The organism is Amnibacterium sp. (assembly GCF_036559085.1).
Classification (GTDB): domain Bacteria; phylum Actinomycetota; class Actinomycetes; order Actinomycetales; family Microbacteriaceae; genus Amnibacterium.
Genome location: NZ_DATBTU010000070.1, coordinates 1 through 56,618, shown reverse-complemented (window position 1 = coordinate 56,618; position 56,618 = coordinate 1). Strand labels below are relative to the sequence as shown.

Below are 56,618 nucleotides of genomic sequence, written 5' to 3'. Positions count from 1 at the left end.
CCTCGTGTCCTTCAACCAGCTCGCCGTGACCTCCGGCATCCTTCTCTCCTACCTCGTCGACTTCGCGTTCCAGAACGTGCCCGGCACCTGGCGGTGGATGCTCGGCCTCGCCGCGATCCCCGGCCTCGCGCTGGCGATCGGCATGCTGACCGTCCCGCACACGCCCCGCTGGCTGGTTCAGCGCGGCCGGAACGACGAGGCCAGGGGCGTGCTCGAGCGCCTGCGCAGCAACGACGACGACGCGGACGTCGACGGCGAGCTGCAGGAGATCGAGGACGTCAGCAAGCAGGAGAAGAACACGCGGCTGCGCGACCTGCTGTCGCGCACGGTCCGGCCGCTGCTGCTGATCGGCGTGGCGCTCGCCGCCTTCCAGCAGCTCGTCGGCGTGAACACCGTCATCTACTACGCGCCGACCATCCTGAAGAGCACCGGGCTGACGAACAACGGCTCGGTGGCGCAGACGGTGTTCGTCGGCGTCACGAACGTGGTCTTCACGGTGCTCGCCGTGCTGCTGGTCGACCGCGTCGGCCGGCGCCCGCTCCTGCTCACCGGCACCGCGGGCCTGACGGTCGCGCTCGCCCTGCTCGGGCTCTACTTCCTGGTCCCCGCCGTCCAGCACGGCGCGCCCTGGCTGGCGCTGGTCGCCCTGCTGCTGTTCATGGCGAGCTTCGCGATCGGGCTCGGGCCGGTGTTCTGGCTGATGATCTCGGAGATCTTCCCGATCGGGATCAAGAGCAAGGCCATGTCCGTCTCGACGGTCGTGAACTGGCTCGCGAACTTCGTCGTCGCGGGCACGTTCCTGACCGTCACGCACGCGATCACCCAGCAGGGGACGTTCTTCCTCTACACCGGGATCGGGGTCGTCGCCTTCCTGTTCTTCGCCCGGAAGGTGCCGGAGACGGCGAACCGCAGCCTCGAGGACATCCAGGAGGAGCTCACCGGCGACCGCGGCGAGCGGCAGGAGGCCCGCCAGTCCGCCTGACTCAGGCGGGCGACCGCTCCGGCTCCCGCTCCGGCGCCTGCGCGCGCCCGGCGCCGCGCATCGACACGCTCTTCGGCAGGGTGAAGACGAGCAGGAACGCGACGACGGCGAACACCGCGCTCATCCCGAGCGCCGACGCGGCCGCGGTGCCGAAGGCGTTCGCCAGCTCGTCCGGCGTGGGCCTGTGCCCGGTCGGGATGTGCAGGGTGCCGAAGAAGATCGAGCCGATCACGGCGATGCCGATCGCCGAGCCGATCCGCTGCATCGTCGAGATGACGCCGCTCGCCGCGCCCGCCTCCGACGGGTCGACGGTGGCGACGATGAACTGCGCGTTCGGGGCGATGAAGAGCCCGCTGCCGAGGCCGGCGACGAGCAGGGGCCCGAGCAGCTCCCAGTTCGTGAGGTCGGGCGTCGGCACGAGGAGCAGCACGAGCCAGACCGCGATCAGGCCGAGGGCGACGAGGCCCGCGCCGATCACGAGCACCCGGCGACCGATCGAGGCGGCCAGCCGGCCGCTCTGGGAGGCGCCGATGATGCTGCCGATCGCGAACGGGATGGAGACGAGCCCGGACTCGAGCGCGGTGTGCCCGAGGCCCGCCTGCCAGAGCAGCGAGATCGAGAAGAAGATGCTGACGAACGCGGCGAAGTAGACGAGCGCGAGCACCGTGCCGGCGGTGAACGCGAGGTGGCTGTAGAGGTGCGGCGGCACGAGCACGGACCTGCCGCGCTTCGCGGTGCGGATCTCCCAGAGCCCGAACAGCACGATGAGCACGACGCCGGCGGCGAGCGAGACGAACGTCCAGGCCGGCCAGCCCTGGTCCTGGCCCTCGATCAGCGGCACGAGGATCGCGGTGAGGCCCGCGGCGACGAGCAGGAGCCCGACGAGGTCGACGCCGCCGCGGGTGTCCCGCTCCCCCACGTTGTTCGGCACGAGGAACACCGTCGCGATCAGCGCCACGATGCCGATCGGCAGGTTCACCGCGAACACCAGGCGCCAGCCGTTCTCCTCGCCGAAGGCCTGGATGAGGAGCCCGCCGACGAGCGGGCCGAGGGCTGAGGCGACGCCGATCACGGCGCCGAGGATGGCGAACGCCCTGCCGCGCACCCGGCCGGTGAAGAGGATCTGGATGTAGGCGGTCACCGCGGGCAGGTAGATGCCGCCGGCGAGCCCCTGCACGACGCGGGCGACGATCAGCTGCATGTCGTTCTGCGCGAGGCCGCAGGCGACGCTCGCGGCGGTGAAGAGCGCGAGCCCGCTGAAGAACACCCACTTGTGGCCCAACCGGTCGCCGATGCGGCCGGCCGGGATGAGGGCGAGCCCGAAGGCGAGCGAGTAGCCCGAGATCACCCACGAGAGCGTCGACTCCGACGCGTTCAGGCTCGTCCGGATGGTGGGCAGCGCGACGTTGACGATCGTCGCGTCGAGCAGCGACATCGAGATGCCCACGAGCAGCACCGCGAGGGCGCGCCAGGCGCGGGCGGGTTCGATCGTGATCGCACCGGTGGGGACATCGCTCACGGCAGGGCCTTTCGGGACGGTGGCTCCGGGCCGGCCCGGTGGCAGGTCCCAGCGACGGCGAACCCGTGCCGTCCGGCGCGGTATTCCCACCCTCCCCGGTTCTCGGCGGGCGTTCAGCGTCCGGGGACGTCGCCGGTGCTCCGGCAGACTGGTCCCGTCCCATCCGCCCGCTGCCTCAGGAGCTCCCATGGCCGAACCGGCCGCCGCACGCGTCGCCGTCTACATCGACTTCGACAACATCGTCATCGGGCGCTACGACCAGGTGCACGGACGCAACAGCTATCACCGGGACCGGGCGAGGGCCGCGGACACCGGGGGCGCCGCCGAGGCCGAGTTCGACCAGCGGCTCCAGCAGGCCACCGTCGACCTCGGCGCGATCATCGACTTCGCCTCGTCGTTCGGCACGCTCGTGCTCACCCGCGCCTACGCGGACTGGTCCGCGGCCGTCAACGCGGCGTACAGGGACCAGCTCGTGGGTCGCGCCGTCGACCTCGTGCAGCTGTTCCCGGCGGCCGCCTACGCGAAGAACGGCGCGGACATCCGCCTCGCGGTCGACGCGGTGGAGGACATGTTCCGGCTGCCCGACCTCACCCACGTCGTGATCGTCGCCGGTGACTCCGACTACATCGCACTCGCGCAGCGCTGCAAGCGGCTCGGCCGCTACGTGGTGGGCATCGGGGTCGCCGGCTCCACGAGCCGCTCGCTCGGCGCCGCGTGCGACGAGCTCGTCACCTACGACGCCCTGCCGGGCGTCCCCGTGCCCGCGCCGTCGGAGGAGGGCGGGGGCGACCAGCGCCGCGGGCGCCGCTCCGGCCGCCGCTCGAGCAAGCGCACGCCCTCGGCCGACGAGACGCTGCCGGAGTCCCCCGAGTCGGCCGAGCAGAACGACGACGACGACATCGACGAGGACCCGCAGGGTGCCGCGACCGACCTGCTGCAGCGGGCCCTGCGGCTCGGCCAGGAGAAGGACGACGCCGACTGGCTGCACAACTCGGCGGTGAAGACGCAGATGAAGCGGATGGATCCGTCCTTCTCCGAGCGCGCGCTCGGGTTCCGCTCGTTCTCCGACTTCCTGCGCTCCCGCGGCGACCTCGTCGAGCTCGACGAGAGCAGCACCGCCCGCCTCGTGCGCCTGGCGGACCCCGAGCGCCGCGGCTGACCCCGCGGATCCGTCCAGCGCCTCCTCACCCGCCGCTCCTAGCGTCGGATCGCTCCAGCGGGCCGGACGGGAGGCGCGGATGGCGAGACGGGACCTGGCTCCGCGCCTGCTCGACGCGACGGTGCACCGGTTCGAGCCGCTCGCGCCCGACTGGCTGGTGCGCGTGGTCGCGCCCAAGCAGGCGCCGGTGCCCTGGCCCGACATGGTGCGCGTGGCGGTGTCGGTCACGGTGCCGCTGGCCGCCGGGATGCTCGCCGGCCAGGGCGGGATCGGGTCCTTCGCGGCGATGGGCGCCCTGCTCGGCGCGTTCGGCGACGCGGGCGGGCCGTTCGGCCGGCGCTTCCGGCGCGCCCTGATCGGGCTCGGCTGCGCCCTCGTCGGCCTGCTCGCTGGGCGACTGCTGCTCACCGACAGCCTCACCGCCGTGCCGGTCGCCGCCGCGTTCGGCGTGCTCTCGGCGCTGCTGTCGGGGATCAGCGCGGAGTTCTCCTTCGGTGGGCTGCAGTTGCTCGTCTACCTCGCCATCGCCGCGGGGCCCGCCCACGCCGCGCCGCTGGCGGTCCTCGTCGCCGGGATCGTCGCCGGTGCCGCCTGGTCGATGCTGCTGTCGTTCGTGCAGACGCTCGTCGTGCCCGTCGAGGACCGGCCGCCGCTCGCCGTGGCTGCGGTGCTCTCCGAGCTCATCGCGCTGCTGACCATGCTCAGCGCGGAGGGATCGCGCGACGCGGACGAGGTGCGGACGGCTCGGCGGCGCATCTCGATCGCGGTGGGCAACGCCTACGACGTCATCGCGTCGGCGCGCGCGAGAGCGCCGGGTCGCCGGCGGGACCTGAGACGGCTCACCGGTGTGCTCGCCGCCGTGACGCAGCTCGCCGCCGTCGCGGCGGATGCGGCGCGGGGCGACGCCGGGGAGGTCGCTGCGGCGATCCCCGAGATCCGGGCTCTGCGGGACCGCGTGGCACGTCGGCGTCGGCGCCGTCGCCTGCACGCCGCCCCGCCCGCCCGGACGGGGCGCACCGGCAGCGCCCTCGCCAAAGCGATGGAGCAGCTGGAGAAGGCCGGCGGCGAGGGCGACGCCCGCATCCCGGGCTCCGCCCGCAAGCGCCTCCGCGACGACCTGGCCGAGGCCCTCACCGGTCGCCGGACCTGGCTCTTCGCGGCACGCCTCGGCCTCACGCTCGCGGCGGCCGAGCTCGTGACGCTGCTGCTGCCGCTCGACCGCCCCTACTGGCTGCTGCTCACCACTGCGGTCGTGCTGAAGCCCGACTTCGGCTCCGTGTTCGCGCGCGGCCTGCAGCGCACCCTCGGCACCCTGCTGGGCGTGCTGATCGGCGCCGGCGTGCTGCTCGTCGTGCCGCGCGGACCGCTCCTGCTGATCCCGGTGGCGCTCTTCGCGCTGCTGTTCCCGTTCGGCGCGAGCCGTAACTTCGGGATGCTGTCGACCTTCCTCACGCCGCTGGTGCTGCTGCTCGTCGAGTTCGGCGGCGCGCCCACCGCGGGTGCCGCGCTCGGGCGCCTGCTCGACACGGTGCTCGGCGCCGTCGTCGTGCTGCTCGTCGGGTACCTGCCCTGGCCGGAGACCTGGCGGCTCGACATCGAGGGCAAGGCGGCCGCGGCGCTCGACGGGCTCGCCGACTACGCGGCCGTCGCGCTCACCGATCCCCCGCCCGTCGTCGCGCCGGCCCGGCGCCACGCCTACAGCGCCCTCGCCGACGTCCGGTCGGAGCTGCAGAGCGCGCTCGCCGAACCCACCCCGCGGGCCCGGGCCGCATCCGCGTGGTACCCGATGGTCACGCAGCTGGAGCGGATCGCCGACGACGTCCGGGACGCGTCGATCCTCGATCGGCGGGTCAGCGACGAGCAGCTGGACGGGGTCGCCGAGCCCGTCGTCACCGGCCTCCGTGACCTCGCCGCCGCGGTCCGCGAGCATCGTGCGCCCGGCGAGTCGCCGCTGCCCGAGACGGGGATCCTGGGCCCGGCGGAGTCGGCCGTCGCCGGCGTCCGCCGCCTCATCACCGGCCTCGCGCCCTGACAGCCCGCCTGCTCGGGGCGGTTTCGGGCGGATGCGGGCGTCATCGGACGCCCGTTCTGCCCGAAGTGACCCGTCGCCCGGCTGGCCCGGATCGGGTGAGCCGCACGCCCGCATTCCCGACCGATCATCAGGTGGCGTCCAGTCCACGTGCGGCGGCACCCCGATTGAATCGGGGCGTCCCTTGCGCGCCCGGTGCACCCGCCGGCGCGGCGCCTGGGACGGAAGGTGGTCCGCATGCCCGCGGCTCGGTTCCCGGCGGGGACGACGTTCGACGACCGATACCGCATCGGCGACCTCCTCGGCCGTGGCGGCATGGCGGACGTCTGGCGCGCCACCGACCTCGACACCGGCTCGGAGGTGGCGGTCAAGCTCTTCCGTGACGGGATCGCCGCGGGCCTCGACCCCGAGCGCGCCGCCCGCGAGACGGCCGCCTGCCAGGGGCTCACGCATCCCGCGATCGTCGAAGTGCTGGGCAGCGGCGGCGCGGAGGGCGATCAGCCCTACCTCGTGCTCGAGCTGGTCGAGGGCGGCGACCTCGGTGCGCTGCTCGCCGACGGCCCCCTGCCCGCCGATGCGGTGCGCGAGATCGCGGCGGACGTCGCCGACGCGCTCGCGGCGCTGCACGGCCGGCGCCTCGTGCACCGCGACGTGAAGCCCGGGAACATCCTCGTGGTCGACCGCCCCGGACCCGTCGCGGCGAAGCTCACCGACTTCGGGATCGTGGCCGCGCTCGACGGCACCCGCCTCACCGCGACCGACGCGATCCTCGGCACCGCCGCGTACCTCAGCCCCGAGCAGGTGCGCGGCGACGGCGTCGGTACCGCGAGCGACGTCTACTCGCTCGGCCTCGTGCTGCTCGAGGCGCTCACCGGCACCCGCGCGTTCCCCGGCGGCCTCGCCGAGTCCGCCGTCGCCCGGCTGAACCGGCCCCCTCGCCTCCCCGCGGACGCCTCCCCCGCGCTCGCCTCGCTGCTCGCCGCGATGACCGCGCTCGACCCGGCCCAGCGCCCCGCCGCCGCCGAGGTCGCCACGCGCCTCCGATCCCTCGCCGGCGCCATGACCGGAGAGGCGGATGCGACCGGCCGGATGGCCGTGATCGCGTCGGCGCCGCCCGCCCGGCCACCCGCTCCGGCGCGCCTCGCCGCCGCTGCGGCCGCCGTGGCGCTCGTGCTCGGCACCGGCGTGGCCCTGCTCGCCGACGGCGGAGCGCTCACCTCCGCGCCGGTCGCCGCAGACGTGAAGGCGCCGTCGGGAGTGCGGGCCGTTCCGCTCCCGCATCCGACGATCACGCCCTCCACGACGCCCGGTCCCGCGCCTTCGGCGCTGCGCGCGGTGGCGGCCGTCAGCATCAGCACGCATGCGCCGAGCGCGCCGGCCCCCGCGCCGCACACCTCGCGCGTCACCCACCCGACGTCCGCGCCGCACCATGCCGCCCCGGCCCCCAGGGCCGCGCCGAAGCACCACGGCCCGCACCACGCGAAGCCGCACCACGCGGCGAAGGCGGAGCATGGGGCCGGTGCGCAGCACCCGCACGGCAAGGGCGGGCACGGCAAGGGCGGCGGGCACGGCGGAGGCCACGGTAAGGGCGGCGGACACGGTGGCGGCGGCGGACACGGCAAGAACTAGGCCCGGCTCCTCCCGCACGCCCACCTGGCACTGATCCCGCGGTCAGGGCCGTCGGGTAGACCGGGTGCCCGTGACGGACGCACTCGGATCGACGGCCGGAGACGTCGTCGGGGGCCGGTACCGCCTCGACGCCGTGCTCGGACGGGGCGGCATGGCCGTCGTCTGGCGTGCCACCGACCTGAAGCTCGACCGCGCCGTCGCTGTCAAGGTGTTCCGCTCGGAGCTCGCCGAGGCCATCGATCCCCAGCGCACCGCACGCGAGACGCACCTGCTCGCCGGCGTCGACCATCCGGCCGTCGTCGGGGCGCTCGACGCGTCCACCGGCGACGCCCCCGTCACCTACCTCGTGATGGAGCTGGTCGAGGGGTCCGACCTGAAGACGCTGCTGACGAGCGGCGCCCTCGACGTCGACCGCACCCGCCGCATCCTCGCGGACGTCGCCGGCGCCCTCGCCGTGCTGCACAGCCGCGGCGTCGTGCACCGCGACGTCAAGCCGGCGAACATCCTCGTCGTCGACGAGCGCGAGCGGCACCGCACCGGCATCACCGCGAAGCTGACCGACTTCGGCATCGCCCAGGCGGTGGACGGCACCCGCATCACCTCCTCGGACCTCATCCTCGGCACGGCCGCCTACCTCAGCCCGGAGCAGGTGCGTGGCGAGGCGATCGGGCCCGCCAGCGACGTCTACAGCGCCGGACTCGTGCTGGCGGAGTGCCTGAGCGGCTGCCGGGCGTTCCCCGGGGCGCCGGCGGAGGCGGCGGTCGCGCGCCTGCACGCCGCGCCGCCGGTGCCGCCCGAGGCCTCCCCCGAGCTCGCCGCGCTGCTCACCGCGATGACCGCGCTCGACCCCGCCGATCGGCCGTCCGCCTCGGCGGTCGCGGCGACGCTCCGCGACCTCGCCGGCGCCATGACCGCACCCGACGCCGAGGAGACGGCCCGCGTGCCCCGGCCCGCCCCGTCGATGCTCGCCGCCGCCGCGGCCGTCCCCGCGGTCGCCGAGGTCCCCGCCGCCCCGTTCGAGGACGCCGTCGCGATCGACGACGGAGGGCTCTCCGGCGGCATCCCGTTCGGTGACGACCCGGACGACGACGACCTGGACGACGATCCGGCCCGCGCGCGCCGCCCGCTGCTCGTCCCCGCGATCGCTGCGCTGACCATCGGGCTGCTCGGCGGCGTGGGCGCGCTGCTCTCCGCGCCCCTCCTGTTCGGCGGCAGCCCGACCGCCCACCACGCCGCAGCCCCGGCGGGATCCGGCGCGGCCGTGCCGCCGGGCGACGCGGTGTCCGCCGACAGCCCGGCCCCCGGGCCGCCCTCGGCCGGGTCGGCGCCGTCGCGGCTGCTGAAGGCGACCCACGTCGCTGTGCCCGGCTCCGCCCCCGTTGCCGGAACTTCCGGCGGCAGCGCCTCGGGAACGACCCGCTCGACCAGCGGGAGCGGTGCCTCCTCGGGCTCGAGCGCTGCATCGGGCTCCGGTTCCGGCGCGTCCGCGTCGGCGTCCAGCAGGCCGTCGGCGTCGGCGTCGGCCTCCGCCTCGTCGTCGGCGACCCCGTCCCCGACGGACCCGCCCACCTCGAGCGCGCCGCCGAGCCCGGCGCCGTCACCGAGCGCGACGGACACCGCTGCGCCGACGCCGTCGGACACCCCGACCGCCACGCCGTCCGGCACCCCGGCGCCCACCGCATCCGCGCCGAGCACCGCGGCACCGACGGCGACGCCGAACGCGACCGGCTCGCCGGCCGCCTGACCGATCAGGCGCGGCCCACCGGCGGCGCCGGGTCCCCCTCGATCGCCTCGGCGCCCTCGAGCAGCGCCGGCGCGGCGGCGAGCACCGCGGGCCGGGTGACGGCGAGCACGATCGTGTAGGCGACCCCGACCAGGATCAGCAGCACCGACAGCTCCGGCATGATCGCGAACGCGCCCGCCTGCCCGAGCCGCAGGTTGCCCCACACCGGGATGAGCAGCACGAGGACGCCGAGGATCGGCACCGCGACCCAGAGCACCGGGTTCTTCCGCACGCCCCGCCGCCGCAGGCGGAAGAACTGCACGACGAGGGCGACGTTCGTCACGAGGTACATGATGACGACGCCGAAGATCCCGAGCGTCGGCAGCACGCTGCCCGCATCCGCCGGGTCGGCGAACTGCATGATGCAGCCGAGCACGATGCTGGGCGCGACGAACCAGATCGCCGCGACCCACGGCGTCCCGAAGCGCGGATGCGTGTGATCCAGCGCGCGCGGCCAGAGCCGCCCGCGGGCGCCGGCGAACAGCACCCTGGCGGTCTGCGTGTTCGCGGAGATGTACGACGAGGTGAGGCTGATCAGGAAGATCGCGACGAGGAACGGCACCGCGAACGCGCTCGACACGTGCAGGAACCGGACGGTCGCGGTCGCGAACGGGTTCGGGTCCTTCGCGAAGTCGGCGACGCGGCTGACGCCGAACGCGGAGACGACCGCGTAGGAGCCGATCACGTACAGGAAGCCGGAGATGAGCACGGCACCGACGAGCCCGATCGGGACGTTGCGCCGCGGGTTCGCGGTCTCCTCAGCGAGCGGGGCGGACGCCTCGAAGCCGCCGAAGGCGACGACCGCGAGCCCGAAGGTGATGAAGATGTTCGACGCCTCCGTGCCGGTCGGCCAGGAGAACGGGGCCGTGGACAGCCCCTCCGCCCCGCCCTGCGCGAGGACGGCGAAGCTGATGGTCAGCAGCACCACGACCTCGATCACGTAGAGCACGACGGTGACGCGCACGCCGAACTGCAGTCCGATGATCACCGGCACCGTGACGATCGCCCCGTAGACGATCGTGACCACGACGGTGAGGAGGTTCACGCCGGGGCCGCTCGAGGTCACGCCGAACACGTTCGCGACGATGTACTGGCCCGCGAAGATGTAGATCCCCGCGAAGGTGATCATGTAGCCGAGGATCGTGATCACGCCGACGGCGGTGGCGACGCGGACCCCGAGCGAGCGGCTGATGTAGGTGACGAACGACCCGGCGCTCGGGTAGACGCTCGAGAACTGGGCGAGGCTCAGGGCGGTGGCGAGCATCCCGACCATCGAGATCAGGAACACGAGCGGCACGGACGGGCCCGCGAGGGACGCCATGACCGCGGTGGTGAAGAACAGGTTGAAGGCGGGCGCGATCTGCGCCACGCCCGGCATCAGCACCCCGAGGGCGCCGAGCTTCTTGGTGGGGACGAGCGTCTCGCCGTCGTCGGCGAGCGCGGGTGCGGTCATGGTGCGGTTCCTTGTCGTGGGTGTGGTGGTCAGTGGCGCCGGAGGAAGTCGAGGAAGGCGGCGTTGAAGTCGTCCGGGTGCTCCCAGACGCAGCCGTGGCCGCCCGCGACCGTGCGCCACTCGGCGTCCGGCACCAGGCCGGCGAGCTCGTGCGAGAGCGCGGTGGGGATGAGGATGTCCTGCTCGCCGGCGAGCACGAGGGTCGGCACGGTGATCGCCCCGAGCCGGTCGGTCGTGTCGTGCGCCTGGATGACGGCGAGCTGCGCGAGGTAGGCCGGGACCGGCATGGTCATGTACCGCATCCCGGTCTCGAACTCGGCGAGCTCGTCCTCGCGGGTGCGGAAGAAGTCGAGGGTGAACGCCCAGAGCGTCACGTCGCGCATCACGAACGGCACGCCGAGCACCGGTGCGGTGTCGGCCCACATCGCGAACATCCGCGAGCAGAAGGGGCCGGGTGCCGCATAGGTGCAGGCGAAGGTGACGGATGCGAGGTCGGACGGGTGCTTGAGGGCGTACTCCTGCGCGATCATGCCGCCCATCGAGACGCCCATGAGGTGGAACCGCTCGATGCCGAGCGCGTCGACGAGGGCCTTCGCGTCGTCGGCGAGCAGCTCCGACGTGTACGGGCCGGCGGGCTTGTCGGTGGCGCCGACGCCCCGGTTGTCGAAGGTGAGCACGCGGTAGCCCGCCTCGAGCAAGGCGGGCGTCTGGTAGGCCCAGGTCTCCTTCTCGTCGGCGAGCCCGTTGATCAGGACGACCGTCTCCGCGCCCTCCCCCTCGAGCGTGTAGGCGATGTCGATGCCGTTCGCGGCGATGGTGGGCATGGGGGCTCCGGGTTCTCGGTGGGGTCGGGCTGGTCGGTCGTCGGCAGGGTGCGGTCGTGGAGGGAGCGCAGCAGTCCCTCGGTGAGGCCGAAGTGCGCGCGGGCGAGCCGGGCGGCGTCCTCCGGTCGGCGCTGCAGCACCGCGTCGGCGAGCGCGCGGTGCTGCTCGACGGCCGCGGCGCGGATCTCCTCGGAGTACGGCTCGCCGGAGAAGCCGAGGGTCACGTGCTGCCGCAGCCGGAGCGACAGCTCCGCGAGCTGCGCGTTGTGGGCGGCCGCCGCGATCGCCTGGTGCAGCTCCGTGTCGGCGATGCGCGAGGCGTCGCGGTCCGCGGCCTGCTCGTAGGCGGCGACGGCGCGGCGGATGCGGGCCTCGTCGCCCGCGTCGGCCCGCTCGGCGGCGGCGTGGGCGATCGCCTGCTCGATGATGGCCCGGCAGTCGATGGTCTCCTGCAGCGTGCCCCAGCTGTCGCCGAGCGCGCGGCGCACCATCGAGTCGGACGAGGCAGCCCACTGCTGCACCACGAAGGTGCCGCCGGTGCGGCCGCGGCGCACCTCCACGTAGCCGAGCGCGACGAGGCGGGCGATGGCCTGCCGCACCGTGTTCTGGCTCACCTCGAGGCTGTCGGCGAGCTCCGCGAGGCTCGGCAGGCGCTGCCCGACGACGAACTGGCCGAGCGCGAACGCGGTCACGAACCGGTCCGCGATGCGGACCGCGGCGGTCTCCGCGATCAGCGGGCGGAGCGCCGAGGCCGCGGGAACGGGGACCGCGACGGGAGCCGCGGGGACGGACGTCGTGCTCACGTGGCGTCGAACCAGGTGAGCAGCAGCCGGGCGATCGTCGAGGCCGACGCGAGCACGCTCTCGAGCTCGACGGCCTCGTCCACGCCGTGGATGTTCCGCACGCGGGGCCCGTAGGCGGCCGCCGGCACGCCGAATCGGTTCACGTAGTAGCGCGCGTCCGTGGTCGAGGCGATCGTCGTGAGCGCGGCCGGCTCGCCGTGCGCGTCGCGGTGCGCCGCAGCGAGGGCGGCGACGATCGGCGCGGCCGGGTCCTGCGCGTAGCGCTCGGCGCGGAAGCCGGCGGCCTTCACCTCGGGCGGGTTGTCGCCGAGCCATGGATGCCCGGACGTCGCGGTGCGGACGGCCGCGCCGATCCGCTCCACCGCCTCGTCGCTGCTCCACTGCCCCGGATGCCCGACGCGGACGCAGAGGCGCCCCGCCTCCGGCGCGCTGGACGGCCAGAGGCCGGACTCGAACCGCCCGACGTTCACGGTGTACGGGCGGTCGATCGCCGCGAACGCCGGGTCGGGGTCCGCTGCATGCATCGCGTTCATGGCGTCCTCGAGATCGGCGAGCGCGTCGATCACGAGCGGCGCGAGCAGGATCGGGTTGGTCGCAGGGTCCGCTGCTCCCGCGCGGCCCGCGAGGCCGTGCACGACCACGTCGACCCACACCATGCCGATGCCGCCGAGCACGACCTCGAGGTCGGTCGGCACCAGCAGCAGCGCGGCGTCGGCGAGCACGCCGGCGCGGCTCGCCGCCAGCGTGCCGTTGCCGGTGGCCTCGGCCTCGATGACCGACACCAGCGTGAGGTCGCCGGTCAGCCAGCCCGGCCGGACGGCGTCCAGGGCCTCGATCGCGAGCAGCCCCGCGACGAATCCGCACTTCATGTCGCCCGCCCCGCGGCCGATCATCCAGCCGTCCTTCACCACGCCGGCGAACGGCGGCACCGACCAGCGCCCCGCGTCCTCGACCGGCACGACGTCGATGTACCCGTTCAGCAGCAGGCTGCGGCGGCCGCCGGCGGCCGGTGTCCCGCGGCGCCGCGCGACGAGGTCGTAGCGCCCCTCGTACGGCATCTGCTGCACGCCCGCGAGTGGATCATCCGCGATGTCGAGGGGCAGCTCCAGGCGCTCGACCGCGAAGCCCGCCTCGCCGAGGGCGAGGGCCAGGACCTCCTGCGCGCCGGCCTCCCTGCCGATCGTGGACGGCGACCGGACGAGGTCGATGAGCAGGTGCACGCCGTCCTGCGCGCGCTCGCGGATCGCCGCATCGATGTCCTGCATCTCGCCCCTGATCACCATCGACCCGGAAAACCACCACCGGGTGATGGTTTGACCGTAGTGCCCAGCGGATGCTCAGGGGAAGGGCCTCTTGCCCCGCTTCCTGGAATCCACGGCACCCGTCAGTCGAGGATCGCCAGCCGGGCGCGGAGCACGGTGTAGACGCCGGAGCCGATCCACCCGAGGCCGATGATCACGAGCAGCACCGCGCCGAATGGCAGGGCCGCGAACGTCTTCAGGGCGCCGTCGAGACCGGACGCCTTCTGCGGGTCGGCGGTGAACGCGGCGACCACGAACAGCACCCCGACGACCCCGATGGCGATGCCGCGCGCGGCGTAGCCGACCTGCCCGAGCGCGACGGTCGCGCGGCCGGCGGTGCCGCTCGGCACCCGGATGGACTCGACGAACTTCTTGGCGATGCCGCGGTGGATCAGGAAGACGCCGAGCACGACCACGCCGAGGCCGACGATCCCGAGCAGGACGGGGCCGCCGGGCAGCCTGAGGAGGTCGGCGCTGCCCTTCTGGGTGCTGTGCGTCGAGCTGCTGGTGCCGCCCCTCGCGAAGGTGAGCGCGGTGAACCCGATCGCGAGGTAGACGACGCCCTTGCCCCAGTCGCGGATGCGGTGGCCCCACTCGGACCTCGTGTCCTTCCCGGTCGCGAGCGCGCCCGACACGACGAGCCAGAGGGCGAGCGCGAACGAGCCGATGGTCACGATCCACAGCACGACCGGGCCCCCGGGGGCGTGTGCGAGGTCGCCGAGCGCGCCGGACTGGTCCGCGGAGGCCTTCGAATGGTGCAGCGCGATCTCGATCGCGATCACGCCGACGAGCACCTGGACGAGGCCGCTGGCGACGAAACCGGCGCGCGCGGAGATCCGGAAGACCGGGTTCCTCGTCGCCTTCCGGGCATGCCGCTTCGCATCCCGGCCCATCTGCTGCGCCGTCATCGGTACTCCCGTCGTCGGGGGTCTGTCTACCGCTTGGGCGGGCCAGGCGGAAGGAGCGCGGCCGCGACCAGGGAAGACTTGGTGGCATGCTGACCGAAGCCGAGGCGGACGAGCTCCGCGCCTCCTGCACGCGATTCCTGGGCGGCCACGGGCCGGTGCGCGCCGCCGACCTGCTCGCCACGATCCCGCCCGACACGGTCGTCGATCGGTACGGCGACGGCGGCGTCGTCACGGACCTCGAGGCGGAGGTCGCAGCGCTGCTGGGCAAGGAGGCCGCCGTCTTCCTGCCGAGCGGGGTGATGGCGCAGCAGGTCGTGCTGCGGGTGCACGCGGAGCGGCGGGGGCGGCGCACCGTGCTCCACCACCCGATGTGCCACCTCGAGCAGCACGAGGGGCGGGCGCTCGAGCGCCTGCAGGGGCTGCTCGGGCGGCCGGTCGGCGAGGCGCACCGGCTGCTCGTCGCCGCGGACCTCGAGGCCGTGGCCGAGCCGCCTGCCGCGCTGCTGATCGAGCTGCCGCAGCGCGACCTCGGCGGTGCGCAGCCCGATCTCGACGACGTGGCCGCGCAGGTCGCGTGGGCGCACGCCCACGGCGCGGCGGCGCACCTCGACGGCGCCCGGCTGTGGGAGTCGTCGGCCGGATACGGGGTGCCGCCGGCCGAGATCGCCGCGCTCTTCGACACCGTCTACGTGTCGTTCTACAAGGGCATCGGTGCGCTCGCCGGCTGCTGCGTCGCCGGCGACGCCGACGTCATCGCGGAGGTGCGCGAGTGGCGCAGGCGGATGGGCGGCACCCTCTTCGGGCTCTGGCCGCTCGCCGCATCCGCTCACTCGCTGCTCGCCGAGCGGCTGTCACGGATGCCGCGGTACCTCGAGCACACCCGGGCGATCGCGGCGGCGCTCGCCGGGACGCCCGGCGTGCGGGTGGTGCCGGATCCGCCGCAGACGCCGATGCTGCACGTGCTGCTCGAGATCGACGAGGTCACTGTGGACGTCAACGTGCGCCGGCTCGCGGCCGACGGGATCTGGAGCCTCCGCGGCGCCTCCCCCACCGCCGACCCGGCCGTGCTGCGGTTCGAGCTCGCGCTCGGTGACGCCACTCTCGCCTTCACCCCCGAGGAGGCCGCGGCCGTGATCGCCGGTCTCATCCGTCCCGTCTGAGCGCTCGGACCGGTCAGCCGAGCTCGGCGCGTCGGCGCTCGAGGAAGGCGCGCTCGGCGGCGTTCGACACCGCCGCGAGGGCCTCGTCGTAGGCGGCCCGCGCCGCAGCGTCGCGTCCCGCCCGCCTGAGGAGGTCGGCGCGGGTCGCCGCGAGCTGGTAGCCGAGCCGCCGGTCGCGCTCGAGGGGCGCGAGCAGGGCGAGGCCCGCGTCCGGCCCGTCGGCGAGGCTCACCGCGACCGCCCGCGCCAGCTCCACGAAGGGCGAGGGCGTGAGCCGCGCGAGCCGCCCGTAGAGCGCCGCGATCGCGGCCCGATCCGTCAGCGCGTCGGCGGGCGCCCGGTCGTGCTCGAACGCGATGCGGGCCTGCAGCGTGTACGGGCCGTCGGACGCCGGATCGAGCGCGGCGAGCAGCGCGCTGCCCTCGGCGATCCGCTCCCGGTCCCAGCGCGAGCGGTCCTGCTCGTCGAGCGGCACCGGTACGCCGTCGGCGCCGGTGCGGGCCGGCCGCCGGGCGTCGTGCAGCAGCTCGAGTGCGAGCAGGCCGCGCACCTCGGGCTCCCGCGGGAGCAGGGCCGCGACGAGCCGGGTGAGGCGGATCGCCTCCTCGCTGAGCGGCGGCCGCACGACCTCCTCGCCCTCGTGCGGCGCGTAGCCCTCGGTGAAGAGCAGGTAGAGCACCGCGAGCACCCCGGTGAGGCGTTCCGGCAGCGCATCCGCCTCGGGCACCACGTACGGGATGCCGGCGTGATCGATCTTCGCCCTGGCCCGCACCAGCCGCTTCGCCATCGCCGCCTCGGAGGCGCCGAACGCCCGGCCGATCTCGGCGACGGTGAGGCCGCAGAGGGTGCGGAGCGTGAGCGCCACCCGCGCCTCGAGCGGGAGGGCCGGGTGGCAGCAGGTGAAGACGAGCCGAAGCCGGTCGTCCTCGATCTCCGCTGCCGGCTCCGGGTCGTGCTGCATCGCGAGCACCTCCTCGAGCTTGCGGGCCTCGACGGCCGATCGACGCAGCCGGTCGAGGGCCCGGTTCCGGGCCGTGGTGGTGAGCCAGGCGCCCGGCGACGCCGGCACGCCGTCGAGCGGCCAGCGGCGTGCCGCGGCGGCGAAGGCGTCCTGCACGCAGTCCTCGGCGAGCGCCCAGTCGCCGGTGATGCGGATGAGGCCGGCGACGACCTTCCCCCACTCGGCCCGGAACACGGTCCGGATCGCCGCGTCGACGTCCTCGCTCACGTCCACACCAGGGGGCGGATCTCGATCACGCCGAAGCCGAGCGTCGGATGCGGGCGGGCGATCGCGATCGCGTCGTCGAGGTGCTCGGCCGCGATGAGGTCGTAGCCGGCGATCGCGTCGGTGAGCTCGGCGGCGTCCCCGCGCGCGACGGTCGTCTCGCCGTCGTGGATCCGCACGCTCGCCGCGGTGTCGTCGCTCGTCTCCTCGAGGCGGGCACCGGCGAGCACCGAGGCCTGGACGCGCGGATCCGCGAGCCACTCGGGCAGCGACTTGGTCGGCGCGCGTGTCGCCGGCCGTTCGGCCGGCAGCGCGTGCAGCAGCAGGTACCGGCGGCCGGTGGGCGCGGGCTGCGTCGCCGGCGCGTCGTCCTCCTCGTCGAGCAGCGCGCGCAGCTCGACCACGCCCTCCGCGACCGGTGGATGGGCGGTCACGGCCTGGATCGCCCCGTCCAGCCCCTCGGCCACGATCACCTCGGCGGCGATCACCGGTTCGGCCAGGTCCGCGAAGGGGCCGTCCGTGATGGTGCGGCCGCCGTCGCGGAGCGTGGTGGCGTCCGCGGGGCCGTGCAGGCGGAACGCCGTGTCGGGCGCGGGCCCTGCCGGGTCGGCGCGGACGAGGAGCAGATAGGACACGGTCATATCGAACCGACGATCGGCCCCCGACGGAAAGGACGTTTCGGGACGGATCCGTTCAGCGCGACAGGAAGCGGAGGCGGCGGGGCTGCGTGCGCGTCTCGAGCTCGGCGAAGCGCTGCAGCAGGTCGGGCTGCGCATCGGCGGTCGGGCCCCAGTACTCGGGCGCGTCGAGCAGGCGGACGACGGAGGCGACCTCGTCGGCGGCGAGCACGACGGGCTTCTCGAGCAGGCGGGCGCGGAGCTGCTCCGCGGCGACGACGAGCACGCCGCGAGGCCGCTCCGCGACCTTCAGCCTCGTCCCCGCGCCGGCGACGACCACCGGCTGGACGGGCACGACGCCGAGGTGCTGCGCGGCGAGCAGCCGGCCGACGCGGTCGGCGTCCGCCTCGGCGCCGAGCACGGTCGGCAGCCGGGTGCCGGCGACGGTGACGACGCGGCCGGCGACGGTCATCCGGCGGCCCGGGTGGTGCGCGACGACGACCGGGAACACGCCCGTGGGGCCGACGACCACGTGGTCGAGCACGCCCTCGGTGGGCAGCGGCAGCGAGTGGAAGACGATCCAGCCGGCCGGCAGGAGCGCCAGCTCACCGGCGATCTGCCGCTGGCCCTCCGCGGCGCGGCAGCGGGCGGCGGCGGCGCCCTCGGCCGGCTCACCGGCGAGCGCTTCCTCGATCAGCGTCTGCGCGGGGATGCGGTCGCGCATCCGGATCGGGGCGGTGGTGGTCGTCATGGCACCGCACTGAACCAGAGCCGTCGGCCGCCCGGCACTCCCAGAAGGGGCGCCCCGCGAACGGTGGCGACCCGTTCGCGGGTCAGAACCAGACGCTCAGCCAGGGCGTCACGGGCGAGGCCATCAGCCGGTCCACCGCGACGGCGTCGCCGGGGCGGCGCCCGCGGATGCGGCCGGCCGCGGCGAGGGTCGCGGCACGCACGCCGCCCGGCAGGAGCGAGCCGAGGGCCGCGGCGTCGAGCGCGATCTCGGGGACGTCGTCGGCCGACGTCGCGTCCCGGCTGACGGAGGAGGATCCGGATGCGTCGACCTCGAGCAGGAACCGGCCCGCGGCGAAGCCGTCGTCGTCGGCCACGTCGAGCACCGCTCGGCCAGGGCCGGCGTAGGTGCGCCCGGACAGGGCGGCGACGGGGTCGAGCACGCGGATCCACAGGTGGTCGTTCACCGCCGCGGTGCGGATCGCCCGCTGGTCGTCGACCTGCCAGCGCAGCGGCTCGTCGGTCGAGCGGAGGGGCGCCCGCACCTCGCCGATGAGGTCGAGCTCGAGCAGGAACCGCCAGAGCGCGGCGTACGCGTCGTCGGTCGCCGCCGCGAGGTGGTGCACGTCCACCCGGCTGTCCGAGGAGTCGTCCTCGGCCTCGATCGCGGTGTACGAGAGGTACCCCTGCGCGACGCCGGCCTCGTCGTCGTAGCGCACGAAGCGGTGGGCGCGCATCGCCGCGTCGTCGGAGAGCCGCCCGAACAGGCGGGTGAGCAGCAGGCCGGACAGGCCGACGCCACCCGGCGAGCGCAGCCGCGCGCGTTCGAAGATCGCCGGGGCGTCGGCGAGCATCCGCTCCCGGCTCACGAGATGGAGGCGACCCGGGGCGTCGGGGCCGGTCCAGCGGATCCGCCGGCTGTCGACCCGCAGATCGGCGACCGAGGTCGCCGGGCCGAAGCCGTAGCGGCTGTAGATCGTCGCCTCGGAGACGGTGATCACGGCGAGCGGGAGCCCTGCCGCCGCGGCGGTGCGCAGCTCCGCGCCGAGCATCGCGCGGGCGATCCCCCGGCGCCGGTGGGTCGGCGCCACGGTCACCGCGCTGATCGCCCAGGCCGGCACGTCTCCGCCCGGCAGCGAGACCGGCACGGGCCACGCGTCGATGGTGGCGATCGGCGAAGCCGGCTCGGCGGTGCCGTCGTCGTAGATCCCGATCGCACGCCGCTCGTGGAAGTCGGCGACGACCTCGGCGTGCTCGGCGTCGGTGTTCACCGGATCGAGGAAGCCGCGCGCGACGGCCTCCCGCCAGTGCCGCAGGGCGACGTCGTCCGTCCGGTCGACCAGCACCATCCGCAGACCCCGCTCCGCGAGTCGGTCGGCGGCGTCGGCATCGACGGGTGCGTGCAGGGCGTCGGGCATGCCTCCCACGCTAGGGCGCACCCCATGGGAGCCGCGTATTCCTGCGGCGGACGCCTCGCTTCGCAAGGAATCGCCGCTGTTCGCGCGGATCCATCAGGGGCGCCGCCGTACCGTTGACGGCATGGCGCTCTCCGAGACGCCGCGGATGCGACGAGGCACCGCGGCAGCAGGCGCGGACGCGATCCGTCCGGCCGGGATCCACCGCTCCGCCCTCGACCTGTTCTCGATCGGGATCGGGCCGTCGAGCTCCCACACCGTCGGCCCGATGCGGGCCGCGAACGACTTCGGCCGGCGGATCGCGGATGCGGGCGGCGCCGCCCGCGTGCGCATCCGCCTCCTCGGCTCGCTCGGCGCGACGGGCATCGGCCACGGCACGCCCGACGCCGTCGTCGCGGGCCTCGCCGGCCTCGAGCCGGAGACCTGCGACCCGGCCGCGGTGCGCGGCTGCTGGCAGGCGCTCGGCAGCGGTGGCACGGTGCGGATCGGCGGCGCCGACGTGACCATGGCGATGGGCGACGTCGAGCTCGCGCCGCTGACCCGCCTCCCCCGGCATCCGAACGCGATGCGCTGCATCGCCCTCGACGCCGACGGCGAGGTCGTCGCCGACGAGACCTACTACTCGGTGGGTGGCGGCTTCATCGAGCGTGAGGGCGGGACGCCGGTCGGCACGCCCGAGGTCGCGTTCCCGTTCCCGTACGTCAGCGGCGCCGAGCTGCTCGCCTTCTGCGCGGCGACCGGACACGACATCGCCCGGATCGCGCTCGGCAACGAGTGCGCGCTCCGTCCCGAGGCCGCGGTGCTCGCGGGCCTGGACACGATCTGGGCGGCGATGGCCGACTGCATCCGGGCCGGCCTGACGACCCATGGGGTGCTGCCTGGCGGCCTGCACGTGCCGCGCCGAGCCCCGGCGGTGGCCGCGCAGCTCGAGGCGGCCGGCCCCGGGTCCCGGCACGCCTCCGACTGGCTCGACACCTACGCCCTCGCGGTGAACGAGGAGAACGCGGCGGGCGGCCGCGTCGTGACCGCGCCGACGAACGGCGCGGCCGGGATCATCCCCGCGGTGCTGCAGTACGCGCTCGACGGCATGCCCGCCGAGGCCCACCGTGCGGCCGTGCACACGTTCCTGCTCACCGCCACCGCGGTCGGGTCGCTCTACGCGGCGAACGCGTCGATCAGCGGCGCCGAGTCGGGCTGCCAGGGCGAGGTCGGGTCCGCCTCCTCGATGGCGGCGGGGGGCCTCTGCGCCGTGCTCGGCGGCACGCCCTCCCAGGTGGAGAACGCGGCCGAGATCGCGATGGAGCACAACCTCGGCCTCACCTGCGACCCGGTCGGCGGTCTGGTGCAGATCCCGTGCATCGAGCGCAACGCGGTCGGGGCGTCGAAGGCGGTCACGGCCGCGCGGATGGCGCTGCACGGCGACGGCAGCCACCTCGTCTCGCTCGACACCGTGATCGAGACGATGCGCCAGACCGGCGTCGACATGAGCGCGAAGTACAAGGAGACCTCCACGGGCGGCCTCGCCGTCAACGTCGTGGAGTGCTGACCGCGCTCCCCGCTTGCTTCTCGTGTCCCGCCCGTAGGCATCCGACCCGGGCGTGGGCCGGATGGCGGCATCTCGGCCTACACCCGGCACGCTCCCCTACGTCCGGCACGGTGTCGCGAACGGAGGACTCCGTCGCGGACGGAGGATCGGATGCGGCCCGTCGTCCTCCGCTGTCCACCCACTCCTCCGTTCGCGACCGGCGTCCTCGCGGCCGCCCCCCGTCCCGGCTGTAGGCATCCGTCCCGGCCGTAGGCCGGACCGCGGCGTGTCGGCCTACCCCCGGCACTATTTCCTACGCCCGGCACACGGATCGGGGCGGATGCACGCGCCGGCGCGCGTTCGGAGCCGCGGCGGCGGCCGAGGGGCCATCGCCTCCACCCAGAACGGGGGCGATCCGGGCCCGACACCCCCTCCGGCGCTGGCGGCGGAACCGGGCGGATCCCTAGCCTTCCGGACATGACGCTGATCGACTCGGTGCTGAACGTGCCGCTGCGCATCGCCATCGCGATGCTGTCCGGCCGCTTCCTCCGGTCCGAGACGCGTCCCGAGCACCTCATCGACCTCGCCTACGGCAACGAGTCCCTCCGGGTGCTCGTCGTCGGTGCCGGCCTCGCCGCGGGCTACGGCGCCCGCACCCAGTCCCGTGCGCTGCCCGGCCAGCTGGCGATGGCGCTGTCCTCGCGCTCCGGCCGCGGCGTGGTCGTGCAGACCCGCGCGCAGCCGTTCCTGCCGCTCCGCGACACCATCGAGCTGCTCGAGCCGCAGGGCGGCCGCGGCTACGACCTCGTCGTGTTCGCGCCGGGCTTCACCGAGATGACCCGAGCGTCGTCCTTCCGGTGGCGCAAGGAGCTCTTCGAGCTCGTGCTCTACCTGAACCGCACCCTGCCAGACCGCGGCCGGATCGTGCTCGCCGGCCTCCCGGAGCCGCGCAAGCGCGGCGTGCTCGAGTGGGTCGGCCGCCGCGGCATCGACGCCGCGAACGCCGTCATGACCGACGTCGCCTTCTCGGTGCCGCGGGCCGTGTTCGTTCCGACGCCGCCGTTCAGCACGCTGAAGCCGTCCGGCGGCAGCTTCGACGAGCGCTACTACGTGCGCTGCGCCGAGACGATCGTCGAAGCCGTGCTCCCGGAGCTGCGGCCGGCGCCCGTCACCTCCTCCGCGCGCCGCTGAGGCGCCCGCGCCGGCTGGGACCGGCGCTCGCGCACCGCGGCTGGCCTCCGGGAACCGGCCGCTGACCGCGCGCCTGCCCGCTTCGAACGCATACCGCGAGAAGAATGGACGGGTCCGAAGGGGGGTCCGGATGTCCGGAGCGCGCGTGCGGCTCGGTGAGCTGCTCGACGACCGCTACCGCCTCGACGCGATCGCAGGCCGTGGCGGCATCGGCGTCGTGCACCGCGCCGCCGACACCCGCACCGGCGACGCGGTGCAGGTCACGGTGCTCTACGCGCGCATCCGCGCCGTGTTCCAGGCGGATGCCGCGCCCCGGATGCTCCACGCCGTGGCCGGCCTGCCGGACGACCTGCTCGCCGTGCCCCTCGCCGTGGGCGCCGACCCCGTGCCCGCGCTCGTCACGGCGCCGGTCGAGGGCCGGTCCCTGGCCGCGGTCGTCGCGGAGCAGCCGCTCGGCGAGGCCGTCGTCGCGGCCCTCGGCGCGCGGCTCGCCGAGGCGCTCGGCTTGCTCCACGGGCGGGGCCTCGTCCACGGCCTCCTGCGTCCCACCGCCGTGGCGCTCCGCCGCGAGGACGGGCGACCGCTGCTGCTCGACGTCGGCGTCACCGCACTGCTCACCCCGCAGCACTTCACCGCCTTCGAGCGCCTCATCGGCACCGCCGCCTACGTCAGTCCGGAGCAGGTCTGGAACGACCCCGCGGGCCCTGCCGCCGACGTCTACGCCCTCGGGCTGCTGCTGATCGAGGCACTCACCGGCACGCCGGCGTTCCCCGGGACCTCGGCGAGCGACGCGGTCGGCCGCACCCTCACCGCTCCCGCCGTCCCGGACGGCATCGACCCCGGGCTCGCCGCACTCCTCGCCCGGATGACCGCCTTCCGCCCGGAGGACCGCCCGAGCGCCGTCGATGCGGCCGATGACCTCGGACGGCTCGCCGCACCTGCTGCGGCTGCCACTCCGCCCGAGCCCGAGACGCTGCCGGTGGCCGTCGCCCCGCCGCCGACCATCCCGCTCGAGGCCCCGCTGGTGCCGGCACCGCCTCCGGCTGCATCGGTCCCGCCGCACCCCGCGCCGGCGCGCCGCCCGCGCCGTCGGCGCTCGGGGGTGCTCGTGGTGACGGCGCTCGCGCTCGTCGCCTGCGCCCTGACCGCCGGCGGATCCGCCACCCCCGCCGAGCGGACCGCCCTGCGCAGCCCGGTCGCGACGGCCGGGGAGGGCCGGCGGATCAGCGCCGAGCACGCCGGGGCGCCGCCCACGGCGCCGATGCCGATCGCGACGGCCACGCCGACGCAGTCCCCGCACCGATCGGTCGCCCCGCCGGTGAGCGCCGCCGCACCCGCACCCGCACCCGTCGACCCGGCTCCCGAGGCCACCACGCCAAGCCGCCCGCGGCCATCCGCCTCCGCGACCCCGTCCGCGAAGCCGACCGCGACCGCGAAGCCGTCGCCGAAGCCGACGCTCACGCCGACTGCGACCCCGGCCCCGACGGCCACGGCGACACCCACGCCGGCGACCACGACGCCCGCGCCGACCCCGCAGGCGACCGCGGGCTGACGGTCAGCGCGAGGCGGCCAGCAGCTCCGCGCGCTCGACGAACCGGGTGAGCAGCAGCCGCGGCAGCGTGACCTCGGCGCCGTGCACGGCAGCCGCGATCTCGTCGAACTCCTCGGGCGGGAAGTAGCCGTAGGACTGGTACGCCCGAGCCCGCGCGGTGAACTCCGTCGTCGTCGGCTCGGGATGGAACTGGCTCGCCAGCACCTCCCCCACCCGGTACAGCTGCACCGGCGAGACGTCGTTCGTCGCGAGCAGCACCGAGCCCGGCGGGGGCTCCGGCGCGGACTCCTTGTGCCCGGTCAGCACCCGGAAGCGCTGGGGCAGCACCCCGGCGACCGGATCCGCGACGCCCGCGCCCGTGAGGCGGTCCTCGACGGCGGAGACCCGCTCGGGATGCGTGCGATCGACCGTGCCGCCGAGCAGCCGGGTGACGAGGCCGATCCCGTAGCAGGTGAAGAACGCCGGCCGGTCGCGCTCGAGGGCGCCGGCCGCGATCGTGGTGAGGCGCTCCTCCGCCGCGCGCTGCGCATCCGACTTGCCGGCCTCGGCGTCGGAGACGTTGAACGGGCTGCCGCCGGCGAGGAAGCCGGCGTAGCGGTCGAAGACGTCGGACGGCAGCGGATCGACGTCCACCCGGAGCGTGTCGAGGCGGTCGCCGAGGCCGGTCGCGGCGCGCATCGAGGCGGCCTCCTGCTCCCGGGGCACGGCTTCGGGACGCACCTGCAGCAGCAGGAACCGGGTCGCCGACGCCATGTCGCGAGGCTACCCGAGGGGGCCTGCACGACCCGTTGACCGCGGGATGGGCCCCGGCTAGGTTGACGCCGACGCGGCAGGAGGCCCGACGGCGATGACGGCGAAGCCCCTCTCCCCCGACCAGCTGCCGGAGGGGTGGACGGACGGCGCGGCCGAGTACGACACCTGGTTCGCGCCCGTCACCTCGCGGTTCGCAGGCGACGCCGTCGCCCTGCTCGGGATCGGGTCAGGGGACCGCGTGCTCGACGTCGCGGCCGGCACCGGCGCGTTCACGCTCGCTGCCGCGGCGGCCGGCGCCACGGTGCTCGCCATCGACTTCGCGGACGGGATGGTGGACCTGCTGTCCGCGAAGATCGCCGCCACCGGCGTCGATGCGACCGCCGCCCGGATGGACGGACAGGCGCTCGACCTGGCGGACGGGAGCTTCGATGCGGCGGGATCGCTCTTCGGCCTGATGTTCTTCCCCGACATGGACGCCGGCGTGCGCGAGATGGCGCGCGTCGTGCGGCCCGGCGGCCGGGTGGTCATCGGCGTCTGGCATCGGGCGGGCTTCACCCTGCCGACGACCGTGATGCGCGCGCTCCGCACCGTGGTGCCCGGCATGGCGCCGCCGCAGCGGGAGTTCGCGCCCTTCCGCCTGGCGGATCCGGAGGCCGTGGGCGACCTGCTGACCCGGTGCGGGCTGCGGGACGTGCGCGTCCAGGTCGCGACGCACGTCGCGGAGATCCCCGACCCGGCCGGCATGTTCCGTGCCGCGCCGCGGTGGTCGCAGCCGCTCCGCCCCGCCTTCGACGCGCTCACCGGCGAGCAGCGGGAGCGTGCCGCGCGGGCGTTCGCGGACCTCATCACCGATGGCGACGATCGCGTCGGGCGGCTGCCGGGCAGCGCGGTCCTCGGTGTCGGCACGGTCTGAGCGGCGCCGCGCTCAGACCCCGGCGCAGACGAACGAGGTCGGCGGCCCGGCGAGTGCCAGGGCCTCGGCCGGCGACCGACCCGACCGCAGGTGCGCGTGCAGGGCCGCCAGGGTCTCGCAGGCCTCGTCGTCGCCGACGGCGGATGCGGAAGCGATCACGCTCCTGGCACCCGCATGCAGCCACGCCCGGGCGAGGCCGGTGGTCTCCTGCCCCCATCGTGTGCCGGCCCGGCCGACATCGCAGGCGGAGAGCACGACGACCGCCGGCACCCGCGGCAGCCGCTCGACGTCGTAGCCGAACCAGGGCCCGTCGGCGAGCTCGACCGCGGAGAGCAGGGGCTGCTCGGGGCTGTGGCGGCCATGGGCGGAGCAGTGCAGCACATCCGCCTCCGCCGCGGCGCCCGCCGCGGCCGCGCAGCTCGCGCCGTCGCCCTGCAGCGCCACCGCTCCCGGCCAGTGTGCCGCCGCGCGGGCCACCTCCTCGGCGGCGCGCGGCACGTCCGGGCCCGCGACGAAGGCCGCGGCCGAGAGCGGTGCGGGGGTCATCGCCGACCAGCGGGACAGCGAGGTCGCGACCGTGAGCGGGCGGCCGCCGAGGCCCGGCAGCATCGCCCATGGGATCGGGGCGAGCAGGCCCGGGACGGAGAGCACGACCGGTCCCTCCGCGGGCAGTCCCAACGGGCCGACGAGCCGCCCGGCGAGGCGGCCGAGGCGATCCGACAGGGAGGCTCGCACCGCCTCGGCCAGGCGCTCGGGCAGTCGCGCAGCGGCGAGGTCCAGGTCGGCCTGCAGGCCGTCGAGCAGATCGGCGAGCGGCGCGGAGGCGCCGAGTGCGACGCAGCGGGCATCGCCCGCACCGAGAACGACGGCATCCGCCCGGTCCGGGGTCCAGGTCATGGCGACGGCGACGCCTCCGGTCACGGCGAGGCGTGCCTGGACGACGTCGAGCGGCACGATCGGGGCCGTCCGCCCGCCCCGGGCGCGCCACGCCAGGTCCTGCAGCTGCCGGACGAGCTCGCCCTCCCGCTTCGGATCGGCCGACCCCATCGCCCGCAGCCGTCGCAGCTCCGCCACGGCGTGGGACACGGCCGGATCCTGCGGAGGCTTCAGGGGCGGGATGCGGGCGGCGAGGCTGCGCGCGCGCTCCGACCAGGCGTAGACGAGCGCCGGGTCGTGCCGCTGCACCGCGACGGCCGTCCCCGCCTGCAGCAGCGGGCGGGCGTGCAGCACGAGGCTGGTGGCCAGGTCGACGCTGCCGAGCACCGCCTGCGCAGCGGTGAGCTGGTCGAGCCCCGCCGCCGCCGCGGCGAGCGCGTCCGCGGGCCGGCCCCGCCGGAGGGCGAGCTCGACGCGCGCCTCGCTGAGCCGCAGCCGCACGGGGACGGGTGCGGTGCGGCCGATCCGGATGCGGTCGAGCGCGTCCGTCTCGCCGCGCCGGATGCGGAGCCGGGCCGCCGCGATCGTGAGTCGCTGGGCGTCGTCCTTCCCTCCGGAGCGGCGGAGACGCTCGGCCGTCGCCTCGAGCAGCGGAGGATCGGGGCTGCGGCCGGCCGCCACGTCGGCGAGCAGCGCTGCGGCGTCGGCGCGGAGCGCCCACGTCTCGTTGCCCTGCCGGCGGAACCGGGCGGCGGACGCTCGGGCGATCCGCGCCGCGGCCACCGGATCGCGGAACCGGAGGGTGCGGGCGAGCACCAGCTCCGCCTCCGCGCGCTGCCGCGGAAGGCGCCGGGCGGCCGCGACCTGCACGGCGCCGGCGAGCAGCCCGGCCGCGTCGCCCGGCATCCCTGCGGCGAGCAGCACCTCCGCGCGGTCGAGGTCGCAGACGGCCTCGAGCACCGGGGACGCGGCCGCGAGGACCGGCCGCGCCTCGCCCATCGCGTCGAGCGCGGGGAGCAGCTCCCCCTGCAGGAAGGCGGTGTAGCCCTCGTTGTGCCGCGCCTTCGCCGCGTCGACGGGGAGCCCCGCGCGGGCGAACGCCCGCTGCGCGCGATGGAAGTCCTCCGCCGCGTGGCGCAGATCGCCCTCCTGCAGGTGCACGTCGCCGCGGTTCAGCGCGAGGCGGCCGAGCGCCGCGGGGTCGCTCGGCAGGCGCCGGATCGCCCAGCCGAGGTGCTCGAGCGCGGCCGCGGCGTCGCCGCGCCGCATCTCGATGAGCCCGACCTGGCCGACGAGCACGGCCCTGGTGTACGGCGACAGGCCGGGCCGCTCTGCCGCCTCCCGGCAGCGGCCGAGGGCGGTCGCCGGATCCCCCGACTCCGCCTCGAGGTACGCGCTCGTCCCCGCGATCCGTGCGGCGAGGTCCGGATCGACGGCCAGCCGTGCCGCGGCCGCGAGGTGACGGCGGGCGGAGGCGGTGCGGCCGAGGTTCGAGTCGGCGAGCGCTGCCGCGTACCGCTCGGCGGCGGTGCGGGTCACCGGTGGCGCAGCGGCGTGAGCGCCTCGAGCGCCTGCCACGCCCGATCCCGCGCGGCGGCGCCCGGCTCCCCCGCGGCCGGGAGCGCCGGCTCGAGCGCCGCGGCGAGGCGGCCGGCGAGCACGGGTGCCGCGAAGGACGTGCCGCTCCAGACCGCGAAGCCGCCGGTGAAGTCGTCCGGATCGATGGCGGCGCGCTCGTGGCCGTCCCACTGCAGCCCTGCGCCCGGCAGGTAGCCGCCCTGGAACCCCGTCGGCATGGTGCTCACGACGGCGGCGCCGGGCGCGTACGTCCGCACCCAGGCGCCCCCGTTGCTGAAGAGGGCGACCGTGCTGCCGTCGGGGTTCAGCGCGCCGACCGACACGAGCGGGACCGGATCCGCATCCGGCGCCGGGGCCGTCGACCAGGGGCCGAAGGCGGCCGGGAACATCGGCCGGTCGGTCGCGTCGTTGCCCGCCGAGCACACCACGATCGTGCCGCTGGCGCCGAGCACCGCGAGCAGCTCGGCCATCGTCGGATCGAAGCCCGCCTCGAGCGGCGTCTCGTGGTAGTAGCCGAGCGAGAGGTTGACGACGTCGATCGGCATGCCTCCGGGCTCGTCGTTCGCGTCGCGCGTCACCAGCGTCGCGAGCCGGGTGATCGCTACCAGCAGGTCGCTCTCGGCGATCGAGCCGTCGGGCGCGACGACGCGGCAGGCGTGCACATCGGCGTCGGGGCAGCCCTGGTGCACCAGCCCCGCGATGAAGGTGCCGTGCCCGCTCACCTCGCCGATCGCCCCGTCCTTCGGCCCGGTCAGGCTCGGCCACGCCTCCGGATCCGTCGCCGGATCGGTCGAGCCGACCGGCACGCCGTCGCACGCGAGGTCGCAGCGGACGACGCCGTCGAGCCAGGGATGGGCGCCGCAGCCGGTGTCGAGCGTCACCACGACCGGCCGCCGGCGCCCGCCGCGCTCCTCGTCCGTGCGGCGCAGGGGGCGGGGGCCGGTCCAGCCGACCGGCTGCCGCCCGCCGGTGCCGGCGAAGGCATACGAGTCGATCGGCGATCCGCCGTACGCCCCGAACGGGTTCGTGCCATGGAACGGGTTGGTCCCGTGGAAGGGGTTGGTCCCGTGGAACGGATCCGGATCGACGCCCGTGAGGGTGAGCACGTGGTCCAGCCCGACCCCGGGCAGCTGCCCGTGCCGGGCGGCGCGCGTCGCCTCGAGCACCGCCCACGCGTCCGGCACGGCCGCGCCCTCGGCCGGCGGCCCGATCCGGTAGCGGCGGACGGAGAGCACGCCCTCCGGGGTCCGCAGGCGGTCACGACGGCGCATCCGCGTCGGGGCAGGCTCCTCCAGCACCACGTCGGTGAAGTCGGGATCGGGCTCGATCGTCCAGCCCCCCGGCCCGGATCCCGCCTTCCGCAGCACGTCGATCGTGTCGTGGAGGTCCGCGAGCCCGGTCACGAGCAGCCGATCGGGCAGGTATCCGGTGGAGTAGGTGGGTCCGCCGGCCCGGCCGGGTCCCGAGGGAGGGAGCCGGCGTGCGCGGGAGAGCGGCAGCTGCTGCTGCGCCGCCCAGTCGAGGGCATCGCGGTGCTCGGCCATGGGTGGTCCTTCCATCAGAGCGGGAACGCGGGCGTGCGCAGGCGGCGGACGGCCCCGGCGATCCGCACGGTGAGGTCGAGCACGGCGTCGCCGGCGGGGACCGAGGTGAGCGCGAACCGTCCGGTCTCGCCGACCGGCGCCTCGCCGCGGAAGGTGCCGACAGCGAGGGTCACGGCGCCGCGCGCGGCGGGGGCGATCCACCCGTCGATCCGGCGCCGGCCGTCGGGCGTGCGGCCGATGCTGAGCAGCAGGTCGATGCCGTCGCCCGCGAAGGTGCGGGTGTCGCCGCCGACCGCGCGCACGCCGTCGAGCACGTCGGACTCGGCGAGGAGGGCGAGCAGCTCCGCGTCGTCGTCGAGCTCGGGCGCGAGCCGCAGCAGCACGTCGTCGACGAGGCCGGGCGGTGGCGGGTCGATCGCCCGCCACATCGCCCGCAGGTCCGCGAGGAGGTCGTCGTCGCTCATGCCGGACCTGCCGAGAGCGCGATGCGGAGCTTGTCGAGGCAGCGGGCACGAGTGGGCCCGATGCTGCCGACCGGCATCCCGAGCCGGGCGGAGATCCGCGCGTAGTCGGGGTGCTCCTCGAACGCGACGACGCGCAGCAGCTCCTGGCAGCGTTCGGTGAGGGTGCGTACCGCGGCCCAGAGGCGCCGGTGCTCGTCGTGCGCCACCACCTGCTCGTCGGGGCCGGGCCCGGCGGCGGGCGCCGCCTCCAGCATCCCGTCCGGCAGCACGACGTCCCGCGTCGCCCGGGCGCGCCGCAGGGCCTCGCGGCGGACGGTGGTGATGAGCCACGCCGCCACCGCCGCCGGGTCGGAGATCGTGTGCGCCCGCCGCACGAGGGCGAGCCACGCGGCCTGCACCGCGTCCGCGGCGTCCTCCGCGTCGAGGCGCGACGCCCGCGCGATCTGCCAGAGCACCGGCGTCAGGAGCGTCACGAGCTCGTCCATCGCCTCCGGCCGCCCGTCGTACCAGGCGGAGAACGCGCGCGCGGCGCGGTCCCACAGGCCGTCACCGGCCTGTGGGATCGACACGCCGCGTGGCGCGGACATGGCGCCCATCATCCTCACCGGACCGTCGCCGCCGCAACGGATCGCGCGGGGACGATCGTGGCGGGCGGACGGCCGTTGAACCGGCTCGCCGTCACCGTCGTGTAGGCCCCCATCGTCGGTGCGATCACCAGGTCGCCCACGTGCAGCTCCGGCATCGGGTAGCGCCGGGCGATCACGTCCGCGCTGTCACAGGTCGGGCCCGCGAGCGTGACCCAGGACGGCTCGCCCATCGGCTGATCGAGCTCCCGCCCGGCGATCAGGAGGGGATGCACGTCCTCGGTCATCACGTTGGAGTAGCTGCCGTACAGGCCGTCGTCCAGGTAGTACCAGCGCCCATCCGGACGGTCGGCGACGCCGACGACCGCGGCGACGGCGGTCATCGCGTCCGCGACGATGCAACGGCCCGGCTCCGCGAGCACCGTGACACGGCCGGCGAGCGGTTCGAGCAGCGGCCGGATGGCGGCGGCGATCTCGACGGCGGACGGCTCGAGGTCGCGGTAGGAGGCGGGGAACCCGCCGCCGATGTCGAGGACCGTGAACCGGATGCCGTGGCGCGTCTCGAGGAGCGCCATCAGCTGGAGCGTGTCCGCGATCGCCTGCCGGAAGGGCGCGACCGACGTGGACTGGCTGCCGACATGGAACGAGAAGCCGGCCACGTTCACGCCCTGCGCGACCGCGGTGGCGACGAGCCGCTCGGCCGTGCGCCGGTCGGCGCCGAACTTGGTCGAGAGATCGATGTGCGCGTCCGGGTTGTCGACCGCGAGCCGGATCAGCACGGCGCAGTCCGACGGCAGGTCCCTGGCCTTCAGCAGCTCGACGTGGTTGTCGACGACGAACGTCCGCACGCCGGCGGACATCGCGGCGAACCGCTCGACGAAGGTCGCGATCGGGTTGCTGAAGAGGATCTGGTCGCCGGAGACGCCCGCGTCGAGCACCGCGCGCAGCTCCGGCTCGCTGGCGACGTCGAAGCAGCCGTCCTCCTCGGCGACCGCCGCGAGCACGGCGGGGTGGTCGAGCGCCTTCACCGCGTAGTGCAGGCGCACCCCCGGCAGCGCGGCGCGCAGCGCTCGGTACCGCTCCCGCACCACGCCCGTGTCGAGGACGAGCACGGGTCCGCCCGCGCGGTCGTGGGCGGCGGCGAGGTCCGTGTGCGCGTACCGCTCGGCGAGCTGCCGGCGTCGCAGCTCCCGCATGGCCGGGGCGACGGGCTCCGCGGCGGCCGCCACCGCGTCGGCGTCCGCCGGGACGCGCGGCGTGCGCCACCCCGCGAGCTCGGTGAGGCGGTAGGCCGTGGCTGCACCGACGTAGAAGAGCACGTCCGCCGCGATCTTGCCGGCGACGAGCCCGACGGCGGGGTTCGGGAGCAGCGTGACGCCGACGAAGAGCAGTGCAGGGCGCGCCAGGAGGGTGTCGAGGAGCTCGACCGGCCCGAACTCGGCGACCCCGAGCCCCACGGTGCGGGAGAGCAGGCGCCATCCGCCGTCCGGGACGACGCGGCGCTGCTCGAGCAGGATCAGCACGAATGCGACCGCGTAGAAGCCGATCGACTCGGCGATCGTGCCGGCGACGGCGGTGCCGAGGACCGAGCCGGTGCGCTGCAGCGTGAGCAGGCCGGCGGTCAGCAGGAGGACGGTCCCGGCGAGCTCGCAGGGCAGGTAGCGGACCACCCAGAAGCGCGCCGAGGTCAGCAGGCGGCCGAGGGTGCGGGGACGTTCGTTCGACGCGCTCAGCGCGACCGGCGAGGTGGTCATGCCGATCAGGAGGGTGCGAGGCCCCCGCCTGATACATCCGCGTCAGGTCACGACGAGCACGACCTCTCGCTCGCGGAACGCCGCGTAGCGCGCGACCGCCGCCGCCTCGAGGGCATCCGTCAGACCCGCGGACGGCGCCTCGAACAGGCGAGCCGTCAGCTCGAGGCGCCTCGCCCGCGCCGCCACCGACCAGGTGCCCACCACAGCGCCGGCGGCCACGACGACGTGCTGGAAGATCGGGTTCCGCCGGCTGTCGAGCAGCGGCCGGTGCCGTTCCTCGAGCAGCTCGGCCCGATCGGCGTAGGCGACGACGTACTCGTCGAAGTTCGGCAGGAGCAGCACGCCCTCCGCCGGGTGCACCTCGCCCGGCGGCCACAGCAGCTCCCGGCCGTCCTCCTCGGACCGCTCGAACTCGTCGCGGACCGCGTCGACGGCGAGCCGGGCGTCGGCGGCGTTGAGGCCCGACCACCAGCGGAAGTCGGCCGGCGTCGCCGGGCCGCGCGTGGTGAGGTAGCGCCGGGCGAGGTCCGCCAGGACCGCCTTCCGCGGTGGCAGCGGGCCGGGCGGCGTGCGGTCCTCGACGAGCGCGTAGGTCTGCGTGCGCTCGCGTGCGGGCCCGCTGCACAGCACCGCGGCCGACTCGGCGTGGATGATCCCGTTCGCGAGCCCCACGCCGTCCACGGCGACTCCGGCGGCGTCGAGCGCCGTGGCCAGCTCGGGGCGGGTGGCGGGACCGTCGCGGAGGCGGTCGGCCACCACCTCGTGCAGGCGCCGCAGCCGCGCGTCGTCGAGGCCCGCGCGCCGGAGCTGCGGAGCCGCCGCCCGCTGGACGTTCACGCCGGTGGCCGCGACGTACGGTCGCAGGTCCTCCGGTGCCACCAGGTGCCAGGTGGGCCGCAGCACGTGGGTGCGGAGCACCTCGCCGCGGTCGAGCGCTGCGAGCACCTCGGCCGCGGTCGCGCCGCTGCGCTGCCCGACCGCCAGGAGCGCGCCGGGCAGGTCCTGCGACTGCACCGCCCCGAGCGCCCGGACGACGCCGGCGACCGGGCGGTCCGCACGCGGTGCGAGCCGCTGCCCGGCGAGCCGCCGGGCGCGCAGCTCCTCGGGCGTCATGGGGTCAGCCGGGCGTCCGACCGGATCCGGAGGGCCGCCGCCTCGATCGCGGACGCGGCGGCGTGGATGGTCTCGCTGCGGTCCGCGGGCGGCAGCACGGCGACGAGGTGGCGCAGCAGCGCGCTCGCCGCGAGCACCTGGGCGCGGCGCTCGTCGGCGTGCGCGGGACGCCAGCGCTCATCCGCGACGTAGGACGGCAGCACCGCGAGCAGGGTCTCGGGCGACGCGATCCTCGCCGCGGCCCCGTCGGCTCCGAACTGCCGCTCCGCCTCCACGAGCACGCGCGCCTCGGGCGGCAGCACCGCATCCGCGACCGCCTCGACGCAGTCCCGCAGCAGCTGCTCGGCCCGATCGACGGCGGCGAGCCGTCGGCCGGCGCACCCGCGCCTGCGGGTCGCGAAGAAGGCGGTGAGGGTGCTGTCCACGTCGTCCCGGAACCACTGCATGCACGCATGGTGGACCGGGCCACCGACAGCGGGCGGGACCGGGACGGCGGGTGGCGACACCGCCGTCCCGGCCGCACTCAGCGGCGCTGCGTGATGCAGAGGATGTTGCCCTCGCTGTCCCGGAACCAGGCGCTGCGCATGTCGTCGCTCTCGACGACCCCGTGGTCGGTCTTCATGCCCGGGATCTCGAACTCCTCGAACACCACCCCGACGCCGCGAAGCCGCGCCATCTCCGCGTCGAGGTCGTCGGTCATCCAGACCATCTGGGTGTTCTTGGCGGACCCGGCGTTGGGGGTCTCGTAGATCTCGAACGCGGTGGCGCCGTTCGTGTAGACGAGCGAGCCGTCGTCGTGCTGCTCGCTCGGGTCCATGCCGAGCGTGTCGTGGTAGTAGCCGCGGGCCCGGGCGAGGTCGGCGGCGGGGAGGATGGTGTGTGCTTCGGTGAACACGGAAGCGTTCCCTTCGAGAGGAAGCGGAGGATGCAGAGGCTCAGCGTGAGGCGGAGCAGTGGAGGCGCTGGATGGGGCGTCTCCCGTCCGCGCCGGTGGTCGTGCTCGACGAGCGGCGCGGGAAGGCGGATCCGCGGCCGATGGTACGCCCAGCAGGCGCCCTGCGGAGGGTCAGAATGGGGCGTGGACTCACTGGCCCAGCACGACGACTACGAGCAGGGCGCGCTGACCGAGGAGGACCTCGACCCGGATCCGTTCGCCCAGTTCGCGCGGTGGCTGGCCGACGCCGAGCGGGCCGGGCTGCCGAGCCCGAACGCGATGGTGCTCGCCACGGTCGGACCGTCGGGGCCGACCTCGCGGACCGTGCTGCTGAAGGACGTGACCGGCGGCCGCTTCCAGTTCGTCACGAACAGCACCTCGCGGAAGGGCCGGGCGCTGGCCGCCGACGGGCACGTGTCGCTGCTGTTCCCCTGGTACGCCCTCGAGCGGCAGGTGCTCGTCGACGGCCTCGCGACGCCTGCTCCGTCGGCGATGAGCGACCGGTACTGGGCGAGCCGGCCGCGGGGCTCGCAGCTCGCCTCGTGGGCGAGCGACCAGTCGCAGCCGATCGCCTCGCGTGCGGACCTCGAGGCGCGCGTCGCCGCGACCGAGGCCCGGTTCGCGGACGTCGAAGCCGTGCCGAGGCCGCCCCACTGGGGCGCCTGGCTCGTCGCGCCGTCCCGCATCGAGTTCTGGCAGGGGCGGCCGTCGCGGCTGCACGACCGCCTGGTGTTCAGCCGCGCGGGCGACGGCTGGGCCGTGGAGCGGCTCCAGCCCTGACGCCCTCGCGGCCGTGCTCCTCGCGAACGGCCAGGTGGAGCAGGACGAGCGCCCACATCCGCAGCGGCTGCCAGGCCCCGGTGAGGCGATCGGCTTCGGCCGGCGTCGGGACCGCGGGCAGGTCGAAGGCGCGTTGCACGCCCTCGAGCGTCATCGGGTCGTGGGTGGTCCCGGTGGGGACCCCGACGCCGCGGTAGAGGATCGCGTCGGCGAAGAACGGCCCGATGCCGGCGATGGTCTGCAGCTCGGCGAGCGCCTCGGCCTCGGGGATCGAGCGCAGGTGCGCCCGGTCGAGCAGCCCGTCGAGCGCGGCCCGCGCGACGCCGTGCAGTCGCTCGACCTTCGCATCAGCGACCCCGTCGACGTGGCGGACCCCGAGGATCGACTCCGGGTCGGGGAACGCGGCGAAGCGCTCTCCCGCCACCTCGATCGTCTCGCCGATCTCCTCCGCCATCCGTGCGCGGATGCGCCGGGTCTGCACGATCGAGATGCGATGCCCGATGACGAACGCGGCAGCCGCCTCGTAGGGCGAGTGGAACATCGTCGGCCGCAGGAACCCGTGCCGCCGCTGCAGCTCGCCGAGCCAGGGCGTGCGCCCGCCGATCTCGGGCCAGGGGCGGCCGTCGACGTCGAGCGAGATCGCCGCGAGCGCCTGCCCGGCCGCGTCGTCGGCGATCCCGGCCGGCGCCTCGACCTGCACGTCCACCTCGTCGCCGCGCTGCCGCAGCACCACGGCGGCGGATCCGGCCCAGCCCTCCACCGGGAAGGCCATCACGACGGCACCGGGCTCGCCGGCGAGCTCGGGCCACGGGTTGAAGTAGCGGTTCTGGTTCGCGAGGTCGAAGGGCCCGAGGGGCGTCATGACCGGGCCATCTGCTCGCGGACGAGCGGGGCGATCAGGTCGGGGCGCTCGACGCCCGGGAGGTGCGCCACGCCCGGCAGGACCACGCGGCGCGCGCCGGGGATGCGCTCGACGATCGGCTCGAACCACGGCAGGTCGGCCGGCACGTCGTACTCGCCCCACACCACCGTGACCGGCACGCGGATGCGGTCGAAGGCGTGCCACACGTCGAGCCCGGCGTCGCCGGCGCCGTCGGGCGCGGCCCACGCGAGGATCTGCCGGTTCATGTCGGCGACCAGCTCGCGCGCGGCCCCGCCGACGCGGCCCTCGGGCTGCGCCGGGCCGTCGAGCCAGAGGTGCTGCAGCAGCCGCACCTGCGCCTCGACGTCGCCCTCCGCCTCCGCGCGCTGCAGCGGCCCGTAGACGGCCTCCGTGGCCGGGTCGAGCTCCCAGTCGATCGGTTCGCCCTCATCCGTCATGCCGCTCGCACCGCCGGCGACGTGCAGCACCCCGGCCACCCGCTCGGGCGCGGTGAGCGCGAGGTCGAGCGCGAGCGCGCCGCCGTACGAGTTGCCGACGATCACGGCGCGGTCGAGGCCTGCGGCGTCGAGCACCGCGACGAGGTCCTCGAGGTGGGTGAACGGCTCGTCGCCGGGCGGCGTCTCGCCGAAGCCGCGGCGGTCGTACGCGATGAGGTCGAGGTCGTCGCCCTCGAGCAGGTCGAGCACGCCGTGCCATGCGCGCCGGTCGGCGACGTTCGCGTGGAGGAGCACGACCGCAGGCGCGCCTGGCCTGCCGCGCCGCTCCCCCGCGAGCACGACGGCGTCGGATCGGCGGACGGAGAACGCTTCGCTGGGCATGCCGCAACCCTGGCACCGTCCTCCGACAAAGCCGCTGGCTGTTGCCACGTTCTGCGGTCTTGAGCGACTCAAGACCGCAGAAAGTGGCAACAGCCGAGGATGGGAGGCAACACTCGCGCGCCCCGGACACGGAATGTGCCCGCCGACAGGGATTCAATGAGGGCATGCACGCAGCGCCGCAGCCGGTCCTGGTCGACGTCGGACCGCTCTCGATCGACGACGTCGTCGCCGTCGCCCGGCACGACGCCCCCGTCCGGCTCGCCGCGGATGCGCTGACCGCGATGGCCGAGAGCCGCGCGGTGATCGACGCCCTCGCCGAGGATCCGCTCCCCCACTACGGCGTCTCCACCGGCTTCGGGGCGCTGGCCACCACCTCGATCCCGCCCGAGCGCCGCGCGCAGCTGCAGCGGTCGCTGGTCCGCAGCCACGCCGCCGGCAGCGGCGAGCCGGTCGAGCGCGAGGTGGTCCGCGCGCTGATGCTGCTGCGGCTGTCCACGCTGGCGACCGGCCGCACCGGTGTGCGCCCCGTCGTCGCCGAGACCTACGCGGCGATCCTCAACGCCGGCATCAGCCCTGTCGTGCACGAGTACGGCAGCCTCGGCTGCTCGGGCGACCTCGCTCCGCTCGCCCACTGCGCGCTCGCGGCGATGGGCGAGGGGCCGGTCCGCGACGCCGCGGGCACCCTGATGCCTGCCGAGGAGGCGCTCGAGGCGGCCGGCATCACCCCGCTCGTCCTCGCCGAGAAGGAGGGCCTCGCGCTCCTGAACGGCACCGACGGGATGCTCGGGATGCTCGCGCTCGCCCTCGCGGATCTCGAGGCGCTGCTCCCCCAGGCCGACCTCGCGGCGGCGATGAGCATCGAGGGCCTCTCCGGCACGGATGCGGTCTTCGCCGCGGACCTGCAGGCGCTCCGCCCGCATCCGGGCCAGGCGACCTCGGCGGCGAACCTCCGCGCCGCGCTCGCCGGCTCGCCGCTCGTCGAGTCGCACCGCGTCGCCGGTTTCACCCGGGTGCAGGACGCCTACTCGCTGCGCTGCGCGCCGCAGGTGCACGGCGCGGTCCGCGACACGATCAGCCACGCGCGGACGGTCGCCGAGCGGGAGCTCGCGAGCGCCGTCGACAACCCCGTCGTCACCCTCGACGGCCGGGTCGAGTCGAACGGCAACTTCCACGGCGCGCCCGTCGGCTACGTGCTCGACTTCCTCGCGATCGCCCTCGCGGACCTCGCGAGCATGTCGGAGCGGCGCACCGACCGGTTCCTCGACAAGCACCGCAACGCCGGCCTGCATCCGTTCCTCGCGGACGACCCCGGCGTCGACTCCGGCCTGATGATCGCCCAGTACACGCAGGCGGCGATCGTCTCGGAGCTGAAGCGGCTCGCGGTGCCGGCCTCGGTCGACTCCATCCCGTCGTCCGCGATGCAGGAGGACCACGTGTCGATGGGCTGGAACGCGGCCCGCAAGCTGCGCCGCGCCGTCGACGGGGCCCGCCGTGTCGTCGCCATCGAGGTCATGACCGCGGCTCGCGCCATCGACCTGAAGGCGATCCCGGCCGCGGCCGTCACGGGCGCGGTCGTCGCCCGGCTCCGCGAGTCGGTGGACGGCCCCGGCCCCGACCGCTTCCTCGCCCCCGACATCGAGGACACCGTGGCGCTCGTCGCCTCCGGCGCCCTGCTCGCCGCCGCCCGCACCGCCGCCGCGGCCGCGGGCACCACCCTCGTCTGACCCGAACCAGGAGCACGCGATGACGCTGACCCCCACCCCCATCCGCGCCGCCCGCGGCAGCACGCTGACCGCGCAGGGCTGGCCGCAGGAGGCTGCCCTGCGGATGCTGCAGAACAACCTCGATCCCGAGGTCGCCGAGCATCCGGAGGACCTCGTCGTCTACGGCGGCACCGGCAAGGCCGCCCGCGACTGGCCGAGCTACCACGCGCTCGTCCGCACCCTGACGACGCTGAAGGGCGACGAGACGATGCTCGTGCAGTCCGGCCGGCCCGTCGGGGTGATGCGGACGCACGAGTGGGCGCCCCGGGTGCTGATCGCGAACTCGAACCTCGTGCCCGACTGGGCGAACTGGACCGAGTTCCGGCGCCTCGAGCACCTCGGCCTCACCATGTACGGCCAGATGACCGCCGGATCCTGGATCTACATCGGCACCCAGGGCATCCTGCAGGGCACCTACGAGACCTTCGCGGCCGTCGCCGAGAAGCGGTTCGGGGGCACCCTCCCCGGCACGATCACCCTCACCGCCGGCCTCGGCGGGATGGGCGGCGCGCAGCCCCTCGCGGTGACGATGAACGGCGGCGTCGCGATCGTCGTCGAGGTCGACCCGAGCCGCATCGCCCGGCGGATCGAGCACGGCTACCTGGACGTGGAGGCGCGCGACCTCGACGACGCCGTCCGCCTGGCGGTCGAGGCGCGCGACGCGAAGCGCGCCCTCTCGATCGGCCTCCTCGGCAACGCAGCCGTCGTCGTCCCCGAGCTGCTCGCCAAGGGTGCCCCGATCGACATCGTGACCGACCAGACGAGCGCCCACGACCCCCTCGCCTACCTCCCCGTCGGCATCGACTTCGCCGACTGGCACGACGCCCGCACCCGCGACCCCGAGGGCTTCGCCACCCGCGCCCGAGACTCCATGGCCCGCCACGTCGCGGCGATGGTCGGCTTCCAGCGCGCCGGCGCCGAGGTCTTCGACTACGGCAACAACCTCCGCACGGAGGCCAAGACCGCCGGGTACGCGGATGCGTTCGCCTATCCCGGCTTCGTGCCCGCCTACATCCGCCCGCTCTTCGCCGAGGGGAAGGGCCCGTTCCGCTGGGCGGCGCTGTCCGGCGACCCCGCAGACATCGCGAAGACCGACCGGGCCGTGCTCGACCTCTTCCCCGAGAACGAGTCGCTCGCCCGCTGGATCCGCCTCGCCGAGGAGCGCGTGCACTTCCAGGGCCTCCCCGCGCGGATCTGCTGGCTCGGCTACGGCGAGCGCGACAAGGCCGGTGTGCGCTTCAACGACATGGTCGCCTCGGGCGAGCTCGCCGCCCCGATCGTGATCGGCCGCGACCACCTCGACGCCGGCTCCGTCGCCTCGCCCTACCGGGAGACGGAGGCGATGAAGGACGGCTCCGACGCCATCGCCGACTGGCCCCTGCTGAACGCGCTCGTGAACACCGCGTCCGGCGCGACCTGGGTGTCGATCCACCACGGCGGCGGCGTCGGCATCGGCCGCTCCATCCATGCCGGGCAGGTGTCGGTCGCCGACGGCACCGACCTCGCCCGCGAGAAGCTCGAGCGCGTGCTCACGAACGACCCCGGCATGGGCGTGATCCGGCACGTCGACGCGGGCTACGCGGAGGCGGATGCGGTCGCCGACCGCCTCGACGTCCGCGTCCCCATGCGCGAGTCGTGAGCCGCATCGGGCGGCTGCTCGAGACGCTCGCGCCGATCGGCCGGAACGAGCAGGGCGGCTACGACCGCCTCGCCTGGACCGACGCGGATGCCGGGATGCGGCGGTGGTTCCTCGCCGAGGCGGCATCGCTCGGCCTCGAGACCGAGGTGGACCGCAACGGCAACCTCTGGGCGCACTGGCGGCGGCAGCCGGGCGGCGGCCTGGTCGTCGGCTCGCACCTCGACAGCGTCCCGAACGGCGGCGCCCTCGACGGGCCGCTGGGCGTCGCGAGCGCCTTCGCCGCGATCCGCTCGCTCAAGGAGGCGGGTGAGACGCCCGCGTCGAACGTCGCCGTGGTCGCGTTCGTCGACGAGGAGGGCGGCCGGTTCGGCATCGCCTGCCTCGGCTCGCGGCTGATGACCGGTGCGCTCGACCCCGATCGGGCCCGCGCCCTGACCGACCGCGAGGGCGTGCGGCTCGACGACGCGATGCGGGCCGCCGGCCTCGACCCCGACGGGCTCGGTCCCGACCCGGTGCGGGTCGCCTCGATCACCGCCGCGGTGGAGCTGCACGTGGAGCAGGGTCACCTGCCGATCGACGGCTCTGACGCGGCAGGACTGACCGCTGCGGACGCACCGCTCGGGGTGCTCACGGGGATCTGGCCGCACGGCCGCTGGCGGATCGACGTCGTCGGCCAGGCCGACCACGCCGGCACGACGCCGATGGCGGATCGCGACGATCCGGTGGTCGGTGCTGCGGCCGTGGTGCTCGCCGCCCGTGAGGCCGCGATCCTGGAGGGGGCGCTGGCGACCGTCGGCCGCGTCGAGGTCGAGCCCGGCGCCGTGAATGCGATCGCCGCGCGCGCGTCGCTCTGGCTGGACGTCCGCGGGGCGGATGAGGGCCGCATCCGCCGGGTCGTCGACCGGATCGCGGCGGCGGCCGGTGTCGATCCGGTCCAGGAGAGCTGGACCGCGTCGATGCGCTTCGCCCGGTCCGAGACGCGGCGGATCGCCGCCGCGGTCCGGGAGGTCACCGGTTCCGAGGCGCCGGCGCTCCCCTCCGGCGCCGGTCATGACGCCGGCGTGCTGCAGGCCGCCGGTGTCGCCGCCGCGATGCTCGCCGTCCGGAACCCGACCGGCGTCTCCCACGCACCCGGCGAATCGGCGGACCTCGCCGACATCGAGGTCGGCGTCGCGGTGCTCGCCCGGCTTCTCGCCGGCTTCCCCGCTTCCGGGACGGCGACCGCATGACCACCTACTGGCTCGAGCGGGCGGTGCTCCCGGAGGGCATCGCGGAGCGCGTCCGGGTGCGCGAGGAGGGCGGGAGCATCGTCGCGGTCCTCCCGGACCTGCCCGCGGGCGCCGCCGATCTCCGCCTCCCCGGCCTCACGTTCCCCGGCTTCGCGAACGCCCACTCGCACGCGTTCCACCGCGCCCTCCGAGGCACCACCCACGCCGACGGCGGCTCCTTCTGGACCTGGCGCGAGGCCATGTACCGCCTCGCCCGGCGCCTCACCCCGGAGTCCTACCGGCCGCTCGCGACCGCCGTCTTCGCCGAGATGGTGCTCGCCGGCTTCACCGCCGTCGGCGAGTTCCACTACCTCCACCGCACCGCCGGTGGCGGCGCCTACCGCGATCCGACGGCCATGGCGGATGCGGTGCTCGCCGCAGCCGCGGACGCCGGCATCCGCATCACGCTGCTCGACACCCTCTACCTGCACGGCGGCCTCGACGACGAGGGCACCCGACTGCCGGCGTCGCCCGCCCAGCGTCGCTTCGTCGACCCGGACCTCGCCACCTGGGCGGCGCGCCACCGCCGCTTGGCCCCCGGCCCGCTCGCGCGCATCGGCACGGCGGCGCACTCCGTCCGCGCCGTCGATCCGGATGCGCTCGCGCACCTCCCCGGGCTGCTCCCCGAGGACGAGCCCGTGCACGCCCACGTCTCCGAGCAGCCCGCCGAGAACGCCCAGGTCGCCGCGGCCTACGGGCGCACGCCCCTCGCGGTGCTCGCCGACGCCGGCCTCGTCACCGATCGGTTCACCGCCGTGCACGCCACGCACCTCACCGACGCCGATGTCGCGCTGCTCGCGGACGCCCGCGCGACCGCCTGCATCTGCCCGACGACCGAGGCGGACCTCGCCGACGGCATCGGCCCCGTCCGGCGGCTCGCCGACCGGCACGTCGCCCTCGCGCTCGGCACCGACGAGCACGTCCGCATCGACCCGTTCGAGGAGCTGCAGCGGCTCGAGGCCGACCAGCGGCTGGCGTCGGGCGAGCGCGGCCGCCTCTCCCCCGGCGCACTCCTCGCCGCCGCGACCCGCTCCGGCTACCGCTCGCTCGGCTGGCGGGGCGGCGGCGCGATCGAGGCCGGCGCGCCCTGCGACCTCGTCGCCGTCGACCCCGCCTCCCCGCGCACCGCGGGAGCACGGCCCGACCAGCTGCACCTCACCGCATCCGCCGCCGACGTGACCGACGTGGTCGTCGGCGGCACCCACGTCGTCACCGGCGGGCGGCACCGCCTCGGCGACGTCGGCGGCCTGCTCGCCGATGCGATCGCCGACCTCCAGGAGGACCGCGCATGACCACCACGCTGATCGACCGGATCGGCCTCCTCGTGCGGAACGTCGACGACGACGGCCTTCCGGACGAGCTGCCGGACGCCGCCGTCGTGGTCGAGGACGGCCGGATCGCCTGGCTCGGCCGTGCGGCGAACGCGCCGGCCGCCGACGAGCGGATCCACGCGGACGGCCGCTGCGGGATCCCGGGCTTCGTCGACAGCCACACCCACCTCGTCTTCGCGGGCGACCGCTCGGCCGAGTTCGAGGCCCGCATGGCCGGCCGCGCGTACACGGCCGGCGGCATCCGCACGACGGTGGCCGCGACCCGCGCCGCCACCGACGAGCGGCTGCTCGCCCGCGCGACCGCGCTGGTGGCCGAGGCGCGGCGGCAGGGCACGACGACGGTCGAGATCAAGAGCGGCTACGGCCTCACCGTCGAGGACGAGGCCCGCGCACTGCGGCTGGCCGCGACCCTCACGCCCGAGACGACGCTGCTCGGCGCCCATGTCGTGCCGCCCGAGTACGCGGACGACCCCGACGCCTACGTGGACCTGGTCGTCGGACCGATGCTCACGGCCTGCGCTCCGCACGCCCGCTGGATCGACGTCTTCTGCGACCGCGGCGCCTTCACCGTGGCGCAGGCCGAGCGGATCCTCGCCGCCGGCCGCGACGCCGGGCTCGGGCTCCGGCTGCACGCCGCGCAGCTCGCGCCCTCCCCCGCGGTCCGCCTGGGCGTCGAGCTCGGCGCGGCCAGCGTCGACCACTGCACCCACCTCGAGCCCGAGGACGTCGACGCCCTCGCCGGCAGCGGCACGGTCGCCACGCTGCTCCCCGGCGCCGAGTTCTCGACCCGTTCCCCGTATCCGGATGCGCGCCGGCTGCTCGACGCGGGCGTCACGGTGGCGCTCGCGAGCGACTGCAACCCGGGCTCCTCGTTCACGACGTCGATGCCGTTCTGCATCGCCGTCGCCGTCCGGGACATGGGGATGACGCCGCGCGAGGCCCTCCGAGCCGCGACCTCAGGTGGCGCCGCGGCGCTGCAGCGCGACGACATCGGCGTGCTGCGCGTCGGCGCGCGGGCCGACCTCGTGCTCCTGGACGCGCCGTCCTACATCCACCTGGCCTACCGCCCGGGCGTCCCCCTCGTCCACCGCGTCCTCACGGCCTGACACCGGGAACGCCGAAGGGCCCGGCACCTCGCGGTGCCGGGCCCTTCGTGTCTGAAGATCAGAGCGGGCGGATGTTCGCGGCCTGCGGGCCGCGGTCGCCCTGAGCGACGTCGAACTCGACGCGCTGGTTCTCCTCGAGCGAGCGGAAGCCGCTCGCGCTGATGGCGGAGAAGTGCGCGAACAGGTCCTTGCCGTTGTCATCGGGAGCGATGAAGCCGAAGCCCTTGTCGCTGTTGAACCACTTGACGGTGCCAGTAGCCATGGGGATCTCATTCCTCTCAGTTCAGATCACGCGAACTCCGCGTGATCGCGTTCCGCTGAACAAACCGAACCAAGAGATTCCGGCTCTCGCCGGCACTACGACCCACCTGCACAACACAACTGCGCTCACCAGTGTAGTGCCCTGGAAACCGGGGCGGTGCACATGAGCGGAACGGCGCGTCGCGCTGCCCGCCACGCCGTCGTACCTCTTGCGGAGTGAGTGCTCACTCACTACCGTCGGCGCTCGTGACCGACGTCCGCGAGACCACCCGCGAGCGCGCCCGCCCGATGGCGCCAGACGATCGGCGCGCCGCGATGATCGAAGCGGTGATCCCGCTGCTCAAGGAGCACGGCCGGGACGTCTCGACCCGGCAGATCGCCGAGGCGTGCGGCGTCGCCGAGGGCACGGTCTTCCGGGCGTTCAAGGACAAGGACAGCCTCATCGCCGCCGCGATCGAGGCCTACTTCGACCCGCTCCCGTTCCGCACGGCCATCGGCTCCATCGACCGGGACCTGCCCGTGGAGGAGAAGCTGCGCGCGGTGCTCCACCTGCTCCGCGAGCGGTTCGCCGGCGTCATCGGTCTCATGTCCGCCCTCAAGATGACGGGAGGGCCGCCGCCACCCGGCGTGCAGGTCTCCGGCGAGGGCTGGATCGACCACTTCTGCGCCCTCCTCGGGCCCGACGCCGACGCGCTCTCCATGCCCGTCGACCTCGTCGCCCACCACCTGCGGCTCGTCGCCTTCGCGAGCAGCATCCCTCCGTTCACGATCCCGCATCGCTTCAGCGACGACGAGCTGCTCGCGCTCATCGCCCACGGCGTGCTCAAGCCCGAAGGGGGCGGCCGGTGCTCCGACGCATCCTCATCCGATTCCTGAGGCCGTACCGGGCGCTGCTCGCCGGCGTCATCATCTTCCAGGCCGCCCAGACGATCGCGGCCCTGATCCTGCCGAGCCTCAACGCACGGATCATCGACGACGGCGTCGTGAAGGGCGACACCGACGCGATCCTGCGGCTCGGCGTGATCATGCTCGGCATCACGCTCGTGCAGATCGCCTGCGCGATCGTCGCGGTCTACTTCGGCGCGCGCACCGCGATGGCCTTCGGCCGCGACGTGCGGCTGGCGATCTTCACCCGCGTCGGGGCCTTCTCCGAGCGCGAGGTGGCGCGGTTCGGCGCGCCGTCGCTGATCACCCGGACCACCAACGACGTGCAGCAGGTGCAGATGCTCGTGCTGCTCACCTGCACGATGCTCATCGCGACCCCGATCATGAGCATCGGCGGGGTGTTCTTCGCCCTGCAGCAGGACGCGCAGCTGTCCTGGATCCTCGTCGTCGCGGTGCCCGCCCTGCTGATCTCGGTCTTCTTCATCGTGTCGCGGATGGTGCCGCAGTTCCGCCTCATGCAGGCCCGCATCGACACGGTGAACCGGGTGCTGCGTGAGCAGCTCACCGGCATCCGCGTCGTCCGCGCCTTCGTGCGCGAGCGGCAGGAGACCGACCGGTTCGCCGACGCGAACGCCGCCGTCACCGACACCGCGGTCCGTGCGGGGCGCTGGTTCGCGCTGATGTTCCCGGTGGTGCTGCTCATCCTCAACGTCTCGAGCGTGGCCGTGCTCTGGTTCGGCGCGTTCCGGATCGAGGACGGATCCCTGAAGATCGGCGCCCTGACGGCCTTCCTCACCTACCTGGTGCAGATCCTGATGGCGGTGATGATGGCGACGTTCCTCGCCGCGATCCTCCCCCGCGCCGCGGTCTCCGCCGACCGGATCGGCGAGGTGCTCGACACCGAGTCGACCGTCGCCGTCCCCGTCGAGCCGGTGGCGTCCCGTGAGCGGCGCGGCGTCGTGGAGCTGCGGCACGCCGGCTTCGCCTATCCGGGCGCCGACACCCCGGTGCTGAAGGACGTGAGCTTCGTCGCCGAGCCCGGGCGGACGACCGCCCTGATCGGCAGCACCGGCGCCGGCAAGACCACGCTCGTGAACCTCCTCCCCCGCCTCTTCGACGTCACCGACGGTGCGGTGCTGATCGACGGGGTCGACGTGCGCGACCTCGAGCCGGACGACCTCTGGTCGCGGATCGGCCTCGTGCCGCAGCGCGGCTACCTCTTCAGCGGCACGATCGCGACGAACCTCCGCTACGGCGACCCGGACGCCACGGACGAGCAGCTCTGGGCCGCGCTCGAGACCGCCCAGGCCGCGGACTTCGTCCGCGAGATGCCCGAGGGGCTCGACGCCCCGATCTCGCAGGGCGGCACGAACGTCTCCGGCGGCCAGCGGCAGCGGCTCGCGATCGCCAGGGCCCTGGTGAAACGCCCCGAGATCTACGTGTTCGACGACTCGTTCTCCGCGCTCGACACCGCGACGGATGCGCGCCTGCGGGCCGCGCTCGCGCGGGACGTCGCCGGGGCCACCGTCGTGGTCGTGGCCCAGCGCGTCTCCACGATCGTCGACGCGGACCGCATCCTCGTGCTCGAGCACGGCGTCGTGGTCGCCGACGGCACCCATGACGAGCTGCTCGAGTCGTCGCCCGAGTACGCCGAGATCGTCGCCAGCCAGCTCTCGATGGAGGAGGCCCGATGAGCGCCACCGCACCCGCCAGAGGCGCAGCCCCTGCCCGTCCGCCCGCCCGGGGTGGCGGCGGAGGCGGCCCGTTCGGTGGCATGGGCGGCATGCCGGTCGAGAAGGCGATGCGGTTCGGACCGTCCGCGAAGCGGCTGCTCGGCCGCCTGCGCCCCGACCGCGCCGCCGTCATCGCCGTGCTGGCGCTCGGCGTCTCGTCCGTGGTGCTCGCGGTGATCGGCCCGAAGCTGCTCGGCCAGGCGACGAACATCATCTTCGCCGGCATCCTGGGCAAGCAGTTCCCGGCCGGCCTCTCGAAGGCCCAGGTCCTGCAGGGCCTCGACGCGAGCGGCCACCACATGCAGGCCGACCTGCTGCGCCCGCTCCCCTTCGTGCCGGGGCAGGGCATCGACTTCCAGGCGCTCGGCATGCTGCTGCTGTTCGTCCTCGCCCTCTACGTCGGCTCGTCGGTGCTGTCGTTCCTGCAGGGCTACGCCCTGAACGGCGTGACGCAGCGCACCGTGTACCGGCTCCGCGAGGACGTGGAGGCGAAGATCCACCGCCTGCCGCTCACCTACTTCGACCGGATGCCGCGCGGCGAGCTGCTCTCCCGGGTCACGAACGACATCGACAACATCTCGCAGAGCCTGCAGCAGACCCTCTCTCAGGCCGTGAACTCGGTGCTCACCGTGCTCGGCGTCATCGTGATGATGATCATCATCTCGCCGGTGCTCGCGCTCATCGCCCTGGTCACGGTGCCGCTGACCATCGTCGTGACGACGGTGATCGCGAAGCGCTCGCAGCCGCTGTTCGTCGCCCAGTGGACGCACACCGGCGCCTTGAACGCGCAGGTCGAGGAGGGCTACACCGGCCACGCCCTGGTGAAGGTGTTCGGCAGGCACCGCGAGGTCGAGGAGCGGTTCCGCGAGGAGAACGAGCGGCTCTACCAGGCGAGCTTCGGCGCGCAGTTCGTCTCCGGCATCATCATGCCCGCGACGATGTTCATCGGGAACCTCGTCTACGTCTTCATCGCGGTCGCCGGTGGCCTCATGGTCGCGGGCGGCGCGCTCGCGATCGGCGACGTGCAGGCCTTCATCCAGTACTCCCGCCAGTACACGCAGCCGCTCAGCCAGCTCGGCTCGATGGCGAACCTGCTGCAGTCGGGTGTCGCGAGCGCCGAGCGGGTCTTCGAGCTGCTCGACGCGGACGAGCAGTCGCCGGATCCCGAGGACGCCCTCACGCCCGAGCGCACCGCAGGGCGGCTCGCGTTCGAGCACGTCGCGTTCTCCTACGACCCCGAGAAGCCCCTCATCCGGGACCTGTCCCTCGCCGCGGAGCCCGGCTCGACCGTCGCCATCGTGGGGCCGACCGGTGCAGGCAAGACGACGCTCGTGAACCTGCTCGAGCGGTTCTACGAGCTCGACGGCGGCCGCATCACGCTCGACGGCGAGGACATCACGCGGATGACCCGCGCGGGCCTCCGAGAGCGGATGGGCATGGTGCTGCAGGACACGTGGCTGTTCGCCGGCACCATCCGCGAGAACATCGCCTACGGGCGGCCGGATGCGACAGAGGACGAGATCCTCGACGCGGCCCGCGCGGCCTACGTCGATCGCTTCGTCCATGCGCTGCCCGACGGCTACGGCACGCTGCTCGACGACGAGGGCGGCAACGTCAGCGCCGGCGAGAAGCAGCTGATCACCATCGCGCGGGCGTTCCTCGCGCGGCCGGCGGTGCTCATCCTCGACGAGGCGACGAGCTCGGTCGACACCCGCACCGAGCTGCTCGTGCAGAAGGCGATGCAGGCGCTGCGGCGCGACCGCACGAGCTTCGTGATCGCGCACCGCCTGTCCACCATCCGCGACGCGGACCTCATCCTCGTGATGGAGCAGGGCTCCATCGTCGAGCAGGGCACCCACGAGCAGCTGCTCGCGGCCGACGGGGCCTACGCGCGCCTGTACGAGGCGCAGTTCGCCGCGCCGATCGACGACGGCGAGGTCCCCATCGTGCAACCCGGCGCCGCTAGGGTGCGCTCGTGATCCGCCTCGAGCACCTGACCAAGCGATACGGCGACAAGACCGCGGTCGACGACGTCACCGCGGTCGTCGAGCCGGGCCGCGTGACCGGCTTCCTCGGCCCGAACGGCGCCGGCAAGTCGACGACGATGCGGATGATCGTCGGCCTCGACCGGCCGACCGCCGGCTCCGTCACCGTGAACGGCAAGCGGTACGCCGAGCATCGGGCACCGCTCCGCGAGGTCGGCGTGCTGCTCGAGGCGCGGGCCGTGCATCCCGGCCGTACCGCCGCGAACCACCTGCGGGCCGTCGCGGCGACACACGGCATCGGCCGGGACCGCGTCGACGAGGTGCTCGGCCTCACGGGCCTCACCGCCGTCGCCGACAAGCGGGTCGGCAAGTTCTCCCTCGGCATGGGGCAGCGGCTCGGCATCGCCGTCGCGCTGCTCGGCGACCCGAAGACGCTGATCCTCGACGAGCCGGTGAACGGTCTCGACCCGGAGGGCGTGCTCTGGGTGCGCCACCTCACGCGGTCGCTCGCGGCCGAGGGCCGCACCGTCTTCCTCTCCTCGCACCTGATGAGCGAGATGGCGCAGACCGCGGACCACCTGATCGTGCTCGGCCGCGGCCGGATCCTCGCCGACGCCCCGATCGCGGACGTCGTCGCCGGCGCCACCCAGGGCGTCGTCCGCGTCCGCACGCCCGACGGCGGCGGCCTCGAGCGGGCGGTGGCCGGCACGGGCGTCACGGTGCGCCGCACCGACGACGGCGCGCTCGAGGTGATCGGCTCCACGCCCGCGCAGATCGGCGACGCCGCGCTCGCCGCCGGGGTGGCGCTGCACGAGCTGACGCCCGTCAGCGCCTCGCTCGAGGAGGCGTACCTCACCCTCACGCAGGACGACGTGGAGTACCGCGAGACCCAGGGAGCCGTTCGATGACCGCCACCGCCGCTGCAGGGTCCCGTCTCGACGGCGCCCACCTCTCGACGCTGCACGTCGTCCGCTCCGAGTGGATCAAGCTGCGCACCCTCCGCTCGACCTGGTGGTGCGGCGCGATCATCGTCGTGCTCTCGGTGCTGTTCGGCCTGCTCATCTCGGGCTTCATCAATCGGGACGGCACGACGCTGCCGACCTCCGCGCAGGACGCCTACCTGGTCGGCGTCGTCACGGCCGGCACCACCTTCACGCAGCTCATCGCCGCGGTGCTCGGGGTGCTCGTGATCAGCGGCGAGTACGGCACCGGGATGATCCGCTCGACGTTCGCCGCGGTGCCGAGCCGCCTGCCCGCCCTGCTCGCGAAGCTGGCGGTGCTCGTCGTGATGATGTTCGTGCTCGGCCTGATCGCGGTGGCGCTCACGCTCGCGGCGACCGTCGGCATCCTCGCGGGGCACGGCGTGGACGCGCACCTGGGTGACTCCGCGGTGTGGATGCCCATCCTCGGCTCCGCGGTCTACCTCGCCCTGGTCTCCGGGCTGGCCTTCTCCATCGGCGCGCTCGTCCGCAACACCGCGGGCGGCATCTCCGCGGCGATCGGGCTGCTGCTCGTCCTGCCGATCCTGCTCGCGGTCGCGATCGGCCTCACCCAGGCGGCCTGGCTCGCGAACGTGAACGCGGTGCTGCCGTCCGCCGCGGGCGGGCAGCTGTACGCGTACGCCTCCCCGTCCGGCGCGGCGGCGGTGACCGGGCCCGGTGGCCGTCGGGCCGCGCAGCTCACCGCCGATGTCGTGCTGAACGGCTGGGGCGGCCTCGGCGTCCTCGCCGCCTGGATCCTCGCCGCGCTGGTCCCGGCGCTCGTCCTCGTCCGTCGCCGGGACGCGTAGGGACGCACACCCGCTCGCCCCGAGCACACCTCCCGTCCGCTCGGCTGACGGCCAGCCGGCCTCGCGCCCGCTCCGAGCGACGCGGACGAGGCTGGCCGGATGAGCGACACGAACCCGTCCGTCGATCCGCGCGAGCCCGCGCACCGCGAGGAACCGCAGGCCGAGCGGGCCGACTCCCTCGCCGGCGACGACGTGGCATCCGCCCCCGCCCTCCAGCCCCGCAGCAGCGGCGACGGCGACCTCATGAGCTGACCTCCCCAGCGCGACCCTCAGGCGCGGGCGGCCACCGCGGCGGCGTCGACGCCGGGCGGCAGGGCGCCGTACTCCGCGCCCCGCTCCTCCCCCAGGCGGGCGGCCACGAAGGCGTCGGCCACGGCTGGGGGCGCCTCGCGGAGCAGGATCGAGGCCTGCAGCGCGAGCGCCAGCGCCTCCACGACCCGCCGCGCGATGCCGGGTGCCGCATCCGGGTCCCTCCGCGCCTGCTCGACGAGTGCGCGCGTCCGTCCGACGTGCCGGTCGTAGACCGCGTCGGTCCCCCGCGCGAGCTGCAGCTCGCGGTCGAACGCCTCGAGCGTCTCGGGCTCCCGGCTGATCGCGCGGAGCACGTCGAGGGCGATCACGTTGCCGGAGCCCTCCCAGATCGCCATCACCGGCTGCTCCCGGTACCGCCGCGCGAGCGGGAACGCCTCCGTGTAGCCGTTGCCGCCGAGGCACTCGAGCGCCTCGGCGGCGTGTCCCGGGCCGCGCTTGCAGACCCAGTACTTCGCGACCGCGGTGGCGAGGCGGCGGAAGCCGACTGACGCCTCGTCGTCGGCGTCGTAAGCGTGTGCCAGCCGCATGCCGGTCCAGACCGCCGCCTCGGCCTCGAGCTGCAGGTCGGCGATCACGGCCGTCATCGCCGGCTGGTCGATCAGCAGCGCGCCGAACGCCCGCCGGTGGCGCGCGTGCCACGCCGCCTCGGCGACGGCCTGCCGCATCCCGGCCGCGCTGCCGAGCACGCAGTCGAGGCGCGTCTGGTTCACCATCTCGAGGATCGTCCGCACGCCGCGGCCCTCCTCGCCGACGAGCGCGCCGACGCAGGCCTCGAGCTCGATCTCGCTCGAGGCGTTGGCTCGGTTCCCGAGCTTGTCCTTGAGGCGCTGGATGCGGAAGCGGTTGCGCTCCCCACCGGGCAGCACCCGCGGGACGAGGAAGCAGGACAGTCCGTCGGCCGCCTGCGCGAGCACGAGGAACGCATCCGACTGCGGGGCGGAGCAGAACCACTTGTGCCCGGTCAGGCGGTAGGTGCCGTCGTCGGCGCGCGCGGCGCGCGTCGTGTTCGCGCGGACATCCGAGCCGCCCTGCTTCTCGGTCATCGCCATGCCGAACGTCACCGCGGACTTCCCGGCCGGATCGCGCAGCCCCGGCTCGTACCCCCACGCGGTCGCCTTCGCCACCCACTGGTCGGCCAGCGCAGGCGTCGCGCGGAGGGCAGGCACGACGGCGTGGGTCATGCTCACCGGGCAGGCGTGCCCCGGCTCGATCTGCGCGAAGAGGCTGAACGCGGCCGCGCGGGCGACGTGGGCGCCCGCCCGCGACTCGGTCCAGCAGGATGCGTGGGCGCCGTGCCCGAGCGCCGCGCCGAGGATGCGGCCGTACGCCGGATGGAGCTCCACCTCGTCCACGCGGTTGCCGTAGCGATCGTGCGTCGCGAGCACGGGTCCGTGCACGTTCGCGAGCTCCGCGTCGCGCTGGAAGTCGGCCCCACCCACGAGCACGCCGATCCTGCCGAGCCGCTCCCCCGCCCAGCCGGCGCCGTACCGCTCGACGGCCTCGACGAGCGCCGGATGCGACCCGTACTCGTCGAGGTCCTGACGGGGCGGCGCCTGGTTGGTCACGGCGTGGGTGGTGCTCACGGCCGCACGCTAGGCGCCGTCGCGGGCGAGCGTCAACGACCACGCGCGATCATCCGGCGCGTCACGCGGATCCGGAGGATGCTGCGTCCATGACCACCACGAACCCCCATGCGGCCGCCGTCGATCGCGCGGCCGCGCTCGGCGCCGCGACCGCTGCAGCGGAGCGCTGGCTCGGCACCATCGACACCCGCCGGGTCCCGGCCGGCGGCACACCCGAGGACGCGATCGCGCGGCTCGGTGCGGTGCTGCCCGACGCCCCGTCCGATCCGGCCGCGGTCGTGGACCGGCTCGCCGCGGCGGTCGAGCCCGGGCTGATGGCGATCGGATCCGGCCGCTTCTACGGCTGGGTGATGGGCGGCACGCTGCCCGCGGCCCTCGGCGCCGACTGGCTCGTCTCGGCGTGGGACCAGAACGCCGGCATGCGCGACTCGACGCCCGGCGTCGTGGCCGCCGAGGAGATCGCCGGAACCTGGCTGCTCGACCTGCTCGGCCTGCCGGCGACAGCCGCGGTCGGGTTCACGACCGGCGCCACGATGGCGAACTTCACCGCGCTCGCCGCCGCACGGCATCGCGTGCTCGCCTCCGCGGGCTGGGACGACGCGGCCGACGGGCTGAGCGGCGGGCCGCGCATCCGGGTGCTCGCTGGCGCCGCGCGGCACGGATCCGTCGACCTCGCGCTCCGGATGCTCGGGCTCGGCACCGCGGAGCTCGTCGCCGCGGACGACCAGGGTCGGCTCGACCCCGCGGACCTGCGACGACGCCTCGCCGACGGGGCGGCGGGCCCCGCCATCGTCTGCCTGCAGGCCGGCGACGTGCACTCCGGCGCGATGGACCCGTTCGCGGCGGCCGTCGACGTCGCCCACGATGCCGGCGCCTGGGTGCACGTCGATGGCGCCTTCGGCCTGTGGGCCGCCGTCAGCCCCCGCTTCGCGACGCTCATGGACGGGCTCGAGCGCGCCGACTCGTGGGCGACCGACGCGCACAAGACGCTCAACGTGCCCTACGACTGCGGGGTGGCGATCGTCGCCGACGAGCCCGCCCTGCGCGACGCGATGGGCGTGCACGCCGCCTACCTGCTGACGGCGGCGACCGCGGATCCGTACGACCACGTGCCCGAGATGTCCCGCCGCGCCCGAGGCGTGCCGGTGTGGGCGGCGCTCGCGTCGCTCGGCCGATCCGGGGTGGTGGATCTCGTCGACGGGCTGCACCGCGCCGCGCGCGGCATCGCCGACGGCGTCGCCCGCATCCCGGGCGCCGCGGTGCTGAACGACGTGGTCTTCACGCAGGTCTGCGTCGCCTTCGAGACCGACGACCGCACCCGCGCGGTGTTCGCCGAGCTGCTCCGCGAGGGCACCGTGATGCCGTCCGCGAGCACCTGGCAGGGCCGGGCGGTTCTCCGCTTCTCGGTGAGCTCGTGGCGCACGGATGACGCCGAGGTGGCACGGACGGTCGACGCGGTCGCCCGTGCGGCCTCCCTCCGCTGAGGATCCGCTGAGGACGGCCGGAGGGAGCACCCGCCCCGGCGTGTCCGCCCGCCCGCGCTCCTCGCGGGCCGCGTAGACCTGCGGGCATGAGCGACGACCTGATCGACGAGCCGCTGCCCACCGGTCTGCTCGACCTCCCGATCGGCGAGGAGCCGGCCGTGACGGGCGACGGTCATCACCTGACCGTGCACCGCCTCGGCCGGATCAGCACGACGGGAGCCTTCGACCTGCCCGGCGAGTTCGACCTGCCGCCCGAGGAGCCCGTGGTGCTCATCGGGGACGTGCCGTGGGAGCTCGCCGAAGCGGAGGACTGAGCAGGCGCCCGTGACGCCGCGGGACGCCGGTGGCATGATCCGGGGGTATGGCATCCCCGGTGAACTACTTCGAGATCGGCACGCCGGATCCGGCGGCCGCGCAGCGCTTCTACGGCGAGCTCTTCGACTGGTCGATCGGCACCCCGTCGCCCGTCGGCTACCGCATGGTCGAGACCGACCAGGGTGGCCTCTGGGACACGACCGCGATCGGCGCGGGCTCGTGGGCGATCTTCTACGTGCAGGTCGAGGACGTGCACGCCGCGATCACCCAGGCGGAGGCGCTCGGCGCCACGGTCGCGCTACCGTTCATCGACAACGGCCGCATCGAGTTCGCGCACCTCATCGACCCGCAGGGCAACCGCTTCGGCGTCTGGCACCCGAAGTCGCCCGACTGGGCCGGCTGAGCCGCTTCCCGACCCTGTTCGCGTCGCGATTCCTGCCGCTTCGGCGGCGTCAGAGCGGCACGAATCGCGACACGAAGGCGGCGAGGGGGTCAGTCGGCCGCGGCGAGCTGGCCGCAGGCGCCGTCGATCTCCTTGCCGCGGGTGTCGCGGATGGTCGTCGGCACGCCCGCGGCCTCGAGGCGTCGCACGAACTCGTGCTGCACCGCGGTCTCGGATGCGGTCCAGATGGAGCCGGGCGTCGGGTTCAGCGGGATCGGGTTGACGTGCACCCAGCCGCGGCCACGGGCGTTGAGCTTCTCGGCGAGCAGGTCGGCGCGCCAGCCGTGGTCGTTCATGTCCTTGATGAGGGCGTACTCGATGGAGACGCGGCGGCCGGTGGCGTCGAAGTAGGCGCGGGCGGCGTCGAGCGCCTCGTCGACCTTCCAGCGCGAGTTGACCGGGATGAGCTCGTCACGCAGCTCGTCGTCGGGCGCGTGCAGCGACAGCGCGAAGGTCACCGGGATCTTCTCGGCGGCGAGCTTGTGGATCGCGGGCACGAGGCCGACGGTCGAGACGGTGATGTGGCGGGCGCTCATCCCGAGGCCGTCGGGCTGCGGGGCGACCATCGTGCGCACCGCGCTCATCAGCCGCCCGTAGTTGGCGAGCGGCTCCCCCATCCCCATGAAGACGATGTTGCTGACCCGCTCGAGCGTGGTCTCGCCCGGGCGCTTGCCGCCGAGCTCGCCGTTCGCGATCGCCCGGTTCGCCCGCACGACCTGCTCGACGATCTCCGCCGCCGACATGTTGCGCGTCAGGCCCGCCTGACCGGTCGCGCAGAAGGGGCAGTTCATCCCGCATCCGGCCTGCGACGAGACGCAGAGGGTGATGCGGCCCGGGTAGCGCATGAGCACCGACTCGACGAGGGCGCCGTCGTGCAGCTTCCAGAGGAACTTGATCGTGTCGCCCTTGTCCGTGGTGAGGCGACGCACCTCCGTCATGAGCGGCGGCAGCAGCCCGCGGACGAGCTCCTCGCGGTTCGCGGCGGGCAGGTCGGTCATCTCTGCCGGGTCGGACGTGTAGTGGGTGAAGTAGTGGGTCGCGATCTGCTTGGCCCGGAACGCGGGCATGCCGAGCTCGACGAGCTTCGCCTTCCGCTCCTCGGGCGTGAGGTCGGCGAGGTGCACGGGCGGCTTGCCGCGCTTCGGCGAGGCGAACTGCAGCAGCGGCCGGCCTGTGCCGTCCTTCGCCTGCTGCCACCCCTCGGTCGCCGGACGGACCTGCGGGCGCGCGTCAGCGACGGTCGGTTCGGCCATGCCTCCAGGGTACGGGCGCCTGCCGCTACCGCTGCGCGAGGCCGGCGCGCTCCCCTGGCTGTTGCCACTTTTCGCGATCTTGAGGCCGCCAAGGTCGCAGAAAGTGGCAACAGCCGGGAGTGGGCGGCTACCGCTGCGCGAGGCCGCGACCCTGAACTGACCGGCCGGCTCACGCCCGGCGGATGGCCAGCCACTCCTCGAAGGTCTGCTCGCCGCGGTCCGCATCGGGTCCCCCGCGCAGCACGCCGGAGCGCAGCGACCGCCAGAAGGCGCCGGGCAGCCGCAGCTCGATCGGCCGGACCGGGTCGCCCTCCGCAGCGGCGAGCTCGCGCACCATCCCGGCCAGGCGCTCGTCCCGCGGCCCTGCGAGATCCCGGAGCCGCCCGGCCGGGCCGTCCTCGGCGGCGCACACGAGCCGCTCGGCGACCTCGCGCGCCGCGACCGGCCGCAGCAGCCCGGCCGGCACGACGGCGACCGGCCCCAGCCGCGCCATCCGCAGGAAGCGGTCCCCGAACTCGTGGAACTGCGTCGCCCGGAGCAGGCTGAACGGCACCGCGCCCGCGGTCACCATCCGCTCCTGGGCGAGCTTGCCCGCGTAGTAGCCGGCGTCGACCCCGTCGATCCCGACGATCGAGAGCGCGACGTGGTGCCCGATGCCGGCCCGCGCCTCG

Annotated in this window: 50 protein-coding genes (1 of these 50 running past the window's edge); 25 read left to right on the top strand and 25 right to left on the bottom strand. The window is 74.7% G+C overall.

Annotated features, from left to right (window positions below; all coding sequences use genetic code 11):
- On the top strand, positions 1-982 hold the 3' portion of the coding sequence (locus VIG76_RS12805) for a sugar porter family MFS transporter (RefSeq protein WP_331954748.1). Its footprint begins 422 nt before the window's first position; only the last 982 of its 1,404 coding nucleotides appear in the window; its start codon lies beyond the left edge, outside the window; its stop codon occupies positions 980-982.
- Between the two features lies 1 nt (position 983).
- Here VIG76_RS12805 and VIG76_RS12800 read toward each other — a convergent pair whose 3' ends face one another.
- Positions 984-2,501, bottom strand: coding sequence for an MFS transporter (locus VIG76_RS12800; protein ID WP_331954746.1), 1,518 nt, complete (start codon positions 2,499-2,501; stop codon positions 984-986).
- Positions 2,502-2,688: 187 nt separating this feature from the next.
- Here VIG76_RS12800 and VIG76_RS12795 point away from each other — a divergent pair, with 187 nt between their 5' ends.
- From VIG76_RS12795 to VIG76_RS12780, 4 genes are all read left to right on the top strand, one after another.
- Positions 2,689-3,660 carry an NYN domain-containing protein gene (locus VIG76_RS12795; RefSeq protein ID WP_331954744.1) on the top strand — a complete coding sequence of 324 codons (972 nt, stop codon included), beginning with the start codon at positions 2,689-2,691 and terminating at the stop codon, positions 3,658-3,660.
- Positions 3,661-3,739: 79 nt separating this feature from the next.
- Positions 3,740-5,692, top strand: a complete 1,953-nt coding sequence (locus VIG76_RS12790; RefSeq protein ID WP_331954742.1) for an FUSC family protein — start codon at positions 3,740-3,742, stop codon at positions 5,690-5,692.
- Between the two features lie 234 nt (positions 5,693-5,926).
- Positions 5,927-7,318, top strand: a complete 1,392-nt coding sequence (locus tag VIG76_RS12785; protein WP_331954740.1) for a serine/threonine-protein kinase — start codon at positions 5,927-5,929, stop codon at positions 7,316-7,318.
- A gap of 70 nt (positions 7,319-7,388) precedes the next feature.
- A complete protein-coding gene (locus VIG76_RS12780; RefSeq protein WP_331954738.1) occupies positions 7,389-9,062 on the top strand; it encodes a serine/threonine-protein kinase in 1,674 nt (557 codons plus the stop codon).
- A 4-nt stretch (positions 9,063-9,066) separates the two neighbouring features.
- On the opposite strand, the gene VIG76_RS12775 is transcribed toward VIG76_RS12780, so the two are convergent.
- The 5 genes from VIG76_RS12775 to VIG76_RS12755 all read right to left on the bottom strand — a co-directional run bounded on the left by VIG76_RS12775 (position 9,067) and on the right by VIG76_RS12755 (position 14,390).
- Positions 9,067-10,554, bottom strand: coding sequence for an APC family permease (locus tag VIG76_RS12775; protein ID WP_331954736.1), 1,488 nt, complete (start codon positions 10,552-10,554; stop codon positions 9,067-9,069).
- 29 nt (positions 10,555-10,583) lie between these two features.
- Positions 10,584-11,378: an alpha/beta fold hydrolase gene (locus VIG76_RS12770; RefSeq protein ID WP_331954734.1), complete on the bottom strand. Its 795-nt coding sequence runs from the start codon at positions 11,376-11,378 to the stop codon at positions 10,584-10,586.
- Positions 11,303-12,181 carry a FadR/GntR family transcriptional regulator gene (locus VIG76_RS12765; RefSeq protein WP_331954732.1) on the bottom strand — a complete coding sequence of 293 codons (879 nt, stop codon included), beginning with the start codon at positions 12,179-12,181 and terminating at the stop codon, positions 11,303-11,305. The genes VIG76_RS12770 and VIG76_RS12765 overlap by 76 nt, the downstream gene beginning before the upstream one ends.
- Positions 12,178-13,446: a M20/M25/M40 family metallo-hydrolase gene (locus VIG76_RS12760; RefSeq protein ID WP_331954730.1), complete on the bottom strand. Its 1,269-nt coding sequence runs from the start codon at positions 13,444-13,446 to the stop codon at positions 12,178-12,180. The genes VIG76_RS12765 and VIG76_RS12760 overlap by 4 nt, the downstream gene beginning before the upstream one ends.
- A 119-nt stretch (positions 13,447-13,565) precedes the next feature.
- Positions 13,566-14,390, bottom strand: a complete 825-nt coding sequence (locus VIG76_RS12755; RefSeq protein WP_331954728.1) for a DUF1206 domain-containing protein — start codon at positions 14,388-14,390, stop codon at positions 13,566-13,568.
- Positions 14,391-14,476: 86 nt separating this feature from the next.
- Between VIG76_RS12755 and VIG76_RS12750 the strand changes: the two genes are divergently transcribed.
- The gene (locus tag VIG76_RS12750; RefSeq protein WP_331954726.1) at positions 14,477-15,550 is read left to right on the top strand and encodes a threonine aldolase family protein; all 1,074 of its coding nucleotides are present in this window, start codon (positions 14,477-14,479) and stop codon (positions 15,548-15,550) included.
- Positions 15,551-15,563: 13 nt separating this feature from the next.
- Here the strand turns inward: VIG76_RS12750 and VIG76_RS12745 are convergent, their stop codons facing one another.
- The 4 genes from VIG76_RS12745 to VIG76_RS12730 form a co-directional block, all read right to left on the bottom strand.
- Complete coding sequence (locus tag VIG76_RS12745; RefSeq protein WP_331954724.1) at positions 15,564-16,778, bottom strand: RNA polymerase sigma factor; 1,215 nt, start codon at positions 16,776-16,778, stop codon at positions 15,564-15,566.
- Positions 16,775-17,410, bottom strand: a complete 636-nt coding sequence (locus tag VIG76_RS12740; protein ID WP_331954722.1) for a YciI family protein — start codon at positions 17,408-17,410, stop codon at positions 16,775-16,777. Before VIG76_RS12740 ends, VIG76_RS12745 begins: the two co-directional genes overlap by 4 nt.
- A gap of 58 nt (positions 17,411-17,468) precedes the next feature.
- Complete coding sequence (locus VIG76_RS12735; protein ID WP_331954720.1) at positions 17,469-18,143, bottom strand: nuclease-related domain-containing protein; 675 nt, start codon at positions 18,141-18,143, stop codon at positions 17,469-17,471.
- A gap of 82 nt (positions 18,144-18,225) precedes the next feature.
- Positions 18,226-19,539: a GNAT family N-acetyltransferase gene (locus VIG76_RS12730; RefSeq protein WP_331954718.1), complete on the bottom strand. Its 1,314-nt coding sequence runs from the start codon at positions 19,537-19,539 to the stop codon at positions 18,226-18,228.
- Between the two features lie 145 nt (positions 19,540-19,684).
- Here VIG76_RS12730 and VIG76_RS12725 point away from each other — a divergent pair, with 145 nt between their 5' ends.
- From VIG76_RS12725 to VIG76_RS12715, 3 genes are all read left to right on the top strand, one after another.
- Positions 19,685-21,082, top strand: coding sequence for an L-serine ammonia-lyase (locus VIG76_RS12725; protein ID WP_331954823.1), 1,398 nt, complete (start codon positions 19,685-19,687; stop codon positions 21,080-21,082).
- A 456-nt stretch (positions 21,083-21,538) separates the two neighbouring features.
- Positions 21,539-22,252, top strand: coding sequence for an SGNH/GDSL hydrolase family protein (locus VIG76_RS12720; protein ID WP_331954716.1), 714 nt, complete (start codon positions 21,539-21,541; stop codon positions 22,250-22,252).
- Positions 22,253-22,382: 130 nt separating this feature from the next.
- Complete coding sequence (locus VIG76_RS12715) at positions 22,383-23,804, top strand: serine/threonine-protein kinase (RefSeq protein WP_331954714.1); 1,422 nt, start codon at positions 22,383-22,385, stop codon at positions 23,802-23,804.
- A gap of 3 nt (positions 23,805-23,807) precedes the next feature.
- Here the strand turns inward: VIG76_RS12715 and VIG76_RS12710 are convergent, their stop codons facing one another.
- Positions 23,808-24,557, bottom strand: a complete 750-nt coding sequence (locus tag VIG76_RS12710) for a glutamine amidotransferase-related protein (RefSeq protein ID WP_331954712.1) — start codon at positions 24,555-24,557, stop codon at positions 23,808-23,810.
- 94 nt (positions 24,558-24,651) lie between these two features.
- On the opposite strand from VIG76_RS12710, the gene VIG76_RS12705 reads away from it, so the two are divergent.
- Entirely contained in the window at positions 24,652-25,470 is an 819-nt protein-coding gene (locus VIG76_RS12705) for a class I SAM-dependent methyltransferase (RefSeq protein WP_331954710.1), read from the top strand.
- A 12-nt stretch (positions 25,471-25,482) separates the two neighbouring features.
- Here the strand turns inward: VIG76_RS12705 and VIG76_RS12700 are convergent, their stop codons facing one another.
- The 8 genes from VIG76_RS12700 to VIG76_RS12665 all read right to left on the bottom strand — a co-directional run bounded on the left by VIG76_RS12700 (position 25,483) and on the right by VIG76_RS12665 (position 34,278).
- A complete protein-coding gene (locus VIG76_RS12700) occupies positions 25,483-27,885 on the bottom strand; it encodes a CHAT domain-containing protein (protein ID WP_331954708.1) in 2,403 nt (800 codons plus the stop codon).
- Entirely contained in the window at positions 27,882-29,468 is a 1,587-nt protein-coding gene (locus VIG76_RS12695) for a S8/S53 family peptidase (RefSeq protein WP_331954706.1), read from the bottom strand. Before VIG76_RS12695 ends, VIG76_RS12700 begins: the two co-directional genes overlap by 4 nt.
- Positions 29,469-29,482: 14 nt before the next feature.
- Positions 29,483-29,932 (bottom strand): hypothetical protein, encoded by a 450-nt coding sequence (locus VIG76_RS12690; RefSeq protein WP_331954704.1) that lies wholly within the window; start codon positions 29,930-29,932, stop codon positions 29,483-29,485.
- Positions 29,929-30,519 carry an RNA polymerase sigma factor gene (locus VIG76_RS12685; protein WP_331954702.1) on the bottom strand — a complete coding sequence of 197 codons (591 nt, stop codon included), beginning with the start codon at positions 30,517-30,519 and terminating at the stop codon, positions 29,929-29,931. Before VIG76_RS12685 ends, VIG76_RS12690 begins: the two co-directional genes overlap by 4 nt.
- Positions 30,520-30,533: 14 nt before the next feature.
- Entirely contained in the window at positions 30,534-32,270 is a 1,737-nt protein-coding gene (locus VIG76_RS12680) for a type III PLP-dependent enzyme (RefSeq protein WP_331954700.1), read from the bottom strand.
- 42 nt (positions 32,271-32,312) lie between these two features.
- On the bottom strand, positions 32,313-33,383 hold the full coding sequence (locus VIG76_RS12675) for a DNA glycosylase AlkZ-like family protein (RefSeq protein ID WP_331954698.1): 1,071 nt from the start codon (positions 33,381-33,383) through the stop codon (positions 32,313-32,315).
- Positions 33,380-33,829, bottom strand: coding sequence for a hypothetical protein (locus VIG76_RS12670; RefSeq protein ID WP_331954696.1), 450 nt, complete (start codon positions 33,827-33,829; stop codon positions 33,380-33,382). Before VIG76_RS12670 ends, VIG76_RS12675 begins: the two co-directional genes overlap by 4 nt.
- Positions 33,830-33,906: 77 nt before the next feature.
- Complete coding sequence (locus VIG76_RS12665) at positions 33,907-34,278, bottom strand: VOC family protein (RefSeq protein ID WP_331954694.1); 372 nt, start codon at positions 34,276-34,278, stop codon at positions 33,907-33,909.
- A gap of 183 nt (positions 34,279-34,461) precedes the next feature.
- Here VIG76_RS12665 and pdxH point away from each other — a divergent pair, with 183 nt between their 5' ends.
- The gene (gene pdxH, locus VIG76_RS12660; protein WP_331954692.1) at positions 34,462-35,097 is read left to right on the top strand and encodes a pyridoxamine 5'-phosphate oxidase; all 636 of its coding nucleotides are present in this window, start codon (positions 34,462-34,464) and stop codon (positions 35,095-35,097) included.
- Here the strand turns inward: pdxH and VIG76_RS12655 are convergent.
- Both VIG76_RS12655 and VIG76_RS12650 read right to left on the bottom strand, forming a co-directional pair.
- A complete protein-coding gene (locus tag VIG76_RS12655) occupies positions 35,051-35,959 on the bottom strand; it encodes a DNA-3-methyladenine glycosylase family protein (RefSeq protein ID WP_331954690.1) in 909 nt (302 codons plus the stop codon). The two genes, pdxH and VIG76_RS12655, sit on opposite strands and share 47 nt — an antisense overlap.
- Positions 35,956-36,798 (bottom strand): alpha/beta fold hydrolase, encoded by an 843-nt coding sequence (locus VIG76_RS12650; protein ID WP_331954688.1) that lies wholly within the window; start codon positions 36,796-36,798, stop codon positions 35,956-35,958. The genes VIG76_RS12655 and VIG76_RS12650 overlap by 4 nt, the downstream gene beginning before the upstream one ends.
- Positions 36,799-36,962: 164 nt before the next feature.
- Here VIG76_RS12650 and hutH point away from each other — a divergent pair, with 164 nt between their 5' ends.
- The 5 genes from hutH to hutI are packed head-to-tail and all read left to right on the top strand — an operon-like array spanning position 36,963 to position 43,905.
- Entirely contained in the window at positions 36,963-38,522 is a 1,560-nt protein-coding gene (hutH, locus tag VIG76_RS12645; RefSeq protein ID WP_331954686.1) for a histidine ammonia-lyase, read from the top strand.
- Between the two features lie 19 nt (positions 38,523-38,541).
- Positions 38,542-40,200: a urocanate hydratase gene (gene hutU / locus VIG76_RS12640; RefSeq protein ID WP_331954684.1), complete on the top strand. Its 1,659-nt coding sequence runs from the start codon at positions 38,542-38,544 to the stop codon at positions 40,198-40,200.
- The gene (locus VIG76_RS12635; RefSeq protein WP_331954682.1) at positions 40,197-41,429 is read left to right on the top strand and encodes an allantoate amidohydrolase; all 1,233 of its coding nucleotides are present in this window, start codon (positions 40,197-40,199) and stop codon (positions 41,427-41,429) included. The genes hutU and VIG76_RS12635 overlap by 4 nt, the downstream gene beginning before the upstream one ends.
- A complete protein-coding gene (locus VIG76_RS12630) occupies positions 41,426-42,760 on the top strand; it encodes a formimidoylglutamate deiminase (RefSeq protein WP_331954680.1) in 1,335 nt (444 codons plus the stop codon). The genes VIG76_RS12635 and VIG76_RS12630 overlap by 4 nt, the downstream gene beginning before the upstream one ends.
- Positions 42,757-43,905, top strand: coding sequence for an imidazolonepropionase (gene hutI / locus VIG76_RS12625; protein ID WP_331954678.1), 1,149 nt, complete (start codon positions 42,757-42,759; stop codon positions 43,903-43,905). The genes VIG76_RS12630 and hutI overlap by 4 nt, the downstream gene beginning before the upstream one ends.
- Before the next feature lie 58 nt (positions 43,906-43,963).
- Here the strand turns inward: hutI and VIG76_RS12620 are convergent, their stop codons facing one another.
- The gene (locus VIG76_RS12620; RefSeq protein ID WP_331954676.1) at positions 43,964-44,167 is read right to left on the bottom strand and encodes a cold-shock protein; all 204 of its coding nucleotides are present in this window, start codon (positions 44,165-44,167) and stop codon (positions 43,964-43,966) included.
- A gap of 245 nt (positions 44,168-44,412) precedes the next feature.
- On the opposite strand from VIG76_RS12620, the gene VIG76_RS12615 reads away from it, so the two are divergent.
- The 6 genes from VIG76_RS12615 (at position 44,413) to VIG76_RS12590 (ending at position 50,810) form a co-directional block, all read left to right on the top strand.
- Positions 44,413-45,042, top strand: a complete 630-nt coding sequence (locus tag VIG76_RS12615; protein WP_331954674.1) for a TetR/AcrR family transcriptional regulator — start codon at positions 44,413-44,415, stop codon at positions 45,040-45,042.
- Positions 45,012-46,745, top strand: coding sequence for an ABC transporter ATP-binding protein (locus tag VIG76_RS12610; RefSeq protein ID WP_331954672.1), 1,734 nt, complete (start codon positions 45,012-45,014; stop codon positions 46,743-46,745). The genes VIG76_RS12615 and VIG76_RS12610 overlap by 31 nt, the downstream gene beginning before the upstream one ends.
- A complete protein-coding gene (locus tag VIG76_RS12605; protein ID WP_331954670.1) occupies positions 46,742-48,763 on the top strand; it encodes an ABC transporter ATP-binding protein in 2,022 nt (673 codons plus the stop codon). The genes VIG76_RS12610 and VIG76_RS12605 overlap by 4 nt, the downstream gene beginning before the upstream one ends.
- Positions 48,760-49,677, top strand: coding sequence for an ABC transporter ATP-binding protein (locus VIG76_RS12600; RefSeq protein WP_331954668.1), 918 nt, complete (start codon positions 48,760-48,762; stop codon positions 49,675-49,677). Before VIG76_RS12605 ends, VIG76_RS12600 begins: the two co-directional genes overlap by 4 nt.
- Positions 49,674-50,558 carry an ABC transporter permease gene (locus VIG76_RS12595; protein ID WP_331954666.1) on the top strand — a complete coding sequence of 295 codons (885 nt, stop codon included), beginning with the start codon at positions 49,674-49,676 and terminating at the stop codon, positions 50,556-50,558. Before VIG76_RS12600 ends, VIG76_RS12595 begins: the two co-directional genes overlap by 4 nt.
- 99 nt (positions 50,559-50,657) lie before the next feature.
- A complete protein-coding gene (locus VIG76_RS12590; RefSeq protein ID WP_331954664.1) occupies positions 50,658-50,810 on the top strand; it encodes a hypothetical protein in 153 nt (50 codons plus the stop codon).
- Positions 50,811-50,827: 17 nt separating this feature from the next.
- Here VIG76_RS12590 and VIG76_RS12585 read toward each other — a convergent pair whose 3' ends face one another.
- A complete protein-coding gene (locus VIG76_RS12585; RefSeq protein ID WP_331954662.1) occupies positions 50,828-52,453 on the bottom strand; it encodes an acyl-CoA dehydrogenase family protein in 1,626 nt (541 codons plus the stop codon).
- 89 nt (positions 52,454-52,542) lie between these two features.
- Between VIG76_RS12585 and VIG76_RS12580 the strand changes: the two genes are divergently transcribed.
- The 3 genes from VIG76_RS12580 to VIG76_RS12570 all read left to right on the top strand — a co-directional run bounded on the left by VIG76_RS12580 (position 52,543) and on the right by VIG76_RS12570 (position 54,655).
- Positions 52,543-53,937, top strand: coding sequence for a pyridoxal phosphate-dependent decarboxylase family protein (locus tag VIG76_RS12580; RefSeq protein ID WP_331954660.1), 1,395 nt, complete (start codon positions 52,543-52,545; stop codon positions 53,935-53,937).
- 86 nt (positions 53,938-54,023) lie between these two features.
- Positions 54,024-54,251, top strand: coding sequence for a hypothetical protein (locus VIG76_RS12575; protein WP_331954658.1), 228 nt, complete (start codon positions 54,024-54,026; stop codon positions 54,249-54,251).
- Between the two features lie 47 nt (positions 54,252-54,298).
- Positions 54,299-54,655 carry a VOC family protein gene (locus VIG76_RS12570; RefSeq protein ID WP_331954656.1) on the top strand — a complete coding sequence of 119 codons (357 nt, stop codon included), beginning with the start codon at positions 54,299-54,301 and terminating at the stop codon, positions 54,653-54,655.
- Positions 54,656-54,744: 89 nt separating this feature from the next.
- Here VIG76_RS12570 and rlmN read toward each other — a convergent pair whose 3' ends face one another.
- Positions 54,745-55,947 carry a dual-specificity RNA methyltransferase RlmN gene (gene rlmN, locus VIG76_RS12565; RefSeq protein WP_331954654.1) on the bottom strand — a complete coding sequence of 401 codons (1,203 nt, stop codon included), beginning with the start codon at positions 55,945-55,947 and terminating at the stop codon, positions 54,745-54,747.
- Between the two features lie 169 nt (positions 55,948-56,116).
- A partial coding sequence (locus VIG76_RS12560; protein WP_331954652.1) for an SDR family oxidoreductase occupies positions 56,117-56,618 on the bottom strand: 502 nt, incomplete at its 5' end.

Bases quoted from the DNA above. Each gene is read 5' to 3' on its own strand.
- VIG76_RS12575 (WP_331954658.1), top strand. From the start codon at position 54,024: ATGAGCGACGACCTGATCGACGAGCCGCTGCCCACCGGTCTGCTCGAC.
- VIG76_RS12795 (WP_331954744.1), top strand. From the start codon at position 2,689: ATGGCCGAACCGGCCGCCGCACGCGTCGCCGTCTACATCGACTTCGAC.
- VIG76_RS12590 (WP_331954664.1), top strand. From the start codon at position 50,658: ATGAGCGACACGAACCCGTCCGTCGATCCGCGCGAGCCCGCGCACCGC.
- VIG76_RS12725 (WP_331954823.1), top strand. From the start codon at position 19,685: ATGCGACGAGGCACCGCGGCAGCAGGCGCGGACGCGATCCGTCCGGCC.
- hutI (WP_331954678.1), top strand. From the start codon at position 42,757: ATGACCACCACGCTGATCGACCGGATCGGCCTCCTCGTGCGGAACGTC.
- VIG76_RS12710 (WP_331954712.1), bottom strand. From the start codon at position 24,557: ATGGCGTCGGCGACCCGGTTCCTGCTGCTGCAGGTGCGTCCCGAAGCC.
- VIG76_RS12605 (WP_331954670.1), top strand. From the start codon at position 46,742: ATGAGCGCCACCGCACCCGCCAGAGGCGCAGCCCCTGCCCGTCCGCCC.
- VIG76_RS12720 (WP_331954716.1), top strand. From the start codon at position 21,539: ATGACGCTGATCGACTCGGTGCTGAACGTGCCGCTGCGCATCGCCATC.
- VIG76_RS12650 (WP_331954688.1), bottom strand. From the start codon at position 36,798: ATGCCCAGCGAAGCGTTCTCCGTCCGCCGATCCGACGCCGTCGTGCTC.
- VIG76_RS12655 (WP_331954690.1), bottom strand. From the start codon at position 35,959: ATGACGCCCCTCGGGCCCTTCGACCTCGCGAACCAGAACCGCTACTTC.
- VIG76_RS12730 (WP_331954718.1), bottom strand. From the start codon at position 19,539: ATGCCCGACGCCCTGCACGCACCCGTCGATGCCGACGCCGCCGACCGA.
- hutU (WP_331954684.1), top strand. From the start codon at position 38,542: ATGACGCTGACCCCCACCCCCATCCGCGCCGCCCGCGGCAGCACGCTG.
- VIG76_RS12670 (WP_331954696.1), bottom strand. From the start codon at position 33,829: ATGCAGTGGTTCCGGGACGACGTGGACAGCACCCTCACCGCCTTCTTC.
- VIG76_RS12680 (WP_331954700.1), bottom strand. From the start codon at position 32,270: ATGACCACCTCGCCGGTCGCGCTGAGCGCGTCGAACGAACGTCCCCGC.
- hutH (WP_331954686.1), top strand. From the start codon at position 36,963: ATGCACGCAGCGCCGCAGCCGGTCCTGGTCGACGTCGGACCGCTCTCG.
- VIG76_RS12595 (WP_331954666.1), top strand. From the start codon at position 49,674: ATGACCGCCACCGCCGCTGCAGGGTCCCGTCTCGACGGCGCCCACCTC.
- VIG76_RS12760 (WP_331954730.1), bottom strand. From the start codon at position 13,446: ATGCAGGACATCGATGCGGCGATCCGCGAGCGCGCGCAGGACGGCGTG.
- VIG76_RS12775 (WP_331954736.1), bottom strand. From the start codon at position 10,554: ATGACCGCACCCGCGCTCGCCGACGACGGCGAGACGCTCGTCCCCACC.
- VIG76_RS12695 (WP_331954706.1), bottom strand. From the start codon at position 29,468: ATGGCCGAGCACCGCGATGCCCTCGACTGGGCGGCGCAGCAGCAGCTG.
- VIG76_RS12705 (WP_331954710.1), top strand. From the start codon at position 24,652: ATGACGGCGAAGCCCCTCTCCCCCGACCAGCTGCCGGAGGGGTGGACG.
- VIG76_RS12735 (WP_331954720.1), bottom strand. From the start codon at position 18,143: ATGACGACCACCACCGCCCCGATCCGGATGCGCGACCGCATCCCCGCG.
- VIG76_RS12630 (WP_331954680.1), top strand. From the start codon at position 41,426: ATGACCACCTACTGGCTCGAGCGGGCGGTGCTCCCGGAGGGCATCGCG.
- VIG76_RS12785 (WP_331954740.1), top strand. From the start codon at position 5,927: ATGCCCGCGGCTCGGTTCCCGGCGGGGACGACGTTCGACGACCGATAC.
- rlmN (WP_331954654.1), bottom strand. From the start codon at position 55,947: ATGGCCGAACCGACCGTCGCTGACGCGCGCCCGCAGGTCCGTCCGGCG.
- VIG76_RS12685 (WP_331954702.1), bottom strand. From the start codon at position 30,519: ATGTCCGCGCCACGCGGCGTGTCGATCCCACAGGCCGGTGACGGCCTG.
- VIG76_RS12755 (WP_331954728.1), bottom strand. From the start codon at position 14,390: ATGACGGCGCAGCAGATGGGCCGGGATGCGAAGCGGCATGCCCGGAAG.
- VIG76_RS12690 (WP_331954704.1), bottom strand. From the start codon at position 29,932: ATGAGCGACGACGACCTCCTCGCGGACCTGCGGGCGATGTGGCGGGCG.
- VIG76_RS12750 (WP_331954726.1), top strand. From the start codon at position 14,477: ATGCTGACCGAAGCCGAGGCGGACGAGCTCCGCGCCTCCTGCACGCGA.
- VIG76_RS12620 (WP_331954676.1), bottom strand. From the start codon at position 44,167: ATGGCTACTGGCACCGTCAAGTGGTTCAACAGCGACAAGGGCTTCGGC.
- VIG76_RS12770 (WP_331954734.1), bottom strand. From the start codon at position 11,378: ATGCCCACCATCGCCGCGAACGGCATCGACATCGCCTACACGCTCGAG.
- VIG76_RS12675 (WP_331954698.1), bottom strand. From the start codon at position 33,383: ATGACGCCCGAGGAGCTGCGCGCCCGGCGGCTCGCCGGGCAGCGGCTC.
- VIG76_RS12570 (WP_331954656.1), top strand. From the start codon at position 54,299: ATGGCATCCCCGGTGAACTACTTCGAGATCGGCACGCCGGATCCGGCG.
- VIG76_RS12580 (WP_331954660.1), top strand. From the start codon at position 52,543: ATGACCACCACGAACCCCCATGCGGCCGCCGTCGATCGCGCGGCCGCG.
- VIG76_RS12790 (WP_331954742.1), top strand. From the start codon at position 3,740: ATGGCGAGACGGGACCTGGCTCCGCGCCTGCTCGACGCGACGGTGCAC.
- VIG76_RS12715 (WP_331954714.1), top strand. From the start codon at position 22,383: ATGTCCGGAGCGCGCGTGCGGCTCGGTGAGCTGCTCGACGACCGCTAC.